Below are 50452 nucleotides of genomic sequence, written 5' to 3'. Positions count from 1 at the left end.
TGGCCTTCATCGTCACCTTCGTCATCGGCGGGGTGACCGGCGTGCTGCTCGCCCTGCCGCCGGCCGACTACCTGATGCACAACACCACCTTCCTGGTGGCGCATTTCCACAACATGCTGATCCCGGGTGCGCTGTTCGGCTATTTCGCGGCGCTCAACATGTGGTTCCCCAAGGCGCTCGGCTTCAAGCTCGACGAGACATGGGGGAGGCGCTCCTTCTGGTGCTGGGTGGTCGGCTTCTACCTCGCCTTCATGCCGCTCTACCTGCTCGGATTCATGGGCATGCCGCGTCGCATGGAGCACTATGACGTGGCCGCCTGGCAGCCATGGCTGATCGTTGCCTTCGTCGGCGCGGTGCTGATCCTCTTCGGGCTCGCCTTCCTGGTCGTGCAGATCGCGGTGAGCTTCAGGAACCGGGCGGCGCTGGTTGATCTCACCGGCGACCCGTGGCACGGCCGGTCGCTGGAATGGCTGACCGCCTCGCCGCCGGCTCCCTACAATTTCGCGGTGCTGCCCGAGATACGCGACCGTGACGCCTTCCACGAGCTCAAGGAGCGCGGGGTCGCCTACAAGCGGCCGGATCACTACGAGCCGATCGCCATGCCGAAGAACAGCGCCTTCGGACCGATCCTCGGCGGAGTGGCGTTCGTGCTCGGCTTCGCGGCGGTCTGGTACGTGTGGTGGCTGGTCGCGCTCTGCGCGGTGATCGCGACGATCACCGTCATTATCCGGGCGAGCAGCGACAACACCGAATATGTGATGTCGGCCGAGGCGGTGGAGGCGATCGAAACCCGGCACCTGGAAAACCTGGCCAAGGCGCCGCCCGCGGATGATCTCGAGGATATTTCCCTCGGCGAGCCCGGCGCGCCGATCCCGAGCACGGCAGCGACATGAGCGACACGACGGCCCATAGCGCGGCGGCCCCGGAGCTGACGCCGGAACAGCGCGACGAGAAGGCGTTCGGCTTCTGGATCTACCTGATGACCGACGCGATCATCTTCGCGCTGCTCTTCGCCACCTATGTCGTGCTGTCGGTGGGGACCGCCGGCGGGCCGACGGGCAAGGACCTGTTCAGCCTGCCGCATACCTTCGGCGAGACGATGCTGCTCCTGATCAGCAGCACGACCTTCGGCATGGCGAGCCTTGCGGCACGGGCCGGCAAGCGACAGGGCGTGGTCCTCTGGCTGCTCGTCACCGCGGTGCTCGGCGTCGGCTTCGTCGCCATGGAGCTCCAGGAATTCGCCGGGATGATCGCGCAAGGCGCGGGACCGGACCGGAGCGGGTTCCTGTCGGGCTTCTTCACGCTGGTCGGCACCCACGGGGCCCATGTCAGCGTCGGGACGCTGTGCATCCTGGTCATGGTCGGCCAGCTCCTGACCAAGGGACTGACGGCGCCGGTCCTGTCGCGGCTGATGCGGCTGGCGCTGTTCTGGCACTTCCTCGACATCGTCTGGATCGGGATATTCTCGATCGTCTACCTGCCGGGGGTTCTCTGACATGCAGGACGCCGCTTCGCACCAGGGCCCCGATCTTCGCGCCTACCTGACCGGCTTCGTTCTGGCGGTGATCCTCACCGCCATCCCCTTCGGGCTGGTCTATTTCAAGGCGCTGCCGATCGGGCCGACCGTCGCCGTCATCGTCGTCGCCGCGGTCATCCAGGTGTTGGTCCATCTCCGCTTCTTTCTCCATATCGGGCTGAAGACGACGCCCGGCGAAAACCTGCTGGTTCTCCTCTTCGCCGTGCTCCTGCTCGTCATCATGGTCGGCGGCAGCGTGTGGATCATGTTCGACCTGCACTACCGGATGATGTTGTAGCGGGCCGCTTCTCCCGTTAGGGGAGAGGGAACCGGCCTCCATTCCGTCCCACGACCCATGCAGATCGACATCTCGGACATTGCCGCCGACTTCCCCGACTTCCGCGTCGCGGTGGTGATCGCCGACGGGCTGGAGATCGGCGCCGACCGGCCGGAGGCGCTCGATGCACTGATCGCGGAACGCGAGGCGGCGGCCCGCGAGCAATGGGCCGGCACGGAGCTCGCCGAGATTCCCGGCATCGCCGCCTGGCGGCGCGCCTATCGCGCCTTCGGCATCAAGAAGACGAGCTATCGCTCTTCCGTCGAGCGGCTGGTCAAGAATATCCAGGCGGGGAGGGGCCTGCCGCGGATCAATCCCTTCGTCGACGCCTATAACGCGGTGTCGCTGACCCATGTCATGCCGCTCGGCGCCGACGATCTCGACAAGGTGGTCGGCGACCTCGCCTTCCGCTACAGCCGGGTCGGGGACGAATTCCTCGACATGGCGACGGCGGCCGGCGCCGACGCGCCGCAGCCCGATCCGCCGAAGCCTGGCGAGGTCGTCTATGCGGATGACGAGAAGATCCTCTGCCGGCGCTGGAACTGGCGGCAGGACCTGCGCTCGCTGGTGACGGCGCTGACCGAGCGGGCGGTGGTCACCGTCCAGACCAACGGCGTCGGCGACCTCGACGCGGCGGTCGCGGACCTCGGCGATCTGATCGAACGGTTTTCAAGCGGCACGGTGCGGGTGACGATCGCCGACCGTCGCTGGCCGACCCTGGATATCGACTGAGACGCCCGGTCGGGAACGCGCCGACCTTGTGGGCTCTCAGGCCTTACCCATGACACGGTCGGCGCATGCCTCGGCGAAGTAGGGCGCCATGGTGAGCTTGCCGGGGTCGACCGAATGGAACCGGCCCCGGGTGCTCAGGCCGATCTCGTAGCGCCGGTGCAGTTCGCTCCGCGGGTCGTAGATGTCCGTCGCCCCCCAGGCGACGATGATCCCGCCCTTGACCATGGCTTCCGGCAGCGTCCCGGGATCGAGGCCGCGCAGCGCCGGCACGATCTCCTGCATCGCGGTCAGCGTGCCGGCGAGCACTTCCGACCGGACCGGATCGGCGGGGTAGGTTTCCCATTCCGGCGGGGCGAGGTCATGCGAGATGGCGCGCAAGCAGGTCGGGTACCAGGTCAGATAGGTGAGGCCCTCGCCATAGCTGACCACTTCGCCGAAGGGTCCGGAGATGAAGGTCGCGCTCGGGGGCCTTTCGGCGCCTTCCGGAAGCCGGAAGCTGACGCCGTATTTGAGGCGATGGACCCAGGCGCGCCCTGTCTCGATGCCGACGGTCTCGTTGAGCGCGAGCCGGCCGCACCACAACGCGTTGATCACCTGATCGAAGCGGTCCCTGACCGGGCCATCGCCATCCCGGCCGACGACCAGCATGTGGTCGGGCTCCGCGACCGCGTCGACGATCTCGCAGCCGAGCCTTGTCTCGATGAGCGGATGGTCGGCGATGCATTGGCGCAAGGCTTCGGCGACCACCAGCGGATCGATGGCGACTTCCGCCGTCTGATAGGCATCGACGGCGAGCCCGGGGTTGAAGGCGGCTTCCCGCTCGGCGGCCGACAGGCGCCGCGGCGGCGACCCGAGATCGACGCCGAAATAGGCCGATGGATTCCGCCCGGCCTGCTCGGCGATCAGTCCGTGGACCGTCTTCAGGTAGCCGGCGATCTCATCCGGCGGGTGCTGTGCGTCGCGATGGATGACATAGGTGGCCGGCGCGGAGGTCCGCAAGGCCGGCGACGACGCGCCGAGGTGTCGCTCGAGGAAGGGTTCGAAGGCCAGCGCACCGGCCATCATCGTCCGCGCGGTCTTCAGGCTCGGATCGCCGGCATACATGTAGCCGAGGTGGATCTTGCCCTCATTCGCCGCGCCGGCCCTGGTCACCAGGCTCGGGTTGCGGTCGAAGATCGTGACATGGACACCACGATCGGCAATGGCAAGCGCGGCGCAGCAGCCCTGCATCCCACCACCAAGCACGCCTACGCGCATCCAGCCCCGTCCTTCGATTCCGATTCCTTCGAATCCAGAATACCGTTCAGCGGCCGCCGTCGCGAGGCGTCAGGGACCGATCCGGTTCAGGCGAAAACCTGCTCCAGGCAGTTGAAGCTCGAATCCCAGCCCATGCGGTGATTGTCACGGCCTTCGACCGTCTCGAAGAGGCGCTGGACGAGCCGCATCCGGGTGCCGTCCCCGGCCGGCTCGAAGGTCAGCTCGACGAGGGTCTCGTGGCCGCGACTGCCGTCCGGCTGCTCCCACGCCCAGGTCAGGACGAGCCGCTTCGCGGGTGAGATGTCCCGGTAGACGCCGGAGACGACGTGGTCTTCGCCCTTGTCGTTCCGCATCACCGTGCGCCAGGCGCCGCCTTCGCGGACATCCATCTCGTGCTCGGGCGTGCCAAAGCCTTCCGGTCCCCACCATTTGACCAGGATCTCCGGATTGGTCCAAGCGGCGAAGACCTTTTCCGGCGGCGCCTTGAAGACGCGCTCGATGACCAGGGTCCTGTCGGCCTCCGATCCCTCCCGGATCGCGGAAGCACTGTTGGCGTTATTCGTCGTATCGGCCATTTTCGCCTTCCTCTGTTTCCGCGGCGGCAAGGACCTGCTCGAGGCGGTCGAAGGAGCCCTCCCAGAATTTCCGGTATTCCCGCATCCAGTCGTCGACCAGCCGGATCGCCTCCGGGCGAATCCGGCAGACCCGCCATTGCCGGGCGACGCGCCGTTCGATCAGGCCGGCATCTTCCAGCACCCGGAGGTGCTTCGAGATCGCCGGCTTGCTGATCGCGAAGGGCGCAGCGATCTCGCCCGCCGAATGCTCGCCTTCCTTGAGAAGGCGCTCGACGATCGCAAGCCGCGTCGGGTCCGACAGGGCGCCAAATACGGCGGTGATGGCGGGCGCAGGGGCCACTGTGCCTCTCCTTTATTTAATGAAATGGTTAAATGAAGTGGAGCGGGACGTCAAGGTCAACACGCGGGAAGGGCTTCCCTCGACATATAAAGATATGTATATGTTCACTAGAAAGAGGGAGTGGTCACGGGATCATGCGGGATACCTTTACCATAGACGCGCTGCTGGCGGCGCTTCGGGCCGCGGGCGAGAGTTCGCGATTGAGAATACTGGCGCTGCTCCATCAGGCCGAACTTTCGGTCAAGGACCTGACGGCGATCCTCGGCCAGTCGCAGCCCCGGATCTCCCGCCACGTCAAGCTGCTTGCCGATAGCGGGCTGATCGACCGCTATCCGGAGGGAGCGTGGGTCTTCTACCGGCTGACGGAAGGGACGGCGGGACGGCGGCTCGCGGATGAGCTGCTGGCCGCGGCCGATCCCGACGACCCGGTGCTTGCCCGCGACCGCGAGCGTCTGGCGCAGATCAAGCAGGATCATGCGGTCGCCGCCGAGCGGTATTTCAGCGAGAACGCGGCCGCCTGGGACACCATCAGGGCGCTGCACGTCGCCGAGGACGCGGTCGAGGCGGCGGTCGTCGACCTCGTCGGCGAGCGGCCCTTCGACAGCATGCTCGATCTCGGGACGGGGACCGGGCGGATGCTCGAGCTGCTCCATCCGCTCTACAGCCGGGCGATCGGCGTCGATGCGTCGTCGAGCATGCTGGCGGTGGCGCGGGCCAATCTCGACCGGGCGGGAATCGCCAATGCCCAGGTCCGGCTCGGCGACATCTACAACCTCTCGCTGCCGCGCGGCTCCTTCAATCTGGTGCTGATCCACCAGGTGCTGCACTTTCTCGACGATCCGGAGCGGGCGCTGGCCGAGGCGGCGCGGGTGTTGCGGCCGGGCGGGCGGCTGCTCGTGGTCGACTTCGCGCCGCACGATCTCGAATTCCTCCGCGAGGAGCATGCCCATCGCCGACTCGGTTTCGGCCGCGACCAGGTCGGCCAGTGGGTCGCGGCGCATGGGCTCGACCTCGGCGAGGTGGTCGAACTGCCGGCCGGCGACGACGATGAGCTCAAGGTGACGCTGTGGTTGGCGAAAGACCCGCGGATGGCGATCGCCGGAGCAACCGAGCGGGAGGTGGCGTGATGTCGGACGATGCCAAACGCGCAAGCCGCCTGCTCGGCGCCAATTCCCATCTCAACGTCTCCTTCGAGTTCTTCCCGCCGAAGACGCCGGCGATGGAAGAGAAGCTCTGGCAGTCGATCGAGCGCCTCGCGCCGCTCGCGCCGGGCTTCGTCTCGGTCACCTATGGCGCCGGCGGATCGACCCGCGAACGCACCCATGCGACGGTGTCGCGCATCCTCAGGGAGACGCCGCTGAGGCCCGCGGCCCACCTCACCTGCGTGGCGGCGACGCGCGACGAGGTCGACGCCGTCGTGCGCGGCTATGGCGAGGCGGGGGTTCGTCACATCGTGGCGCTGCGCGGCGACCCGGAGCAGGGCGTCGGCACCGCCTATGCGCCGCATCCGGGCGGCTATCAGCGCAGCTCCGACCTCGTGGCCGGCATTCGCAAGCTCGGCGATTTCGAGGTCTCCGTCGCGGCCTATCCGGAAAAGCATCCCGAAAGCCCCGACTGGATGACGGATATCGATATGCTGAAGCGCAAGGTCGACGCCGGGGCGGATCGCGCCATTACCCAATTCTTCTTCGACAACGACCGCTATGAGGCCTATGTCGAGCGGGTCCGCGCCGCCGGCATCGACATTCCGATCGTCCCGGGTATCGCTCCGGTCCACAATTTCGCGCAGATCGCCCGTTTCGCCGCTGGCTGCGGCGCCTCGATTCCCGACTGGCTGGCGCAACGCTTCGAGGGCCTGGACGACGACCCGGCGACCCGCCAGCTCGTTGCGGCCGCGGTCGCAGCGGAGCAGGTGCTCGATCTGGTCGATCGAGGCGTCACCGACTTCCACTTCTACACGATGAACCGGGCCGATCTGGTCTACGCCATCTGCCACCTGCTCGGCATGCGGCCGGTCAAACCGGCCCCGGCGGAAGCCGCGGCATGACGCTGCTCGGCATCGACCATATCCAGATCGAGGTGCCGGTGGGCGCCGAGGATGCGACGCGCGCCTATTATGTCGGGCTGCTCGGACTGGAGGAGGTGTCGCGGCCGCGCGAGGCCGCCGGCCGGAGCTTCCTCTGGGTTCGCCTTGGCGACCAGCAGATCCATTTTCGCTGCGGCGCCGACTTCCGCCCGGCGGCGCTCGCCCATCCCGCCTTTCTCGTCGATGACATCGATGCGCTGGAGCGGCAACTGGCCGATGCCGATTGCGAGGTCACCCGCGTCGAATCGATCGCCGGGGGACGGTTCCATACGCGCGATCCCTTCGGCAACCGGCTCGAATTCATCAGCGCGGCGACCGGAGAGGAGGGGACATGAACGGGGTGTGGGCATGGCCGGCGGTGGTTTTCGGGACTGGCCTTGCCTGGCTCACGGCCGGCGGTCCGGCCTTTGCCGGCACGACGATCGAATGCCCGACGGCGCTGACCACGCGGGCGACCGACGACAGGGGGATCGCCTGGGAATCGCTTGGCTCGTCGTGGCTCGACCAGATGAGCCTCGACAGGACCGGCGACGGCCAGCAGTCGGTCAGCTGCCTGTATGAGATCGGCGGCGAGATCCGGACCTTCGTTGACGGCCGCTGCAGCGTCGAGGCGGGCGACCATGCCAGCATCGAAACGAGCGACGATGCCGGCATCGACAGTGCCGTCTGCCTGCCGGAGAACGGGCGGACGGAAGAATGCCACGTAACCTGCGAATAGGAACACGCCGATGACCCGGCAGACCAATGCCCGATCCGTACTGATGGCGGAAGCCGTAAGCCGCGTCCTCGTCCTCGACGGGGCGATGGGCACGCTGATCCAGTCCCTGAAGCTGACCGAGGAGGATTTCCGCGGCGAGCGCTTCAAGGACTGGCCGAGCGACCTCAAGGGCAATAACGACCTGCTCAACCTGACGCAGCCGGAGCACCTGAAGTCCTTCCACCTCGCCTATCTGCATGCCGGGGCCGACATCGTCGAATCCAACACCTTCTCCTCGACCTCCATCGCCCAGGCCGATTACGGGATGGAGGAGCTCGCCTACGAGCTCAACCGCGAGGGCGCGCGGATCGCCAGGGAGGCCTGCGACGAGGTGACCGCCGAGACGCCGGACCGGCCACGCTTCGTCGCCGGAGCGATCGGACCGACCAACCGCTCCGCCTCGATCTCGCCCGACGTCAACAATCCCGGCTTCCGCAACATCACCTTCGACGACCTCGTCGCCGCCTATGGCGAGGCGGTGCGGGGACTGATCGACGGCGGCGCCGACCTGATCCTCTTCGAGACCATCTTCGACACGCTGAACGCCAAGGCGGGCATGGTCGCGGCCGAGGAGGCCTTCGCGGAAAAGGGTGTCCGCCTGCCGCTGATGATCTCCGGCACGATCACCGACCTGTCCGGCCGGACGCTGTCCGGCCAGACGCCGACGGCCTTCTGGTATTCGCTCCGCCACGCCCATCCGATGACCTTCGGCCTCAATTGCGCGCTCGGCGCCAAGGAGATGCGCGCCCATATCGACGAGCTCTCGCGGGTCGCGGACACACTGGTCTGCGCCTATCCCAATGCCGGCCTGCCGAACGAGTTCGGCGAATATGACGAGAGCCCCGAAGCGATGGCCACCCAGCTCGGCGAATTCGCGCGCGCGGGGCTGGTCAATATCGTCGGCGGCTGCTGCGGTACGACGCCGGACCACATACGGGCGATCGCCAGCGCGGTCGAGGGAGCCGCGCCGCGCGCCGTACCGAAGGCCGAACACAAGCTCCGGCTGTCCGGCCTGGAGCCGTTTGAGGTGGCGAGCTGAGCGCCGAGTCGATGGGTGGACGTATGCATAGCCTGGCATATCAGGGCATATGGGGGCATATTGGGGATGATTGACATGCCGCCGGCTGCTCGTATATTTCCTCCGGGCTCGTTTGCCGAGGAGGACGCGATGATGAAGGTTGAAGTCAAGGACACGGTGCTCTGGTTCAAGGGAATCCACGGCGATACCGCGTTTCTTTCGAGGCTTGAGCGCCTTCGTGCCGGAGAGATCGTCCGGCTCAGGGTGGACGGCAATGTCGGCGAATGGAAGAAGATGCAGGACAATCGTACGACTGGCAGGCCTACGCCGGGTCTTGCCCCCATAGGCCCCGCTGCGCTCCGTTGGCGCGACCTCTATCGGGCCAACAAGGCATCCGGGGGGATCCTGGTGAACATCGAGGCGGTCAGCTCCGCGGAGAGCGGGTCCAGCACGGTCCCTCGGGATTGGGACGAGGCAGGCGAAGTGGAGCGGCAGGCTGCATGGGAAGCGTTCAAGGCGCTGAGAAATGCGGGTTGGTCGTCCGAAGGAAGGAAGGTCACGCGCGAGCAACTGCATGAGGGAGATGGTTCGTGATCACCGCCGACACGAACATCTTCGTCTACAACGTCGATGGCGACGATCCCGCCAAGCAGGATGCCTCGACGGAGATTCTCGATGCGCTGGCGGCGCGGAGCGCTCCGATGGTGCTCCAGGTCGCGGGAGAGTTCTACTCCGCCCTGGCGAGGCAGCTCCGGCGTCCCCCGTGGCAGTGCGCCCAGGCAGCGAGGAACCTGCTGACCAGTTTCCGTATCATCGCGGCCACCCGGCGCTCCACCGAACGGGCACTGGCGGAGGCCGCCACGGGCCGCCTGTCCTTTTGGGACGCAAACCTGCTCTCGGCGGCCGAAGCCGGCGGATGTACGCACATCATCAGCGAGGACATGTCGGACGGGCTGAAGCTCGGCAATCTCGAGGTCGTCCATCCGTTTGCCGGAGACAAGCTGTCGGCCCGTGCTCTTGCCCTTTTGTACGGAGGAACTGACGCTTGACCGAACGTACCGCCACATTCGTCAATATCGGCGAACGCACCAACGTCACCGGCTCCGCGCGTTTCCGCAAGCTGATCACCGCCGGCGACTACGCCACCGCGCTCGAGGTCGCCCGCGACCAGGTCGAGAACGGCGCCCAGGTGCTCGACGTCAACATGGACGAGGGCCTGCTCGATTCCGAGGCGGCGATGGTCACCTTCCTCAACCTGATGGCGGCCGAGCCGGATATCGCCCGCGTCCCGGTGATGATCGACTCGTCGAAATGGTCGGTGATCGAGGCCGGCCTCAAATGCGTGCAGGGCAAGTCGATCGTCAACTCGATCTCGATGAAGGAAGGCGAGGAGGCTTTCCGCGAGCAGGCCGCCCGGGTCCGCCGATATGGCGCGGCGATGGTGGTGATGGCCTTCGACGAGACCGGCCAGGCCGACACCTTCGAGCGCAAGACCGAGATCTGCGCGCGCGCCTATCGCATCCTGACCGGGGAGGTCGGCGTCGACCCCGAGGACATCATCTTCGATCCCAACATCTTCGCCGTCGCGACCGGTATCGAGGAGCACAACAATTACGGGGTCGACTTCATCGAGGCGACCCGCTGGATCCGGCAGAACCTGCCCGGCGCGCATGTCTCGGGCGGCGTGTCGAACCTCTCCTTCTCCTTCCGCGGCAACGAGACGGTGCGCGCGGCGATGCACTCGGTCTTCCTCTACCACGCCATCGCCGCCGGGATGGATATGGGAATCGTCAATGCCGGCGCGCTTCCGGTCTATGACGACATCGACCCGGAGCTGCGCGAGCTCGCCGAGGACGTGGTGCTCAACCGGCGGCCGGATTCGACCGAGCGGCTGCTCGAGGTCGCCGAGCGCTACAAGGGCGGCGCCTCGGCCCGCAAGGAGGCCGATCTCACCTGGCGCGAATGGCCGGTCAGCGAGCGCCTGTCGCACGCGCTGGTCAAGGGCATCACCGACTTCATCGAGATCGACACCGAGGAGGCGCGCCAGGCGGCGACACGGACCCTCGACGTCATCGAAGGACCGCTGATGGACGGCATGAATGTCGTCGGCGACCTCTTCGGCTCCGGCAAGATGTTCCTGCCGCAGGTGGTCAAGTCGGCGCGGGTGATGAAGCAGGCGGTCGCCTATCTGATGCCGTTCATGGAGGCCGAGAAGGAGGGAGGCGCGAATATCGCCGGCCGCATCCTGCTCGCCACGGTCAAGGGCGACGTCCACGACATCGGCAAGAACATCGTCGGCGTCGTGCTCCAGTGCAACAATTACGAGGTCATCGACCTCGGCGTCATGGTGCCGGCCGTCAGGATCCTGGAGGCGGCGCGGGAGAAGAAGGTCGACATCATCGGCCTTTCCGGGCTGATCACGCCGTCGCTCGACGAGATGTGCCATGTCGCGGCCGAAATGGAGCGCGAGGGCTTCGACCTGCCGCTGATGATCGGCGGCGCGACCACCAGCCGGGTGCATACGGCGGTGAAGATCACGCCCAATTACGATCGCGGCCAGACGGTCCATGTGCTCGATGCGAGCCGGGCGGTCGGCGTCGCCGGCAGCCTGCTCGGTTCCGGCCGGACCGACTATATGGCCGGCATTCGCGAGGAATACCGCAAGGTCGCCGAGAACCACGCGCTCGGCCAGGCCGACAAGCGGCGGGTGCCGCTCGCCGCCGCGCGGGAGAACCGGGTGGCGATCGACTGGCGGGCCTACGAGCCGCCGCCCCCGCGATTCCTCGGCACGCGCATCTTCGACGACTATCCGATCGCCGAGCTCGTACCCTATATCGACTGGTCGCCCTTCTTCGCCGCCTGGGAGATCAAGGGGACCTTTCCGCTGATCCTCGACGATCCCAAGGTCGGCGAGGCCGCGACCGCCCTCTACAATGATGCGCGGGCGATGCTTGCCAAGCTGGTCGCCGAGAACTGGCTGATGGCGCGTGGCGTCGTCGGCTTCTGGCCGGCCAACGCGGATGGCGACGACATCGTCGTCTATGCCGACGAGTCGCGGACAACCGAGCTTGCGCGGCTGCATACGCTCCGCCAGCAGATCGCCCGCTCGTCCAACAAGCGGGCCCATGCCGCGCTTGCCGATTTCGTCGCTCCTGTCGGGAGCGGCCGGCCGGACTATGTCGGCGGCTTCGCGGTGACCGCGGGGATCGGCGAGGAGGCGATCGCCGAGCGGTTTTCGCGCGCCAATGACGACTATTCCAAGATCCTCAGCCAGGCGCTGGCCGACCGGCTGGCGGAGGCCTTTGCCGAGGCGATGCACGAGCGGGTGCGCAAGGAATTCTGGGCCTACCAGACGGACGAGGACCTCACCAAGGCGGAGCTGATCGGCGAGGGCTATCAGGGTATCCGCCCGGCGCCGGGCTATCCGGCCCAGCCCGACCACACCGAGAAGAAGACGCTATTCGCGCTGCTTGACGCGGAGGCTGCGACCGGAATCCGGCTGACGGAGAGCTTCGCCATGTGGCCGGCCTCGTCGGTCTCCGGCCTCTATTTCGCCCACCCCCAGAGCCACTATTTCGGCGTCGGCCACATCGAACAGGACCAGGTCGAGGACTATGCGCGGCGGAAGGGATGGTCGATGGCCGAGGCGGAACGGTGGCTCGCGCCGATCCTCAACTACCAGCCCGGCCGGCGCGACGCGGCGGAGTAGCAGGGTATCGTCTTCCGAATTCTGATGTCACGCTGGTCCGCATCATGAAGAAACTCGGCTTTCTCGCCATCGCCCTGGTGCTGTCGACGGTCTTTGCGACCGCCAACGTCATCGACGGCAAAGACGATCGGGATTCGCTGGTGGTGATCGGTCCCTCGCTCGGGCTTTCGGACGGCGAGATCGAGCGCATCCGCAAGGTGTCGGGCTATGTCGGCTGCTTCCGGCCGACTCCGTCGCTCGGCTCCGGCGCGTTGTTTCTGTCGAACCAGCAGATCCTCACGGCGGGCCATATCTTCTTCGATCCGGCCAGCGGAAAGATGCGCTCGCACTGCTTCTTCAAGAACCAGGATCGGGACCCGGTGAAGATCGACCTGGTGCCGCAGGCCGGGCAATTCGGTGCGACGCCACCGAAGCCGGGATCGAACTATGACTTCGCCATCGTGCCGCTCGCCGAGCCGATCGAAGGCGCCGAGCCCTTCGCGGTCGCGCCGGACGATCCGGTCAAGGCCGACGACCCGCTGATCGTCATCACCGCCCATCCGGCCGGGATGGAGAAGGAGGTGCCGAACGAAGTACCGGTCGCGCAGGGCTGCAGGGTGCGGCGGGTGCCGGTCTCGACCAGCATCACGTCCTTCTACCGCTCCGATTGCGACGCCAGCGGTTCGTCCTCGGGCGGCATGAACCTGTCGCGCGTCAACGGCGAGCTCGTCTTCCGCGGTGTCACCATCACGACCGGCCTGTGGCGTGAGCCGAGCATGGTCGGGGCGCCCTATGACGAGAAGCGGGGCAGCGTAACGACGTCGCTGGGGACCGACGAGGCGATCCTGGAAGCCGGCCGGAAGCTCGAGGTCGAATCGCGATTCTGGGCGGCTGGTCCCGGCACGGACTGATTGCCGCGAGCGGTCGGGACGCCGAGCATGACAATGGCCGCGCCCGCCGATCTGGGGTAAAGCTCAGTGCCTTGGAAGCCGTCGGCGGATCGTGCACCGGGTTTGATCCCTTTCCATCGATGGCGCGGCGGGGGCGGGCGGTTTCCGCCGACGGCGGTGTGACGGAGACCCTATTTGCTGCCTCAAATCTGGCCGGCTGTCCTGACCCTGGGGTGGATTCTCTTCGCGATCTCGGCCGGCGAGGGCGTGATGGCGCTTGTCGCATTGGCGACCGAGGACGGCCACGCCGAGGAATTCGGCGTCTCTGCGGCCGTCACCGCGGTGGTCGCCGGCGGATGCGTGCTGACCACACGGGGGCGGCAGTTCCAGTTGCGCTTTCGCGACGCGACCCTGCTGACCGTGGTGGCCTGGATCATGGTGCCGGCCTTCGCGGCGCTGCCGCTGATCGCGGAACCGGTCAACCTCTCCCTCGTCGACGCCTATTTCGAGATGGTCTCCGGTATCACCACCACCGGGGCGACGGTGATGGTCGGCCTCGACGATACCGCGAAGTCGGTCCTGCTCTGGCGCTCGTTCAGCCAGTGGATCGGCGGGATCGGGATCATCGGCTTCGCCATCGTCATCCTGCCGTTTCTCAAGATCGGCGGCATGCAGCTCTTCCGGCTCGAATTCACCGAGCGCTCGGAGAAGTCGCTGCCGCGGATGCGCAGCATCGCGATTGCCGTGGTCGAGATCTACGTGACGCTGACCGCCGCGTGCTTCGTCGTCTACTGGATGCTCGGGATGACGCCCTTCGACGCGCTCAACCACGCGATGACGACGATCTGCACGGCGGGCTTCTCGACCCACGACGCCTCCTTCGCGCATTTCGACAGCGCGGCGCTCGAATGGGCGGCGATCCTGTTCATGATCCTCGGCGCGCTGCCCTTCCTGTCGCTGCTCAGGATGCTGCGCGGCGGCTCGCTGCAGGACCGCTTCGACACCCAGGTCACAACCTTCGTGTCGGTGGTGGCGATCCTGGTCGCGATCCTCGCGCTCTGGCTGTTCATCGCGCTCGATTTCCCCGCCGATGCCGCCCTCACCAAGGCCGCCTTCAACGTCGTGTCGATCGCCACGACGACCGGCTATGCCTCGGCCGACTATGTGCTTTGGGGGACCTTCGCGGCGGTATGGTTCTTCGCTCTGAGCTTCATGGGGGGCTGCACGGGATCGACGGCAGGCGCCATCAAGATATTCCGCTTCAAGGTGATGTATGCGGTGGTCAGGCAGCACGTCCAGCGCTCCATCTACCCGCATGTCGTGGCGCCGATCCGCTACGGGCGGCGCGTCATCCCCGACGAGCAGGCGGCCTCGGTGGGGGTCTTCGTCTTCATCTACCTGCTTGCCTTCGCGGGCATGGCGATCGTCATGGCGGCGCTGGGCATGGGCGGCGAAACCAGCATCTCGATCGCCGCCTCGACGATCGGCAATATCGGCCCTGGAATCGGCGAGGTGATCGGTCCGGCGGGCAATTTCTCAAGCCTTCCCGACGCGGCGAAGATCGTGATGTGCCTCGGGATGATCATGGGACGGCTCGAGATCCTCGCCGTCCTGATCATGTTCATGCCGAGCTTCTATCGCTAGCGACGGGCGGGCACCGAAATCCGGACAAAACAAAGCCGGGCGCACCGCTCTCGCGGGCCCGGCCAGACGAACAACTTAGACTCAACTCATGCCGACGCTAAACGGCGCCGAAAACAACTGCAGCTACGAACAGGAACGCGGCACAAACCAAAGCCATATGGAGCGGACGGGCAAGGCTCATCGGAATGCCTCCGGTTCCGAATTATGACTAAAGTGTAACTCTGGTTGATCGGCCCGCAAGCTTTTTTTGTTGTGCGCTGCGAAAGGAAACCCGGCCAATCGGCAAAAGCCAGCCGCCCGGCCGCGTTCAGCCGAAGTGGTTTGTGGAAATCGGCCTACGGAAGCGAGGCTCAGGAACCGTCCCCGAAGCGCAGCGACGCGCCAACCACGATGTGGTTTGTCCAGACGTTGGTGTTCAGGTGGCCGCCCTTCTTGAGGTCCGCGTCAACGCCGGCGTAGCTGAGCTTGTATTCGCTGAAGAGCGAGAAGTGATCGGTCAGCGGGACGTCGACACCGGCGAGGATCTGCGCGGCGAGGCCGGTCACCTGGTATTCGAATGTCTTCGGGAAGCCCGGCCCGGTCACCTCGACATGCGGCCGCGCGATGCCGAGGCCGCCGCCGACATAGGGACGGATGGTCCCGAGAGGCGGCAGCTGGCGCACCGCGTTGAGGGTGAGAAGATTGAGGCCGTCGGTGAACTCGAACCGGCTGAAGGTGTCGGAGATCTTCATCCGGTTTGGCGCCGGCTTGCCCATATAGGTGCCGGTCGCCTTCACCTTGGCACTGCCCTCGGCGCGGACCTTGGCGTGGGTATAGTCGAGCATGATGCCCCACTTCGGCGCGGGCATAGGCGTCGAATTCAGCCAGTAGGTGCCGCGAATGCCGTAATATGGTGCTCCGCCCTTATAGTCGAAGGACAGGCCTTCCCACGGGATGCTGTGGAGCGTGAAGTCGCTGTTGCCGCGCTTGAACGTGGCGTCGCTGTCGAAGCTGCCGCTCCAGCCGCCGTAGAGGCCGAACTGGAAATCACCGGCCGCCGCGTCGGCGGAAATCCCGAGCGCGACGACGACCGCTGCCGCGGCAATCTTGATTCGCTTCCCCATGATCAAGGCGACAGCCTCTTTCCCGGAGCATGTATTCCAAGGGTGATGATACCGATTTCTCATATTCAGGGGGGCCGTGACAAGGCCGTTCCGACCGGGCCGTGCCGGGTTCTCGGCGAGTGTTGTATCAAAGTCGCAGGCGGCGCCGGCCCGGCGGGGCCGAGACTTTCGCCGCCCCGCGCGGGCTGTTAGCGTGCGTGGATTCCCCGCATTCGGACAGGGCCCCGGATGGACCAGTTCAAGACCGCCAGGGATGCCGCAAATGCATTGCGGCCCGATCATCCGGTCTATTGCTTCCGGCCGCAGGTGCTGCGCGCCGATGCCCTGACCTTCAAGTCCGCCTTTCCCGGCAAGACCGCCTATGCGGTCAAGACGAATGGCGAGGAGATGGTCCTGCGGACGCTGGCCGAGGCCGGGATCGACTGTTTCGACGTCGCTTCGCCGGCCGAGTTCGCGGCGGTGCGGGCCGTCGCTCCGGGTGCCGGGCTGATCTACACGCATCCGGTGAAGGCGCAGTCCGATATCCGGCTGGCGCTCGAGACCTACGGGATCAAGGTGCTTGCCGTCGACCATGAGGACGAGGTGGCGAAGATCCTGCGCATCGTCCGTGGCCTCGACCTCGACCCGGAAGAGATCACGCTGCTCGTGCGTCTCTCCGTGCGCGGTCACGCCGCCTACGAATTGTCGAAGAAATTCGGCGCGGCGCCTGGCCATGCCCTCGAACTGGTCACGCGGATTGCCGGAATCGGGTTTCGCGTCGGGCTTTGCTTCCATGTCGGCAGCCAGGTCGAGGATACCGATACCTATGAACGCGCGCTCGCCTCGGCCGCATGGGTGCGCGGCCGGGCCGGCGTCCCGATCGCGCTGCTCGATATCGGCGGCGGCTTTCCGGCACCCTATGGCCATGATCCGCGCCGCAAGGCACCGCCCCATCACGATACCGAGGCGCTGGTCCGGGAGGTGGTGGAGGAGGCGCGGGAATGGGGATTCGACGACGTGCCGATGGTCGCCGAGCCCGGCCGGGTGATCGCGGCCCGCTGTTTCTCGCTGATTGTCCGCGTCCTGCTCAAGAAGGGGCGGCGCCTCTATATCAACGACGGGATCTGGGCGTCGCTGTCGGATTCCTGGACCGGCAAGATCACCCTGCCGGCCCGGCTGCTGCCCGACCCGGCGCGCCGCAAGCGCAGCGGCGATCCCGGCAGGATCGTGCCGTTCAAGGTCTGCGGCGCGACCTGCGACTCGGTCGATATCCTGTCGCGGCCCTTCTTCCTTCCCGAGACCGTCGATACCGGCGACTGGATCGAGATCGGCCATATTGGCGCCTATTCGCTGGCGCTCCGCACCCGGTTCAACGGCTTCTATCCCGATACCTTCGTCGAGGTGACGACACCGTTCGAGGCGGGGGGCCCGGCGGAAAGCTTCGCCTCGGTCGAAACGATGGCGGATTGAGGCGTGACGGGGGAACGGGACGGCCCGAAGACCGGGACCATCGCGGCGATCAGCGTCGCGGTCGGCATCGCCGTGCTGTTGATCAAGCTCGCCGCCTGGCGGATCACGGGCAGCGTCGCACTGTTTTCGGACGCGCTCGAGTCGATCGTCAATGTCGCGGCCTCCGGCGCGGCGCTGGTCGCGATCCGCTACAGCCTGCGGCCCGCCGACGCCAACCATCCCTACGGACACCACAAGGCGGAGTATTTCTCGGTGGTGCTCGAGGGCGTGTCATCGTCATCGCCGCGGTCGCGATCCTGCGCGAAGCCTATGCCGCCTTCCTCTCGCCGCGGATGCTGGAGGCGCCGGCCGAGGGGCTGGCGATCAGCGCCGTCGCATCGGTGATCAACGGCGCGTGGAGCTGGTACCTGATCCGGGAAGGACGCCGCAGGCGCTTCCCGGCGCTGGTCGCCGACGGCACGCATCTCTTCACCGACGTCGTCACCTCGGCGGGAGTCATCGTCGGCCTGGTCGCCGCCTATCTCACCGGCATCCCCGAGCTCGACCCCCTGCTCGCGGCGATCGTCGCAGTCAATATCCTGTGGGCGGGATGGCGGCTCATCCGCGAATCCCTTGGCGGCCTGATGGACGAGGCGGTGCCGGATGACACGCTTGCCGAGATCCGGCAGATCATTTCGGCCAATGCCGAGGGCGCGATCGAGGCGCATGACCTCCGGACACGCAATGCCGGGCGCGTCACCTTCATTGATTTTCACCTGGTGGTGGCGGGGACCATGCCGGTTTCCGAGGCGCATGATATCTGCGACCGGATCGAGAAGGCGCTTCGGTCCAGGGTGCCGGACGCGATGATCACCATCCATGTCGAGCCCGAGGACAAGGCCAAGCACGAAGGCGTTCTGGTCCTCTGAAGCCTTGGGAAAGGCGGCGGAACCCCTCCAATTCGATTGAAATTTGACTCTTCCTTAAGGGTGTCGCCGGCATGGTCCGGCCATGCTCCGTCGTGTTGCGTATCAGACGGTGGTCGCCGGCCTGTGCTTGCTGGTCGGTGGATGCGCCCTGAACCTGATCGGTTTCGAGCGCCACGAGTCGTGGCGTCAGCAGGCGGAGCGCGCCTGCATGGCGCGCAAGCCGCAATCCTATTTCGTCCACCAGGTCAAGGCGATCAACGGCAAGGGCGTCTGCGGGATCAGCTATCCGCTGGAGGTCAAGGCGCTGGAGGACGGGACGATCGGCGTCGGGCCCGACGCGACGCTCGGCTGTCCGATCACCACGGCGCTCGAAATCTGGATGCGCTATTCCGTCCAGCCGGCGGCGTTTGTCTATTTCGGCATGCCCATCGTCGAGATCAAGCAGATCTCCGCCTATAGCTGCCGGACGCGCAACAACAAGAGGGGCGCGGAACTCTCGGAGCATGCCTTCGGCAACGCCCTCGACATCGCCGGCTTCAAGCTCGCCAACGGCCGGGTGATCACGGTGAAGTCCGGCTGGAACGGCAGCGCCGACGAGCGGGCCTTTCTCCGCGAGATCTATTCGAGCGCCACCCGCACCTTCAAGACCGTGCTCGGCCCCGGCGCGGCCTATCACAGCGATCATTTCCACGTCGATCTCGCCCACCACAACAAGGACGGGACCTACACCTATGCGAAGCCGAAGCCGCCGGTCGTGCCGCCGGCCCGGCGGCCCTTCGTCGGGGCGAAATATGCCGCGATCCCGGGGCAGCCGCGCTATGGCCTCGCGACCGGCTATACCGGGTCGATCAAGGCGGCGCCGGACCAGGTCCTGATCACCGACCAGCCGCCGAGCTACGAGGGGTCGCCCTTCTTTCCCGCCGGCTACGATCCGTCGGCGATCGCCGGCAAGTACGATCCTCCCGATCCGGCGAAGGGCATCCCCGACGAAGCGGCGACGCCTGAGATGACGAATCTGTCCGCCTTCTCGGCAGGCGACTGAGGCGGGAGGCCGCTGGTAGCCGGGCCGTCTACCTGCCGGGCGCGGATGCCGAAGGCCGCGTAACCCGTTCTCAGACCTTGCCGTAGCCGCCGCCGGTCGGCGTCGTGACGATGATCGCGTCACCGGACGACATCCGCGTCTGGTCGCATCCCGCGAGGGTTTCGACGCTTCCGTCCTTCCGCCGGACGCTGGTCTTGCCGAGCCGGCCGGTGCCGCCGCCTTCGAGACCGTGTGGATGGACCTTGCGATGCGAGGAGAGGATCGCGCAGTCCATGTCCTCGAGGAAGCGGATGGTCCGCTCGGTGCCGCCGCCGGCCGACCATCTGCCCTTGCCGCCGGTGCCCTTGCGGATGTGGAAATCCTCGAGCAGGACGGGGAAGCGGTATTCGAGTATTTCGGGGTCGGTGAGGCGGGAGTTGGTCATGTGGGTGTGGACGGCATCGACGCCGTCGAAACCGGGACCGGCCGGGGCGCCGGAACAGATCGTCTCGTAATACTGCACCGTGTCGTTGCCGAAGGTGAGGTTGTTCATCGTGCCCTGGGCGGCGGCCATCGCCCTCAGCGCGCCGAACAGGCAATTGGTGACCTGCTGGCTGGTCTCGACATTGCCCGCTACGACGGCGGCGGGATAGCGCGGCGACAGCATCGATCCTTCCGGGATGACGATGCGGAGCGGCCGCAGGCAGCCGGCATTCATCGGGATCGCGTCGTCGACCATGACCCGGAAGCAGTAGAGCACCGCGGCGCGGGTGACCGGCTCGGGAGCATTGAAGTTCGTCCGCTGCTCCGGGCTGGTGCCGGTGAAGTCGACAACCGCCTCCCGCTTCTCGCGATCGACCGTGATCTTCACCCGGATTACCGCGCCCTGGTCGGTCTCGACCTCGAACTCGGAGTCGCTGAGCGCGTCGATCACCCGGCGGACGCTCTCCGCCGCATTGTCCTGGACATGGCCCATATAGGCGCGGACGACGTCGAGGCCGTAATGCCTGACGATCCGGTTGAGTTCGTGGACGCCACGCTCGTTGGCGGCGACCTGGGCCTTCAAGTCGGCGACGTTCTGGGTGACGTTGCGGCACGGCCAGGGATGCCTCGTCAGCAGTTCGACGAGTTCCGCCTCGCGGAAGCGACCGCGCTCGACGAGACGGAAATTGTCGATGAGGACGCCTTCCTCGTCGACCGTGGTGGCGAGCGGCGTCATCGAGCCGGGCGCCGAGCCGCCGACATCGGCATGGTGGCCGCGGGCCGCGACCCAGAACAGGATCTGGTTCTCTTGCCGTTTCCCCGTCGCGCCTTCGGCGCTCCTCGCCTCTTGCCTTTTCCCTGTCGCGCCTTCGGCGCTCCTCGCCTCTTGCCTTTTCCCTGTCGCGCCTTCGGCGCTCCGCGCCTCTTGTTTGTCTCCCTGTCGCGCCTCGCGGCGCTCCTCGCCTCTTGTTCCTTTCCCCGTCGCGCCTTCGGCGCTCCGCGTCTCTTGGGCGAAGACCGGCGTGCAGACCGTGATGTCGGGCAGGTGGGTGCCGCCGTTATAGGGGGCGTTCAGCGCGAAGACGTCGCCGGGCTGAATGTCGCCGGCATTCTGGCGGATGATGGACTCGACCGAGCGGTCCATCGATCCGAGATGGACGGGCATGTGCGGGGCGTTGGCGACGAGCCGGCCCTCGGCATCGAAGAGCGCGCAGGAGAAGTCGAGGCGCTCCTTGATGTTCACCGAATAGGCTGTGTTCTGAAGGGTGACGCCCATCTGCTCGGCGATCGACATGAAGAGGTTGTTGAAGACCTCGAGCATGACCGGATCCGCCTCGGTGCCGATCGCCCGGCGCTTCGGAAGCGGCACCGCCCGGGTCATGACGATGTGGTCCCGCGCCGTGACGGCTGCCTGCCAGCCGGGTTCGATGACGACCGTCTGATGCGCCTCGATGATCAGCGCGGGACCCGCGATGGTGTTGCCCGGCGCAAGATGGTCGCGGAGGTAGACGCCGGCATCGTGCCAGGCGCCGCCGGAATAGAAGCGCGTGTCGCGCGAGGGTGCGACAGGCTCGGTCGACAGCGGCTGCGGCGCCTCGTCGATATCGGCGCCGCCGCCGATCGCCTCGACCTCGAGCGACTCGACGACGAGCGGCTTCTCCTCGAAGGCGAAGCCGTATTGGGAGCGATGCGCCCGTTCGAAAGCCGCGGCGATCTCCGGGGGCGGCATCAGGGGCGGGCGGGACGGATTGCTCAAGGCGGTTTCCAGAACCGTCACCGGCAGCGTCGTGTCCGTTCCCTCGTAGCGGATGTGGGCGCGGACCACGATGTCGATGTCGGCGGCGGCGACATCCTGCTCATCCAGCTCGCCAGCGGCCTCCTTCTCGAGCTCCGTCTCGACCGCCCTCAGCGAAGCCGCGTCTTCGAGAGGCTTCATCACCGCCCGGTTCCGCGTCGCGCGGATATCGGCGAGGCCCATTCCATAGGCGGAGAGGACCCCGGAGAAGGGGTGGATCAGGACCGTGCCGATGCCGAGCGTATCGGCGACGAGGCAGGCGTGCTGGCCGCCGGCGCCGCCGAAGCAGTTCAGGACATATTCGGTGACGTCGTGGCCGCGCTGGACCGAGATCGTCTTGATCGCATTGGCCATATTCTCGACGGCGATATGCAGGAAGCCGTCGGCGACCGCCTCCGGCGCCAGGCCCGTGCCGGTTTCCGCGGCGAGTGCGGTGAAGCGCTCGACGACGACATCCGCATCGAGCGGCTGGTCGTGGTGCTCGCCGAAGATATGCGGAAAATACTCCGGCAGCAGCTTGCCGACCATCAGGTTGGCGTCGGTGACGGCGAGCGGTCCGCCGCGCCGATAGCAGGCCGGTCCCGGCGTCGCGCCGGCCGATTGCGGGCCGACCTGATAGCGGCCCTGCTCGTATCTGAGGATCGAGCCGCCACCGGCGGCGACCGTGTTGATCCGCATCATCGGCGCGCGCATCCGCACGCCCGCCACCTCGGTCTCGAAGGCACGCTCGTAGTCGCCGTCGAAATGCGAGACGTCGGTGGAGGTGCCGCCCATGTCGAAGCCGATCACCTTGTCGAAGCCGGCGAGCCGGGCTGTCTCGACCGCCGCGACGACGCCGCCGGCCGGACCGGAGAGGATGGCGTCCTTGCCATGGAACAGGCCGGCGTCGGTCAGGCCGCCGGAGGATTGCATGAACATCAGCTGCGGGGTGTTGTCCTCGCGCATGGGAAGCGGCTCGGTGATGGTGCGGGTCGTCGCCGGGCTGTCCAGCTCCTGGGCGACCTTGAGCACATAGCGGCGAAGCAGGGGCGACAGATAGGCGTCGACCACGGTCGTATCGCCGCGACCGACCAGCTTGATCAGCGGCGACACCTCGTGGCTCGCCGATACCTGCGGGAAGCCCATCCGCCGCGCCATCTCCGCGACCTGCCGCTCATGCTCGGGCCAGGCCCAGGCATGCATGAAGACCACGGCGACCGCGCGGATGCCGGCGTCCCAGGCGGATACGAGATGACGCCGTATCTCGACCTGGTCCAGCGCCTTCTCGACGGTCCCGTCGGCGCGGACGCGTTCCTCGACTTCGCTGACCCGCTCGTGGAGAAGCTCCGGCTTGACGATCTTGCGCGCGAAGATGTCGCTGCGCGCCTGGTAGCCGATCTCGAGCGCGTCGCGGAATCCGGCCGTGGTCAGCAGGAGGACCCGGTCACCCTTCCTCTCGAGCAGCGCGTTGGTCGCGACCGTCGTACCCATTTTGACGGTGGCCACCAATTCCGGCTTGATCCACTCGCCGTTGTCGAGTCCCATCAGCCTGCGGATGCCGTTGATGGCTGAATCACGGAATTCGGTGCGATCTTCCGACAGCAATTTGGTAGAAGAGAGTCGCCCCTCGGGGTCGCGCGCTATGACGTCAGTGAATGTACCGCCGCGGTCGATCCAAAAATCCCATTTTCCGGTGGAAGTGGTTTGCATTGAATGGCAGTTCCCGTTCAGGGACGGTAGCAAGGACGGTTGCTGGATGAAGACGGGGGCTTGCGACGCTTTCGGCGGCGCGGGAACTTGCCCTAGGTTTTGCCGCCCCCGGGCATTAGATTCCGCCGTAACCGGCGTCGGGATCGGTTGGAGTAGGAAATGAAATTCGTTTCAATCATTGTCGCCTTGCTTGCCTGGTCTGGCCTTGGCGGCGCTGCCTTTGCCGCGTGTCAGGGAAGTTCGATTCTCTATCAGGACAGCTTCGACAGGCTACAGCCAACCTGGGGAACGGAAACCGATTCCTTGAAGGTCGTTAACAGCCAGCTCGAAATCCGCCCGCCCGCAGATACATACTACTGGTCGGCCAATTCAGCGAATCTCTACGACGACATCGATATGTGCGTCACGATGACCACGATCACCGAAGTCGATCCGCTGGAATCCAAGGCCGGTCTCGTTTTCTGGTACACCGATGCCAACAATTTCTACGTCTTCGAGCTGGCGCCCAACGGCAAGGCTTCGGTCTGGCGGCGGCAGCGCGGCAAATGGCTCGCCCAGGTCGAATGGCGCGAGGCCGGAATCGCCAACCAGGGCAATGGAGCGATCAACGAGCTGCAGGTGACGACGATCGGCAGCCACGCGACCTTCTACGTCAACGGCCAGAAGTTCGAGGAGCTGGAGGGCTCGCCGCCCGACAACGGCCAGCAGATCGGCGTCTTCGCGGCATCGCCGCCGACCGGCGTCGCCGCCTTCGGCTTCGACAACCTGACGGTGACCAAACCCTGATCCTGTCCGACCGCGACCCGGGCCACGCTCCGGCGGCGGCGTCCGCCGTTGCGACACGCTCCGGTCGGTGCAGGCCCCGGAATTGCATGGACTGAAGCATGAGCATTTGGACCTGGATCGGTGAGGTTGCCGAAGGCGGAGCGGGGGCGGTCGGCGCCCTGGTCGAGTGGCTCGGCAGCGCCTTTACCGCGATCGGCGACACCGAGACCCGACGGCAGGTGGCCTTCTCGATCGCCCTGATCGCGCTGTCGGCCAAGATGGCGAAGGCCGATGGCGTGGTTACCTCCGACGAGGTCGCCAGCTTCCGCCGCCTGTTCGCGATGCCCGCTTCGGAGGAACGGAATGTCGTGCGCCTGTTCGATCTCGCCAAGCGGGATGTCGCCGGCTTCGAAACCTATGCCGCGCGAATCGCCCGGCTCTACGAGGGCGACACGCGGGCGCTGGAGGATGTGGTCGACGGGCTGTTCACCATCGCCGGCGCGGACGGCGTCATCCACGACGCGGAGCTCGTCTTCCTCGAGCGCGTTGCCACGATCTTCGGCATCGACCAGCGGTGCTTCGACCGGATCGCGGCGCGGCACATCGTGCCGGAAGGCGGCGATCCCTATCGAATCCTCGGCGTCGAGCGATCGATGGGCCTTGCCGAGATCAGGACTCGTTATCGCCAGCTCGCGGCCGAGAACCATCCCGACGCCCTGATCGGCCGCGGCCTGCCGCCGGAGGCCCTGACGCTCGCCCATGACCGGATGGCCGCGATCAACAGGGCCTGGGAGCAGATCCTGCTGGAGCGCGGCTGATCAGGCGAAGCCGTGCGAGAGGCCCAGGCCGGCCAGGAATCCGAGGGCGGCGACGAGTCTTTCAACCCCGCGCGGGTGCGGGACCGGGCCGCTCATGGCGCGCGGGACAGGCAGGTGGTTTCATGATGCGCCATCGGCTATCCCAGACAGCGAATCGGGAATGGCAATGATGGTAGCGGCCCCCGCGATCGAACAGCACCCGTCGCCCAACCACGGACCACGCGCGCCGGGGGTGCGTGTCGATATCCTGCTTCTTCACTACACGGGCATGAAGACAGCGGAGGGGGCGCTGTCCTGGCTCTCCGATCCAAGGTCCGAGGTCTCCAGCCACTACTTCATTTTCGAGGACGGGCGGACCGTGCAACTGGTCGACGAGGAGCGCCGCGCCTGGCATGCCGGCAGGGGAATCTGGGCCGGGGAGGGCGACATCAACTCCCGCTCGATCGGCATCGAGCTCGCCCATCCCGGCCATGAGCACGGCTACCGTGCCTTCGCCGCGCCGCAGATCGCGGCGCTGGTCGCGCTCTCACAAGGGATCCTCGCCCGCCATCCGATCCCGCCCGAGCGGGTGCTGGCGCATTCCGATGTCGCGCCCGACCGCAAGGAGGATCCGGGCGAGCTGTTTCCGTGGCAGGTGCTCCATGCCGCCGGCATCGGTCACTGGGTGCAGCCGGAGCCGGTCGTCGCCGGGTCGGTGCTGAAGCGCGGCGACCGGGGAGGCGGCGTAAGCGACCTCCAGCACCGATTCAGGCAATACGGCTATGCCATTGACGAAGAGTCGGATTTCGGGCCCGTGACCGAAGCGGTGGTCGTCGCCTTCCAGCGCCATTTCCGTCAGGCGCGCTTCGATGGCGTGGCCGACGTGTCGACGGTCAGGACGCTTGACCGGCTGATCGCGACCGTGCCTGGTCGGGGGACGGCTTGACCGGCGCCGGTGCCAGCGCCTATCTCAGCCCCGTCAGCTGGCCGGACGGCCGCTCCGGCAAGGTGGAAACGCCGCCGGAGAGGAAAGTCCGGGCTCCATGGAAACACGGTGCCGGGTAACGCCCGGCGGGGGCGACCCCAGGGAAAGTGCCGCAGAAAGCAAACCGCCCGGCCGGCTCCGGCCTGTCGGGTAAGGGTGAAAGGGTGGGGTAAGAGCCCACCGCGGGCCCGGCAACGGGACCGGCATGGTAAACCCCACCGGGAGCAAGACCGAATAGGGACGACGCGAGGTTCGCCTCAGACCGCGTTTCCGGGTCAGTCGTCCGGGTAGGTTGCGCGAGGCGTCCGGTAACGGGCGCCCAAGATGAATGGCCGTCACGCGGCGGAGACGCCGCCGTACAGAACCCGGCTTACAGGCCAACTGGCGCGATTGGGACGCCGTCGCCCGAAAGGGCGGCGGCGTCGCCCGTCTTCGCGCGGCCCCGCGCCCACTCCCGATCCACACGAAATATTAAGCCTAACAAGGCATGACTGTGCGACGAGCGCCGGGTGCCGGCGTGGTCCATCGCGCATTGACTGCCCTTAAAATCCCATGGTATCCCATGTAATCCCAAACGAAGGTCGGGGCGCCGTTTTCGGCGGGTCCCGAGGCTTCGGTCGGAGCGGAGCGGACGCAAGGCGTGCGGCCGACCGGGTTCCGCGAGGGATCGCGCGGGAAACCGCGCCGCGCGATGGGGCGGTCGAGGTGGATGGACGAGTTCGTTTCAACCTTCACAAATCGGCTCGACGCCAAGGGGCGGGTGTCGATTCCGGCGCCGTTCCGGTCGGTGTTGGCGGTGGACGGCTTCGACGGGATCTACTGCTGCCCGACGCTCGATCGACAGGCGATCGACGCCGGAGGCAACCGCTTCCGCGACATCATCCGGTCGAGCCTCGCCAATTTCGAGCCCTTCTCGGAGGATCACGAGTACCTGTCGACGACGCTGATCGGCGAGAGCGAGATCCTCAAACACGACCGCGAGGGGCGCGTCGTCCTCACCGACACGATCCGCGAGCATGCGGGGATCGGCGAGCGGGTGACCTTCGTCGGTCAGGGCTACAAGTTCCAGATCTGGGAGCCGGAACGCTTCGCCGCCTATCGCGAGGAGGCCAAGAACCGGCTGCGCGATCTCAGGCGGTCGCTGGGGGCCGGCCGCCGGCCGGCGGGCGCCGGTCCGGAGGTGGGGACATGAGCGCGGGCCGCGGCACCGTGGATGACGGCGTCGCTGGCGGACCGGTCCGGCACGTCCCCGTCCTGATCGACGAGGTGATCGAGCATCTGGCGCCCGCGGCCGGCGGCACCATCATCGACGGGACCTTCGGGGCCGGGGGCTATACCCGCCGCATCCTCGATCGCGGCGCGTCGGTCATTGCCATCGATCGCGACCGGCATGCGCTTGCGGCGGGGCGGAGCCTGGTCGATGCGAGCGGCGGGCGGCTGACGCTGGTCGAGGGCAACTTCTCCGACCTCGACCGTCTTGCCGCCGAACATGGCTCTGCGACGGTCGATGGCGTCGTGCTCGATATCGGCGTCTCGTCGATGCAGCTCGACGAGGCCGAGCGCGGCTTCTCCTTCCGCTTCGACGGGCCGCTCGACATGCGGATGGGCGGTGACGGCCCGACCGCCGGTGACGTGGTCAACGCCATGGAGCCGCGCGACCTCGCCCGCGTCATCGCCGTGCTCGGCGAGGAGCGCAAGGCCCGCGCGGTAGCCGCGGCAATCGCCAGGGCGCGCAGCGAAAGCCCGATCGCGACGACCGCCGAGCTTGCCGAGATCGTTTCGCGCGCCGTCGGCCATCGCAAGTTCGGCGAGATCCATCCGGCGACCCGGACCTTCCAGGCGCTCCGTATCTTCGTCAATCGCGAGCTCGATGAGCTCGCCGACGCGCTCGCCGCCTCGGAGCGGGTGCTGGCCGAGGGCGGACGCCTCGTCGTGGTCGCCTTCCATTCGCTCGAGGACCGGATCGTCAAGCGGTTCCTGGCCGAGCGTTCGGCTGAACGCGCCGGCGGTTCGCGCCACATGCCGGAAGCGGAGCTCGCGCCGCCGACCTTCGCCCTGCTGACGCGAAGCGCCGTTGCGCCGGGCAAGGCCGAAATCGACGCCAATCCCCGCGCCCGCTCGGCACGGCTGAGGGCGGCGCGGCGAACCGCGGCGCCGGTGCGCGCCCTCGACAGGGCGGCGATCGGGGTTCCGGCGCTGCCATCATTTCCGACAGGGAGGACCTCATGAGGCGAGTCTTCAACGTCGTGCTGCTCGGCCTGATGATCGCCACCGCGGTGATCACCTACAACCTCAAGCACGAGGCGGAGGTGGTCGCCAACCGGGTCGCGCGGCTCCACGCCAATATCGCCAAGGAGCGCGAGGAGATCGCCCTGCTGAAGACGGAGTGGAGCCTGCTTTCGCAGCCGAGCCGCCTCCAGGCGCTGGTCGAGAAATACAAGGACCATTTCCAGCTCGAGCCATTCTCCGCCTCGCAGGTGGCGACGCTCGACCAGATTCCGAAGCGGCCCGAGACGGAGCCGCCCGAGGCGACGACGCTGGCCGCGGCCGCCGAAGCCGTCGCGGCGAACTAGGACGAGGACGATGACCGGCATCGATCTCACGGCCATGCCATCCGAGGCGGCGCGAAAGGAAAGCGCGGCGGAAAAGGCCGTCCATCGGCCGCGCGTTCCGAAGCGGGCAAGACAGGAGGGCCGCGATTCGATGCGCCCGCGCATCCGCCTCGCGATGATCGTCTTCACGCTCGCCTTCGTCGCGATCATCGGCCGGCTGGTCAGCCTCGGACTGACCGATCCGACGACCGGCAGGAGCAGCGTCAATCCGAATGACGCGATTGCGACGGGGCGTCCGGACCTTGTCGACCGCAACGGCGAGGTGCTTGCCGCCGACATCAGGACCTCGTCGGTCTATGGCGAACCACGCAACATCATCGATCCCGACGAGGCGGCCGAGGCGATCGGGACCGTCCTGCCCGGGCTGGACGTCGCCGCCCTGCGCAAGCGGCTGACCGGCAATGCCGGCTTTGTCTGGATCAAGCGCGAGATCACGCCGAAGCAGCGGGAGAAGATCCATTCGCTCGGCATCCCCGGCATCGGCTTCCTGACCGAGAACCGGCGCTTCTATACGGCTGGCGCGACCGCCGCCCATGTGCTCGGGCTGGTCAATGTCGACAATCAGGGCATTGCCGGCATCGAGAAATATGTCGACGACCGGTGGCTGGCCGACCTCCATGCCGCCGGCTTCGCGCGTGGCGAGGAGCTCGATCCCGTCCAGCTGTCGATCGACATCGACGTCCAGCACATCCTGCATGACGAGCTGGCCCAGGCGATGGATCGCTATGATGCGATCGCCGCGTCGGGGATCATCCTCGATGCCCATACCGGCGAGGTGATGGCGCTGGCGTCGCTCCCCGACTTCGATCCGAACAACCCGGTCGACGCGAACAAGCCCGACCGGCTGAACCGCATCACCGCCGGTGTCTACGAGCTCGGCTCGATCTTCAAGAGCTTCACCTTCGCCATGGCGCTCGATTCCGGTGCGGTGACGATGAACGACCGCATCGACGCGTCGCATGCGCTGCGTGTCGGCCGCTTCACGATCAACGACTTCCACGGCAAGCACCGGGTGCTGACGGTCCCCGAGGTGTTCATCTATTCGTCGAATATCGGCTCCGCCCGGATGGCGCTGAAGGTCGGCAAGGAGGGGCAGCAGGCCTATCTCCGCAAGTTCGGCTTCTTCGACAAGGTGGACACCGACCTGCCGGAGCTGGCGCCGCCGATGCTGCCGAAGCGCTGGTCGGACCTGACCACGATGACGGTTGCCTTCGGCCATGGCATTGCGGTGACGCCGCTTCAGGTGGCGGTCGCCGACGCGGCGCTGGTCAATGGTGGCATGATGATCCCGCCGACCTTTCTGAAACGAAGCCGCGCCGAAGCCGACAAGCTCGCGACACGGATGGTCAGCGAGGAGACCAGCCGGCACATGCGCGACCTCTTTACCCTCAATGTCGAAAAGGGGTCCGGGCGCCGGGCGGCGGTTCCCGGCTATAATGTCGGCGGAAAGACCGGAACGGCCGAAAAGGCGGTCGCCGGGGGGTACTCCGCCAACAAAAGGCTGAATTCCTTCCTTGCGGCCTTTCCGATGGACGATCCGCAATATGTCGTCCTCGTCGTGCTTGACGAACCGAAGCGGGAGAATGAAAGTTCCGGCACCACTGCGGGATGGAACGCCGCGCCGACGGTCCAGGCCGTCATTCGACGTTCGGCGGCACTTCTCGGGGTCAAGCCAAGGACCATCCAAGACGGCGTCGTCCTAGTGTCGAATTGAGGGGGCAACGTCGATGAAATCGCACAACCGAAACCAGCGCGGGATATGCTTCTCGGGGACCTCATCGACGGGGACGTGACGATCGCGCCGGACGCGGGCACGGTCGACATCAACGGGATCACGTCGGACAGCCGGGCTGTCGGGCGGGGCTTTCTTTTTGCCGCGCTGCCCGGATCGACGACCGACGGCGCGCGTTTCGTCGGCGACGCGGTCGCCGCCGGAGCGGTCGCCGTGCTTGCCGGTCCGGATGTGGAAATCCCCGCCATGCCGGGCGTGCCGGTCTTGCGCGCCGACGATCCCCGGCGGGCATTCGCGCTGATCGCGTCGCGGTTCCATCCACTCCAGCCGGACCACCTCGTGGCGGTGACCGGGACGAGCGGCAAGACCTCGGTCGCAAGCTTCGTCCGCGAGATCTTCACCGCGGCCGGTCACGAGGCGGCCAGCCTCGGCACGATCGGCGTCGCCAGCCGCCGCTGGAGCACCTATGGCCGGCTGACGACCCCCGATCCGGTCGCGTTGCACGAAGCGCTCGACAGGCTGGCGCGCGAGGGCGTGACCCACGCCGCGCTCGAAGCCTCGAGCCACGGCCTCGACCAGCGCCGTCTCGACGGCATCCGGATCGACGCGGCCGGCTTCACCAATCTCGGCCGCGACCACATGGACTATCACCCGACCGTTGCCGACTACCTCGCCGCCAAGCTCCGGCTCTTCACGACGATCCTGCCGGCGGACGGCGCGGCGGTGATCGACATGGACGGCGCCCATGGCGAGGACGCTCTCGCCGCGGCCCGCGATCGTGGCGCCGAGCTGGTGCGCGTCGGGCTGGCCGGGACGGAGATCAGGCTCATCGACATCGAGGCGGCCGGCTTCCGCCAGCGCCTCCGTTTCGAGGGTTTTGGCAAGCCTTACGATCTGCTCCTGCCGCTCGCCGGTACCTTCCAGGCGTCGAATGCGCTGGTCGCGGCCGGGCTGGCGATCGGCGCCGGCATCGATCCGGAGACCGCTTTCGGAGCGCTTCCCGGTCTCGAAGGCGCGACCGGGCGGCTTGAGCTTGCCGGGCGCAAGGCGAATGGCGCGCTCGTCTTCATCGACTATGCCCACAAGCCCGATGCCGTTACCTCGGCGCTCAGGGCACTGCGGCCGATGACCGCCGGCCGCCTGGTCATCGTCTTCGGCGCCGGCGGCGATCGCGATCCCGGCAAGCGCCGGCTGATGGGCGAGGCGGCGGCCGCCAATGCCGACGCTGTCTTCGTCACCGACGACAATCCGCGCAGCGAGGATCCCGCCGAAATCCGCCGGGCGATCCTCCAGGGCGCCCCCGGCGCGACCGAGATCGGCGATCGGCGGGAGGCGATTCGTGTTGCGATTGCGTCGCTCGGCCCGGGCGACGTGCTCTGCGTCGCCGGCAAGGGGCATGAGACCGGCCAGATCGTCGGCTCCGAGGAGTTGCCTTTCTCCGATCATCAGGTGGTGCGCTCGGTGCTTGGGTCGGAGGAGGCGGCATGAGCGCGCCATTGTGGACATTCGACGCATTCGTCGCCGCCATCGAGGGACGTCCGGTGGGGGTGTCCCGCGAAGCGGTGTCGGGCATCTCGATCGACAGCCGCACGGTGCAGCCCGGCGACGCCTTCTTCGCCATTCGCGGCGACAATTTCGACGGCCATGATTTCGTGACGATGGCGATGGCCGGTGGCGCCGGCGTCGCCGTGATCTCCGAGGCCAGGCTTGCCGCTCTCGGCCATATCACCGGGACGCTGATCGTCGTCGACGATGTCCTCCAGGCGCTCGTCAGGCTGGGCCGCGCGGCCCGCGGCCGCAGTCAGGCGCGGATCGCGGCGGTGACCGGCAGCGTCGGCAAGACCGGCACCAAGGCGATGCTTGCCCGGGCGCTCTCGCCGAGCCGGGCGGTCCATGCCTCCCCGGCATCCTTCAACAATCACTGGGGCGTGCCGCTGACCCTGTCGCGCATGCCTCCGGAGGCCGAGGTCGGCATCTTCGAGATCGGCATGAACCACGCTGGCGAGATCGAGCCACTGGTCAGGATGGTGCGCCCGCATGTCGCGATCATCACCACCGTCGCGCCGGTTCACCTCGAATATTTCGGCGGCGTCGAGGAGATTGCCAGGGCCAAGGCCGAGATCTTCCTCGGGGTCGAGCCAGGTGGGGCCGCGATCCTCAACCGCGACAACGACTATTTCGACCTGCTCGCCTCGCTGGCGCGCGAGGCGGGGGTCGAGACGATTATCGGCTTCGGCGAGCATCCGGAAGCGGAAGCGCGGGTCGAGGCGATCGACATGAAGCCGGAAAGCTCGGGCGTGCTGGCGACGATCCTCGGCACCGAGGTGACCTATGAGCTCGGCGCGCCGGGCCGCCACATGATCCAGAACAGCCTCGCGGTTCTCGCCGCGGTGGATCTGCTCGGCGGCGATCTCGAGGCGGCCGCCACCGCGCTCGGTCGCATGACCGCGCCTGGCGGTCGCGGCGCGCGCCTGCGGCTCGACCTGGCAGCGGGCAGCGCGACGCTGATCGACGAGAGCTACAACGCCAATCCGGTGTCGATGCGCGCCGCGATCGCCCTGCTCGGGCAGTCGGTGCCGCCGGGCGAGGGCCGGCGCATCGCCGTGCTCGGCGACATGCTCGAGCTCGGCGTCGAATCGGCGGCGATGCATGCCGATCTCAGCGAGGCCCTCGTCGAGGCCGGCGTCGACATGGTCTTTCTCGCCGGACCGGAGATGATGGCGCTGTGGGAGGCATTGCCCGACTCGCGACGCGGTGCCTATGCGGAAACCGCGGCGGAACTCGAACCGATCGTCGCCGAGGCGCTCCGGCCGGGAGATGTGGTGATGGTCAAGGGGTCGAATGCCAGTCGCATGGGGCCGCTCGTCGCCGCCCTCAGGTCGCGCTTCGAAGGCGCGGCCTCCGGCAGCGAGCAGGGACGGGAAATCGCCTGATGTTCTACTACCTCAGCCAGTTCGGCGACGAGATCTCCGTCCTCAACGTCTTCCGCTACATCACCTTCCGCACCGGCGGCGCGACGTTCACGGCGCTGCTCTTCTCCTTCATGTTCGGGCCGACGATCATCTCGGCGCTTCGCGTCCGCCAGGGCAAGGGCCAGCCGATCCGCGCCGACGGGCCGCAGAACCACCTGGTCACCAAGATCGGCACCCCGACCATGGGCGGGCTGATGATCCTCTCCGGGCTCCTGGTCTCGACGCTGCTATGGGCGGACCTGTCGAGCCCCTATGTCTGGATCGTCCTGTTCGTCACCATCGGCTTCGGCCTGATCGGGCTCTATGACGACTACCTCAAGGTCACCAAGCAGACCGACAAGGGCTTCTCCGGCAAGGCGCGGATCGGCATCGAATTCGCCATTGCCCTGGTCGCCTGCTTCCTGATCGTCTGGGCCGGCCAGGCGCCGCTGTCGACGTCGCTGACCTTCCCCTTCTTCAAGGATGTCGTCGCCAATCTCGGCTGGTTCTTCGTGCCTTTCGCCGCCTTCGTCGTGGTCGGCGCAGGCAACGCGGTCAACCTGACCGACGGGCTCGACGGACTCGCCATCGTGCCGGTGATGATCGCAGCGGCGAGCTTCGGCATCATCGCCTATCTCGCCGGCAACGCCGTCTTCGCCGACTATCTCCAGGTCCATTTCACGCAAGGCACCGGCGAGCTGGCGGTGATCTGCGGGACGGTGATCGGCGCCGGCCTCGGCTTCCTCTGGTACAATGCCCCGCCGGCCGCGATCTTCATGGGCGACACCGGCTCGCTGGCGCTCGGCGGCATGCTCGGCGCCGTCGCGGTCGCCACCAAGCACGAGATCGTGCTCGCCATCATCGGCGGGCTCTTCGTCCTCGAGGCCGTGTCGGTGATCATCCAGGTCGGCTCCTACAAGCTGACCGGCAAGCGCGTCTTCAAGATGGCGCCGATCCATCATCACTTCGAGGAACTCGGCTGGACCGAGCCGCAGATCGTCATCCGCTTCTGGATCATCGCCGTCATGCTGGCGCTGATCGGCCTCGCGACGCTGAAGATCAGGTAGGACGAGGATGATCCCCGCCACCAGCTTCAGCGGCAAGCGCGTCGCCCTTTTCGGGCTCGGCGGCAGCGGCCGGGCGACCGCCGCCGCGCTGGTCGCCGGCGGCGCGCTGGTCACGGCCTGGGACGACAATGCCGAGGCGGCGGCGGGCGCGGCGGAGGCTGGCATCCCGGTCGCCGACCTGCGCGAGTCCGACTGGAAGGACTTCGCGGCGCTGGTGCTCGCACCCGGCGTGCCGCTGACCCACCCGACCCCGCACTGGACGGTGGCCAAGGCCGCGTCGGCGGGCGTCGAGGTGATCGGCGACATCGAGATATTCAGCCGCGAGCGGAAGCGCAGCATGCCGACGTCGCCCTTCGTCGCGATCACCGGGACCAACGGCAAGTCGACGACGACGGCGCTGATCGGCCATCTGCTCAAGTCGGCGGGTCGCGACACCCAGGTCGGCGGCAATATCGGCACGCCGATCCTCAAGCTCGATCCGCCGCGCACCGGCCGCTACCACGTGATCGAGGTCTCGTCCTTCCAGATCGACCTTGCGCCCGGCATCAATCCCTCGCTCGGCGTCCTGCTCAACGTCACGCCCGACCATCTCGACCGGCACGGGACCATGGAGCGCTACGCGGGGATCAAGGAGCGGCTCGTCGCCGCCGCGAAGACGGCGGTGATCGCCGTCGACGACAAGATCACCCAGGCGATCGCCGACCGGCTGGAGCAGGCGGGACGGCGGATCGTGCGGGTCTCGACCCGGCTGCCGCTCGCCTCCGGCTTCTACGTCGAGGGAGGCATCGTCTACGAGGCCGAAAATGGGGCCGCCACCGAGGTCGCGCGGCTCGACGGCATCCCGTCGCTCCGCGGGCTTCACAATGCCCAGAACGCCGCGGTCGCCGTCGCCGTCGCCAGGAAACTCGGCCTGTCCGTCGAGGCGATCCGCCAGGGCGTCGTGTCTTTCGGTGGCCTCCGCCACCGGATGGAGGAGGTCGGGCGGCGCGGGCGGGTGATCTTCGTCAACGATTCCAAGGCGACCAATGCCGAGGCCGCGGCCAGGGCGCTGGCGAGCTTCGACCGCATCTACTGGATCGCCGGCGGCCGCGCCAAGGAAGGCGGCATCGAGAGCCTCAGGGGCTTCTTCCCGAAGATCGCCAAGGCCTATCTGATCGGCGAGGCGGCGGAAGGCTTTGCCGCCAGCCTCCAACCGACGGTCGATGTCGACATGTCGGGCACGCTTGCTGCGGCTGTCGAGGCGGCGGCGCGGGACGCGCTCCTCGATAACGCCGAGGAGGCGGTGGTGCTCCTGTCGCCGGCCTGTGCGTCCTATGACCAGTTCCAGAATTTCGAGCGGCGCGGCGACGCGTTCCGCTCCGCTGCGCTGTCGCTCGACGGCGTCAGAAACCGCGAGGAGGCAGCCTGATGGTAAGCCGAGCAGATCGAACCGCCTTTGCCGAATGGTGGTGGACGGTCGACAGGTTCCTGCTGGTCGGGTTCATCGCGCTGATGGTCGGCGGCGTGGTGCTGTCGCTCGCCGGCAGTCCGGCGGTCGCCGAGCGCCTCGGCTATGACAGCTACCATTTCGTCAACCGGCATCTCGCCTTCTTCCTGCCGGCGATGGCGGTGATGCTGGCGACCTCCTTCCTGACGCCGCGCCAGGCACGGCGGGCGGCGTTCGTGGTGCTGGTCATCTCGCTGGTCCTGATGCTGGCGGTGCTGCTGGTCGGCATCGAGAACAACGGCTCGCGGCGCTGGATCAACATCCTCGGGTTGTCGCTGCAGCCGTCGGAATTCATGAAGCCGGCCTTCGTCGTGATCGTCGCCTGGCTGTTCGCCGAGAACAAGCGCCGCCCGGATATCCCCGGCAACCTCTTCGCGCTGATCCTGCTCGGGATCGCCGTCGCGCTGCTGATCGCGGAGCCCGATTTCGGCCAGACGATGCTGATCGCGGTCGCCTGGGGCGCGCTGTTCTTCATGGCCGGGGTTCCGTGGATCTGGATCGCCGGCCTTGGTGCGCTCGGCATCGGTGGCATGTTCGCGGCCTATTCGATGCTGCCGCATGTGGCGGCGCGGGTCGATCGCTTCCTGTCGCCCGAATCCGGGGACACCTTCCAGGTCGACACCGCGATGGAGGCGATCCTCAGCGGCGGCTGGCTTGGCCAGGGACCGGGCGAGGGGACCGTCAAGCGCATCCTGCCGGACGCCCATACCGACTTCATCTTCGCCGTCGCGGCGGAGGAATTCGGCATCGTCATCTGCGTCGGCCTGGTCGCCCTGATCATGCTGATCGTGCTGCGTGGCCTCTCCGACGCGATCCGCAAGGATGATCCCTTCGCGCGGCTCGCCTCGGCGGGACTGATCGTCCTGTTCGGCGTCCAGTCGGTGATCAACCTCGCGGTCAATCTCAGCCTGATGCCGGCCAAGGGCATGACGCTGCCCTTCATCTCCTACGGCGGTTCGTCGATGATCGCGGTCGCCTTCGGCATGGGACTGCTGCTGGCCCTGACGCGGCGGAGCGCCGAGGCGCGGCCTGTCCGGCCACGCATGCCCGGCCGGATGCGGGAAAGCGCTGCCTAGGACGAATCAATGTCGCAACTGGTCCTTATCTGTGCCGGCGGAACCGGCGGCCATCTCTTTCCGGCCGAGGCGCTGGCCCGGGCGCTCGCCGGGCGTGGCTGGACCGTGCACCTGGCGACGGACCATCGCGTCGATGCCTATGCGCAGGACTTCCCGGCCGAGGCGATCCACATCATCCCTTCGGCGACGATCACCAGGTCGCCGGTCGCCGCGGCCAAGGCCATCGTCCGTCTCGCCCGTGGATGGTTCGCCGCGCGCAAGCTGATCCGCCAGCTGAAGCCGGTGATTGCCATCGGCTTTGGCGGCTATCCGACCGTGCCGCCGATGCTCGCCGCATCCCAGGCCCGCATTCCGACCATCGTCCATGACCAGAATGCCGTCCTTGGACGCGCCAACCGCTTCCTCGCCAAACGGATGACGGCGATTGCCACGGCCTTCGACAAGGTCAAGGGCGCGGAGGAGTTCGTCGCCCGCGTCGTCGAGACCGGCAACCCGGTCCGCGCCGCCGTGCTGGAGGCGGCGAAGGCGCCATATCCCGAGCGCGATGCGGACCAGCCCTTCCGGCTGCTTGCCTTCGGCGGCAGCCAGGGCGCCCGCTTCCTGTCCGATCTGGTGCCGGCCGCCGCGGCGAAGCTGTCGGAGACCGCGCGCGGCAGGCTGGTCGTCACCCAGCAGTGCCGGCCGGAGGATATCGACCGTGTGGCGAAGGCCTATCGGGCGCTCGGCGTCGCGGCCGAGCTCGAATCCTTCTTCAGCGACATGCCCCGGCGGATCGCCGCCAGCCATCTCGTCGTCTCCCGTTCCGGTGCCTCGACGGTGGCCGAACTGGCGGTGATCGGCCGCCCCGCCATCATGGTGCCACTGCCGCATGCTCTCGATCAGGACCAGAAGGCCAACGCGTCGATCCTGGCGCGGGCAGGGGGCGGTTGGATGATCGAGCAGGGCGACATGAATCCCGACCGGCTTGCCGGCGACCTCGAGGATCTGATCGCGCATCCCGAGCGGACGGCGGCGGCGGCGGCCGCGGCGCGCAGCGTCGGGCGGCCGAATGCTGTCGACAATCTCGCCGACCTCGTTGAAAAGGTTGCCGGAGAGAAACAAGCGAACGGGAAAACAGACACATGAAGATGCCGCTGGATATCGGGCCGGTCCATTTCGTCGGGATCGGCGGCATCGGCATGAGCGGCATCGCCGAGGTGATGGTCAACCTCGGCTACACGGTCCAGGGCTCGGATGTGGCGGAGAACGCCAACGTCCAGCGCCTGCGTGAAAAGGGTGTCACGGTCGCGATCGGCCATGACGCGGCCAATCTCGGCGACGCGCAGGTGGTGGTCGTCTCGTCGGCGATCCGCCGGGACAATCCCGAGCTGAGGGCGGCCCGCGAACGGTTGCTGCCGGTGGTTCGACGTGCCGAGATGCTCGGCGAGCTGATGCGCCTCAAGCAGGCGATCGCCATCGCCGGCACCCATGGCAAGACGACGACGACGTCGATGGTCGCGGCGCTGCTCGATGCCGGCGGCTTCGACCCGACGGTGATCAATGGCGGCATCATCAACGCCTATGGCACCAATGCCCGGATGGGTGACAGCGACTGGATGGTGGTCGAGGCGGACGAGTCCGACGGGACCTTCGTCAAGCTGCCGATCGACGTGGCGCTGGTCACCAATATCGATCCGGAGCATCTCGACCACTACAAGAGTTTCGACGGCATCCGCGCGGCGTTCCGGCAGTTCGTCGAGAACGTGCCCTTCTACGGTTTCGCGGTGATGTGCATCGACCACCCGGAGGTGCAGTCGCTGATCGGCCAGATCGAGGACCGCCGGATCATCACCTACGGCATGAGCCCGCAGGCCGACATCCGCTGCGTCGACATTCGCGTCGAGAACCGCACCACGATGTTCACCGTCGTCATTCGCGACCGCCAGCGGGGCGAGACCAGGACGATCGAGGGGCTGACGCTGTCGATCCCCGGCGAACATAATGTGCTGAACGCGACCGGCGCGATCGCCATTGCGATTCATCTCGGCGTCCCGGACGACGCCATCCGGACCGGCCTTTCCGGCTTCGGCGGGGTAAAGCGCCGCTTCACCCGGACCGGCGACTGGAACGGTGTCGACGTCTTCGACGACTATGGCCACCACCCGGTCGAGATCGCCGCCGTCCTCAAGGCGGCCCGATCGGTGACGCCGGGCCACGTCATCGCGGTGGTCCAGCCGCATCGCTATACCCGGCTTCGCGACCTGTTCGACGACTTCTGCTCCTGCTTCAACGATGCCGACACGGTTGTGGTCGCGCCGGTCTATCCGGCCGGCGAGGCGCCGATCGACGGGATCAGCGGCGAGGCGCTGGTCGAGGGCCTCAAGGCACGGGGGCATCGCGATGCGCGCTCGCTTGCCGATCGCGACGATCTGGCCCCGACGATCGTATCCATCGCGCGGCCAGGTGACACGGTGATCTGCCTCGGCGCCGGCTCGATCAGCCAGTGGGCGAATACCTTGCCGGGCGAACTGGCAAAGCTGAACGGCTAGAGCCGTGGCGCTGATCGACAGCCTTGAACGCGACGGGATACGCGGCCGGATCAGCGCCGGCGCGGAGATCGCGCCCTTCACCTGGTTCCGGGTCGGCGGTCCGGCCGAGGTGTTGTTCCAGCCGGCTGACGCCGGCGACCTTGCCGAATTCCTTCACAGGTTGAATCCGGAAATTCCCGTAACCGTCATTGGCGTCGGGTCGAATCTGCTTGTCCGCGATGGCGGTATTGCCGGCGTCGTCGTTCGCCTCACCGCCAGGGGCTTCGGTCAGACGGTGCGGGAGAGCGGCAACCGGATCGTCGCAGGCACGGCGCTGCCGGACAAGCGGCTCGCCGCTTTCGCCCGCGACGAGGGGCTCGGCGGCTTCGCCTTCTTCCACGGTATCCCCGGTACCGTCGGCGGCGCGCTCAGGATGAATGCCGGGGCGAATGGCGTCGAGACCCGCGATCGGCTGGTCGAGGCCCATGCGGTCGACAGGGCCGGCAGGCGGCACGTGCTGACCAATGCCGATATGGGCTTCACCTACAGGCACTCGGCGGCGCCGGAGGACCTGATCTTCACCGCCGGGGTTTTCGAGGGGGAACCGGCGGAAATAGACAGGATTCAGGCGGAGATGGACGCGGTCGAGGCGCATCGCGAGGCGGCGCAGCCGATCCGCGACAAGACCGGCGGCTCGACCTTCACCAATCCGCCGGGCGAGAAGGCCTGGCAACTGATTGATTCCGCAGGCTGTCGGGGCCTGAGGGTCGGCGGGGCGATGGTCTCGGAGAAGCACTGCAACTTCCTGATCAACGTCGAAAACGCCACCGCCCACGACCTCGAACTGCTCGGTGAGACGGTCCGGGCGCGGGTGCTGGAGGCCACGGGCGCGCGGCTGGAATGGGAGATACGGCGGGTGGGACGGTTCGGGACAGGGGCGCCCGTCGCGCCGTTTCTGGGGCGCGACGGCTGACCGGGCGGTCTTGAAGCCGCGATCAACGGGGTATATTTCTACCCTTGGACGGGTAGAAAGGTACCCTGATGGGCATCAACATCAAGAACGAGGAGACCGTGCGTCTCATCCGCGAGCTCGCGGAGCTGACCGGCGAGGGACAGACCGCGGCCGTGACCGAAGCCGTGCGCGAGAGGATCGAGAGGCTCAGTCACAAGTCGGAACGAGAGAGGCGACTTGAGAGGATACTCGCAATCTCCAGGGAGACCGCGCCGCTCATGCGCGACTTCGACATGGATGAGGCCCTCTACGGCGAGAACGGACTCTACGATCGCGAGACCGGCCTGCCGAAGTGATCGTCGACAGCTCCGCATTTATTGCCATTCTCTATGAGGAGGATGGCTTCTTCCCATTTGCAGACGCCCTCGCGGGGCCCGGTCCGTTCCGCATGTCCGCCGCGACCTACCTCGAACTGAGCATCGTCGTGGACGGCAAACGCAGCCCACGCCTCAGCCGCCGCGTTGACGACCTCATTCTCGAAACCGGCATCACCATCGAGCCCGTCACTGAGAAGCAGGCGCGGATCGCCCGCGAGGCCTATCGCGATTTCGGCAAGGGCAGCGGCCACCCGGCGGGCCTGAATTTCGGCGATTGCTTCGCCTATGCGCTGGCCAAGGACCGCAACGAGCCGCTCCTCTTCAAGGGTGGCGACTTCGCGAAAACCGACGTCCGCCGCGCCGCCGACTGACGCGGCCGGGGGGCCGCGGGTCCTTGCGGCCGATGACCGCGGCCGAGGGAAAGCCGGACCGCCGGCAAAAAAGTTAACGATCTCCCTCGTGGTTAACGTTTCTTAACCAAATTCCATCGCACTGTCGTCAGGTCCGCCGCGATTCGGCGGAGGAGGGACTGAATGACGACGCATGTTGCGGTGCTGATGGGTGGTTGGTCTTCCGAGAGGCCGGTTTCGCTGTCCTCGGGGAATGCCTGCGCCGATGCGCTGGAAGCCGGCGGCTTCAAGGTGACGCGCGTCGATGTCGGCCGCGACGTCGCCGACGTGCTGGCCAGGCTGCAGCCGGACGTCGCCTTCAACGCGCTGCATGGTCCCTTCGGCGAGGATGGCTGCGTCCAGGGCATCCTCGAATTCCTCGCGATTCCCTACACCCATTCGGGGGTGCTCGCCTCGGCGCTGGCGATGAACAAGCCGAAGGCCAACCACATCCTGCGCGCCGCCGGCGTTCCGGTGTCGGATTCAGTGGTCGCCCACCGCCTCGACGCGGCACGCGAACACGTCATCGCGCCTCCCTATGTGGTCAAGCCGCCGAACGAGGGATCGAGCTTCGGCGTGCTGATCGTCAGGGAAGACGCGATTCACCCGCCGCAGGAGCTTTTCGCCGAGGATTGGGCCTTCGGCGAGGTGGTCATGGTCGAGCGCTATGTCGCCGGTCGCGAGCTGACCTGCGGGGTCCGCGGCGACGAACCGCTCGATGTCATTGATATCGTTACAGGAGATCGATTCTACGACTATCACGCCAAGTATGACGTCGGCGGATCGAAGCACATCCTGCCGGCGGAAATTTTACCAGATGTTTACCAAAATATACGGATGCTGGCGCTACGGGCCCATCAGGCTTTGGGCTGCCGTGGCGTCAGCCGGGCGGACTTCCGCTACGACGACCGCCCCGGGGGGACGGGGGAACTCATCTGCCTCGAGGTCAACACGCAGCCAGGCATGACGGCAACCTCGTTGGTTCCTGAGATGGCCGCATACGCGGGCATGGATTTCAAGAGTCTGGTGCGTTGGATGGTGGAGGACGCGTCTTGCAGTCGGTGAAGCCGGAGACCGAGGGAGACATGGGCGACTGGGCTGCCGATGCACGGCCGGCGCGTCGCCTCGTCCTGCCGCGGTTCCTGCGCCGCCCGGCACGCATCCTGTCGCGTCTCGACCTGCGGACGCCACGGTATGCCGGCACCAAGGGCATGGCCCTGCTTTTCGCCGCGACGGCGGCGACCGGCATGGTGGTCGGCGGGCACACGACCACGGTCGTTTCGGCGCTTACCGCATGGGCGGGCCTTGGGATCGACGAAGTCGAGATCAGCGGCCAGAGCGAGACGTCCGAGATCGACGTGCTGAACGCCATGGCGATCGGACCCTTCCCGTCGATCGTGACATTCGACGCGATCAGCGCCCGCGAACGCGTCGAGCAGTTGCCCTGGGTCAAGCGGGTGACCATCCGCAAGCTCTATCCCGACACCCTGCAGGTGGGGATCGTCGAGCGCCAGCCCTACGCGATCTGGCAGCATGACGGCGCCGTCGTCCTGATCAACAAGGACGGACGGGTGCTCGCCGATCATGTCGACTCGCGCTACGCGCAATTGCCGATGGTGGTCGGCAAGGGGGCGGACGCGCGGGCCGGCGAGTTCGTTTCGCTGCTCGAGGAATTCCCGTCCTTCGCGCCGCGGGTCCGCGCCGGCGTGCTGGTTTCGGACCGGCGCTGGAACGTCGTCCTCAACAACGGCATCGAAATCATGCTGCCAAAGGACGATCCGGGTTCGGCCCTGATCCAGGCGGTCGCGCTTGACGACGGTCACGGCATCCTTTCCCGCGAAATCGCGGCGGTCGACCTTCGCCTGCCCAACCGGCTGGTCTTCCGCCTGACCGAGGCCGGTTACGAGGCGCGCGAAGCCCTGCTCAAGAAGCGGAAGGGCAAGGGCTGATGAAGATATTCGGTTCCTCCGACCAGGGCCGTCGCCCGATCATCCGCCGCCCGACCGTCGTTTCGGTCCTCGACATCGGTTCGAGCAAGATCTGCTGCCTGATCGCCCGGCTGAAGCCGCTGGACGACGCGGAGGGGGCGGAGGCGCTTCGCGGCCGGACGCATGCGATCGAGGTGCTGGGCATCGGCCATCAGCGCTCGCGCGGCATCAAGTCCGGCGTCGTCGTCAATCTCGACGCCGCGGAGCATGCCATTCGCCTCGCCGTCGACGCCGCCGAGAGGATGGCGGGGATCACCGTCGACTCGCTGATCGTCAGCATTTCCGCCGGCCGGCTGGCGAGCGAAACCTATTCGGCAAGCGTCGCCCTGTCGGGCAAGGCGGTCGAGGACGTCGATATCGGCCGGGTGCTCGCCGCCGGGCGACGCCACTCGGTCAGCGACGGGCGCTCCATCGTCCATGCCCTGCCGATCGGCTATTCGCTCGACGCCAATGGCGGCATCGCCGACCCGCGCGGCATGGTCGGCGAGCGGCTCGGCGTCGACATGCACATGGTCACCGGCGATGCCCAGCCGCTGCGCAACGTCGAGCTTTGCATCGCCCGCGGCCACCTGTCGGTCGAACGCCTCGTGGCGGCGCCCTATGCCAGCGGCCTGTCCGTCGTGGTCGATGACGAATCGGAGCTCGGCTGCGCCTGCATCGACTTCGGCGGCGGGACGACGACCATCGCCGTCTTCACCAAGGGCCAGTTCGTCCATGCCGACGCGATCGCGATCGGCGGCCGGCACATCACCACCGACATTGCCCGCGGGCTGTCGACGCGGCTCGAGGTCGCCGAGCGGTTGAAGACGGTTTACGGCAGCGCCCTGCCGAGCCCGGCCGACGAGCGCGAGATCATTTCGGTGCCCTCGATCGGGGACGACGAGGAGGAACCCGCCAATCACGTGCCGCGTTCGGCGCTGACCCGGATCATCCGGCCGCGGGTCGAGGAGATCCTCGAACTGGTGCGCGACCGGCTGAACCAATCCGGATACGCGACGCTGGTCGGACGGCGGATGATCCTGACCGGCGGCGCCAGCCAGCTTACCGGCCTGGCCGAATCGGCGCGGCGGGTGCTTGCCCGCAACGTCAGGCTCGGCCGGCCACTCGGAATTGCCGGCCTGCCGGAGGTCGCCAAGGGGCCGGCATTCTCGACTGCGGTCGGGCTGCTCATCTATCCGCAGGTCGCGACGATGGAACAATGCGAGGGGGGAAGCGACCGTCCCTTCGCGATGACGGGAACGGGTGGCTACCTGGCACGGGTGGGCCACTGGTTCAGGGAGAGCTTCTAGGCGCCGTGGGCACGGTGTCCGGCGACCGCGGCGGCGGCGCCTGTCTACTTGAAACTGGAGGCCGGAGCACGCAAGCGGCCATAGGGGTCACAACGAGGGTGTCATGACGATCAATCTGCAAATGCCGGATATCAAAGAGCTCAGGCCGAAGATCACCGTGTTCGGCGTCGGCGGCGCCGGGGGCAACGCGGTCAACAACATGATCCGATCCGGGCTTGTTGGCTGCGAATTCGTCGTCGCGAATACCGACAGTCAGGCGCTCTCCTCCTCCGAGGCCGAGCGGGTCATCCAGATGGGGGTCGCGGTCACCGAAGGCCTCGGCGCGGGATCGCAGCCGGAAGTCGGCCGCGCCGCCGCGGAGGAGGCGATCGCCGAGATCACCGATCATCTCAGCGGCTCCCACATGGTGTTCGTCACCGCCGGCATGGGCGGCGGCACCGGCACCGGCGCGGCGCCGATCGTCGCCCGCGCCGCCCGCGACCAGGGCATCCTGACCGTCGGCGTCGTCACCAAGCCGTTCCAGTTCGAGGGCGCCCGGCGGATGCGCATCGCCGACCAGGGGATCATCGATCTCCAGGCCTGCGTCGACACGCTGATCGTCATTCCGAACCAGAACCTCTTCCGGATCGCCAACGAGAAGACCACCTTCGCCGACGCCTTCGCGATGGCTGACCAGGTTCTCTATTCGGGCGTCGCCTGCATCACCGACCTGATGGTCAAGGAAGGCCTGATCAATCTCGATTTCGCCGACGTCCGCTCGGTGATGCGCGAGATGGGCAAGGCGATGATGGGCACCGGCGAGGCCTCCGGCGACAAGCGCGCCATCCAGGCGGCCGAGGCGGCGATCGCCAACCCGCTGCTCGACGAGACCTCGATGAAGGGCGCCAACGGCCTCCTGATCTCGATCACCGGCGGCAAGGACCTGACCCTGTTCGAGGTCGACGAGGCCGCGACCCGTATCCGCGAGGAGGTCGATCCCGACGCGAATATCATCCTCGGCGCCACCTTCGAGGAATCGCTCGAAGGCGTCATCCGGGTGTCGGTGGTCGCGACCGGTATCGACAGCTCCGGCCAGGCGGAAGTCCACCCGGCCGACATGCGGATGGCCGAGCTCAACCATCGCCTGCGGACCGTGGCGCAGCCCGCCGCGCCGAAGCCCGCGCCGGAACCGGTGCCGACGCGCCCCGCCGCGATCGCCACCGCGGCCGTCGCCGCGGCCATCGCTCCGGCCCCGGAGCCGGAGGAAGCTCCCGCGCCGGAGCCGGCCACTCCCGAGGCTCCGGCCGCGCGGGCGGAACAGCCGGCGCCGGCTGCCGCCCACGACCGCGACATCACCATCGCGCCCTACAAGCCGGCGGCATCCCAGTATGACGAGGGCGATTTCGACGCCGAATCGGAACCGCACCTGAAGGCGGAAGAGGAGGAGCATCATGTCTCCGAAGCCCCCTTCATTCCGCCGGAAGCCGAGGCGCCGCCGGTGCGGATGCCGCGCATCCAGGACTTCCCGCCGGTTGCCCAGCGCCAGCTCCAGGCCCGCGAGACGGGCGAAGCCCAGACCGAGGAGGATCGCGGTCCGCTCAGCCTGCTGAAACGACTCGCCCATGTCGGCCTCGGCCGCCGCGAGGACGAGGCACCGGCCGCCGCGCAGCGACCGCAGGGCCAGCGTCCGCCGGCGGCGGCGAACCAGCCGCAGGGGCAGCCGCGCCAGCCCCAGCAGGCCCGCCAGCCGCAGCAGCAGCCGCAGCGGATGCAGGCTCCGCCGCCGCCCCAGGCAAGCGACTATGCCAAGCGGCCACCGCAGCCGCGGGTGCAGGGTTCGGACCAGCAATACCGGCCACGGCAGGCCGAGCTTGACCCGCACGGCCGGCCGATGCCGCAGGATCATCGCAGCGCCGATGACGAGCTCGAGATTCCGGCATTTCTCCGTCGTCAGGCGAACTGAAAACAATCTGGTTGGCGACCCGGTTCCGCGTTTGCGGAGCCGGGTCGTAAACTATTGGAAAGACGGGGAAAAAAGGGCGGGCTATGGCGGGGTCCGGGCGTTACATAGTGTAACCAAGCGTGATTTTGTCTTCCCTCCCGGCGCGGATATTGTTGGATTCGAGGAGGGCGCTGGGGCCATCGAGTGAGTCCGGTGCGTTGGAACGAAAAGTATCCGTTCCAGCCGGAAATACGAAGCCCAGTTGCCGTCAGTCGGGCCGCGAAAGCGGCGGGGACCGAATACTACCAGGGGCGGGTGCCATAGCATGGCGAGACGGCGTAACGGGGCACAGACGACGCTCAAGACTCGGGCGTCATTGTCGGGAGTTGGTGTCCATAGCGGTCAGGAAGTGTCGGTAACCCTGCACCCGGCCGAGGCGGATTGCGGCATCTATTTCAACCGGACAAATCTCGATGACGGCCGGGATTGCGAGATCCCGGCCGATTTTCGTTACGTCAACGCGACCGACCTGTGCACCTCGATCGGGACGACGGACGGGTCGGTGGCGACGATCGAGCATCTGATGGCGACCTTGCGGGCGCTGGATGTCGATAATTGCATGGTCGAGATCGACGGGCCCGAGGTTCCGGTGATGGACGGCAGCGCCGATGCCTTCATCGATGCCATCGACCAGGCCGGCATCGAGACGCTTTCCGCCTCGCGGCGCTACATCCGGGTCAACAAGCCGGTTCGCGTCGAGATGGGCAAGAGCGTCGCCGAGTTCACGCCCCATGACGGCCGCCGGATCGAGGTCGAGATCGATTTCGCCAATCCGCTGGTTGGCCGGCAGGACTATACCTTCGAATTCTGCGGCGAGACCTTCCGCAAGGAGATCGCCCGCGCCCGCACCTTCGGCTTCTATGCCGACGTCAAGAGCCTGTGGGCCCGCGGCTTCGCGCTCGGCGCCTCGCTCGAGAACGCCATCGTCATCGGCGAGGACCGGGTGATGAACCCGGAGGGCCTGCGCTACGAGAACGAATTCGTCCGGCACAAGGTGCTCGACGCGATCGGCGACCTGGCGCTGGCCGGCGCTCCGATCCTCGGCGCCTACCGGTCCCACCGGGGCGGCCACAAGCTCAATCACATGGCCCTCGAGGCGCTGCTCTCCGACCGGGATGCGTGGAGCTATGTCGAAATGCCGGTCCGCCGCGAGACCGGCCATGCGGATCTGCCGGCGGGCGTCGCCGCGGCCGCCTTCGGTCCCGACGTTTCCTGATGCCGGACAGGCGGTTATGACCGCCTCGTCCGCTCTTTCGCCACAAAGAAAAGCGAAGTCCATGCGTGCCGGGAATTGGCGCGCGGCCGGGGTTTGGAGTAAACAGGCCGTTTGCGAGGCAAGCATGAAAAGGGCGATTCGGCGCGAAGCCGGTCTGGTCGGGGGATGAATTCAGTTTCACCTGTCAGCGTAAAACGGCCGGGCCGGCTGAAGATGGCCGCCGTCTGGCTTGCCATCCTCGGCGCACCGGTCCTGCTGTCGGCCTGCCAGCATTCGATCGAGGGCACCGCGGCCGCCTACGAGCCCGACCAGCCGGCCGGGGCGCTCTATAATCGCGGCCTCGGCTATCTCAATGCCGGCAAATACAGCGACGCCATCAAGAGCTTCAACGAGGTCGACCGCCAGCACCCCTATTCGGAATGGGCCCGCAAGGGGATGGTGATGTCGGCCTTTGCCAGCTACCGGAAGGGCGACTACGACACGGCGATCCAGGCGGCCAACCGCTATCTGACGCTCTATCCCGGCAGCCCGGACGCCGCCTATGCCCAGTACATCCTCGGCCAGAGCTATTTCGCCCAGATCAAGGACGTGACGCGCGACCAGGCGGCGACCCAGAAGGCGCTTGCCGCGATGCAAGAGGTCACCAGGAAATACCCCGATTCCGAATATGCCTCCGACGCCAACAAGAAGGTGATCGCCACCCGCGACCAGCTCGCCGGCAAGGAGATGCAGGTCGGCCGCTACTATCTCGAGCGGCGCGAATATATCGCCGCGATCAACCGGTTCGACGTGGTGGTGACCGAGTATCCCGACACCCGGCATGTCGAGGAGGCGCTGGAGCGTCTCGTCGAGGCGAATCTCGCGATGGGTCTGGTCCGCGAGGCGCAGACCGCCGCGGCCGTGCTCGGTCACAACTTCCCCGACAGCCAGTGGTACAAGGACGCCTATAGTCTGCTGCAGAAGAAGGGCGTGACGCCGCAGGACCACGGCGGCGAGATCAGCGAGGCCGTGGCAGCCCGAACCAGCTGAGGTTGGCCGAGCCATGCTCGTCGCCCTGTCGATTCGCGATATCGTCCTGATCGACCGGCTGTCCGTCGACTTTGCCGAAGGCATGACCGTGCTGACCGGCGAGACCGGCGCCGGCAAATCGATCCTGCTCGACGCGCTGTCGCTGGCGCTCGGCGGCCGCGGCGACAGCGCGCTGGTTCGCCAGGGCGCCGAGCAGGGCGACGTGACGGCGGTCTTCGAGCCGGAGGCCGGTCACCCGGTATGGGCGCTTCTCGACGAGAGCGCCATCGAGGCCGAGGGCGCGTTGGTGCTTCGCCGGGTCCAGACCGGCGACGGGCGAAGCCGCGCCTTCGTCAACGACAATCCCGTATCGGTGACGCTGCTGCGCCGGATCGGCGCGATGCTGGTCGAGATCCATGGCCAGCATGACGACCGCGCGCTGGTCGATCCCGGCGTCCACCGCGACCTGCTCGACGCCTTCGGCCGGCTGGAGGGCGAGGCGGAAGCGGTCGCCGGTGCCTGTCGCGGCGCGCGGGAGGCGGAGGCCGCGGCGGCGGCGCTCCGGGAGCGCATCGCGGCTGCCCGCGCGGAGGCCGACTACCTGCGCGCGTCGGTCGAGGAACTGACCCTGCTCGCGCCGCGGCCCGGCGAGGAGGATGAGCTCGCCGATCGGCGCCAGCTGCTGATGCGGGCCGAGAAGGTCGCCGGGGACATCGCGGAGGCCCACGACATCGTCCTCGGCTCGGCAAGCCCGGTGCCGACGCTCGCGAGCCTGGTCCGCCGGCTGGAGCGCAAGGCCCCGGAAGCCGCCGGCCTGCTCGACGAGCCGGTGGCGGCGCTCGACCGCGCGCTCAACGCGCTGGAGGAGGCGGGCGCCGCGCTGGAAGGCGCGGCACAGGCGGCCGATGCCGATCCGCGCGAGCTCGAACAGACCGAGGAGCGCCTCTTCGCGCTCCGCGCCGCGGGCCGCAAATACAACGTCCTGGTCGCCGACCTGCCGGCGCTTGCCGCGGAGATGGCGGCGGCGCTGGCGGCGCTCGATTCCGGCGAGGAGGAACTCGGCCGGCTCGACAAGGCCGTCATCGCCGCCCGCGCCGGCTACCGGAAGGCCGCCGCCGCGCTCAGCAGGAAGCGTCGGGCCGCCGCCGCCGAACTCGACAGGGCGGTGGCGGCGGAGCTGCCGGCGCTCAAGCTCGAACGGGCGGTCTTCTCGGCGACTATCGAGACCGACCCGGAGAGGATGTCGGAGGCGGGCCTCGACGACGTCTCCTTCACCGTCCGCACCAATCCCGGCTCGAAGCCCGGCCCGCTGATGAAGGTGGCGTCGGGCGGCGAGCTCGCCCGCTTCCTGCTGGCGCTCAAGGTGGCGCTCGCCGATCGCGGCTCGGCGCCGACCCTGGTCTTCGACGAGATCGACACCGCGGTCGGCGGCGCGGTCGCCGACGCGATCGGCGCCCGGCTGTCGCGGCTGGCGAAGGGCGTCCAGGTGCTGTCGGTGACCCATGCGCCGCAGGTCGCGGCGCGGTCGACCAGCCACCTGCTGGTCGCCAAGGCGCCCGGCAAGGACACGGACCACGTGCTGACCGACGTCGTCCGCCTCGACGGCGCGAAACGGCGCGAGGAGATCGCCCGGATGCTCGCCGGGGCGACGATCACCGATGAGGCGCGGGCGGCGGCCGAGCGGCTGATCCTCGGCGCGGCGTGAGGGGCGGGGATCGTGCGTCCTTCGAGGCTCGGGTCAGCCCCGAGGGTATGCTTCAGGATGGCGAGGCGGCCGCCGCTCTGGCACGCGGGTTGCCGGTCAAGTGGCCGCGGTGGATTTGGGAGAAGACGTGACACCCCGGCGCGGCCGTCAGGGCCGCGGGAAGGGGGGCCAGTAAACGATGCCGGTGCGGAACGGGGCGCGGCGGTGCATCTCATGGAGAACGGACCGTTTACTGGTTCCCCTTCCCTCGCACCCTTCGGGTGCTCGCCGGGGATGACAGG

43 protein-coding genes, 1 other RNA gene and 3 pseudogenes are annotated in these 50452 nt (G+C 67.3%); 42 read left to right on the top strand and 5 right to left on the bottom strand.

Annotated features, from left to right (window positions below):
- From KDJ86_RS05635 to KDJ86_RS05620, 4 genes are all read left to right on the top strand, one after another.
- The coding region (locus KDJ86_RS05635) for a cbb3-type cytochrome c oxidase subunit I (protein ID WP_291743838.1) at positions 1 to 893 on the top strand (893 nt) is incomplete at its 5' end.
- The gene (cyoC, locus tag KDJ86_RS05630; protein ID WP_291743836.1) at positions 890 to 1495 is read left to right on the top strand and encodes a cytochrome o ubiquinol oxidase subunit III; all 606 of its coding nucleotides are present in this window, start codon (positions 890 to 892) and stop codon (positions 1493 to 1495) included. The genes KDJ86_RS05635 and cyoC, both read left to right, overlap by 4 nt.
- A 1-nt stretch (position 1496) precedes the next feature.
- The gene (gene cyoD / locus KDJ86_RS05625) at positions 1497 to 1814 is read left to right on the top strand and encodes a cytochrome o ubiquinol oxidase subunit IV (protein ID WP_291743834.1); all 318 of its coding nucleotides are present in this window, start codon (positions 1497 to 1499) and stop codon (positions 1812 to 1814) included.
- Positions 1815 to 1871: 57 nt separating this feature from the next.
- Positions 1872 to 2585 (top strand): B3/B4 domain-containing protein, encoded by a 714-nt coding sequence (locus KDJ86_RS05620; protein ID WP_291743832.1) that lies wholly within the window; start codon positions 1872 to 1874, stop codon positions 2583 to 2585.
- Between the two features lie 36 nt (positions 2586 to 2621).
- Here the strand turns inward: KDJ86_RS05620 and KDJ86_RS05615 are convergent, their stop codons facing one another.
- The 3 genes from KDJ86_RS05615 to KDJ86_RS05605 form a co-directional block, all read right to left on the bottom strand.
- Positions 2622 to 3842: an FAD-dependent oxidoreductase gene (locus KDJ86_RS05615; RefSeq protein ID WP_291743830.1), complete on the bottom strand. Its 1221-nt coding sequence runs from the start codon at positions 3840 to 3842 to the stop codon at positions 2622 to 2624.
- An 86-nt stretch (positions 3843 to 3928) separates the two neighbouring features.
- Positions 3929 to 4417: an SRPBCC family protein gene (locus tag KDJ86_RS05610; RefSeq protein ID WP_291743828.1), complete on the bottom strand. Its 489-nt coding sequence runs from the start codon at positions 4415 to 4417 to the stop codon at positions 3929 to 3931.
- Entirely contained in the window at positions 4398 to 4757 is a 360-nt protein-coding gene (locus KDJ86_RS05605; RefSeq protein WP_291743826.1) for an ArsR/SmtB family transcription factor, read from the bottom strand. The genes KDJ86_RS05610 and KDJ86_RS05605 overlap by 20 nt, the downstream gene beginning before the upstream one ends.
- 134 nt (positions 4758 to 4891) lie before the next feature.
- On the opposite strand from KDJ86_RS05605, the gene KDJ86_RS05600 reads away from it, so the two are divergent.
- The 10 genes and pseudogenes from KDJ86_RS05600 (at position 4892) to KDJ86_RS05555 (ending at position 14840) form a co-directional block, all read left to right on the top strand.
- A complete protein-coding gene (locus KDJ86_RS05600; RefSeq protein WP_291743824.1) occupies positions 4892 to 5884 on the top strand; it encodes an ArsR/SmtB family transcription factor in 993 nt (330 codons plus the stop codon).
- Positions 5884 to 6804 (top strand): methylenetetrahydrofolate reductase [NAD(P)H], encoded by a 921-nt coding sequence (metF, locus tag KDJ86_RS05595; RefSeq protein WP_291743822.1) that lies wholly within the window; start codon positions 5884 to 5886, stop codon positions 6802 to 6804. Before KDJ86_RS05600 ends, metF begins: the two co-directional genes overlap by 1 nt.
- A complete protein-coding gene (locus KDJ86_RS05590; RefSeq protein WP_291743820.1) occupies positions 6801 to 7178 on the top strand; it encodes a VOC family protein in 378 nt (125 codons plus the stop codon). Before metF ends, KDJ86_RS05590 begins: the two co-directional genes overlap by 4 nt.
- Positions 7175 to 7561, top strand: coding sequence for a hypothetical protein (locus KDJ86_RS05585; protein ID WP_291743818.1), 387 nt, complete (start codon positions 7175 to 7177; stop codon positions 7559 to 7561). Before KDJ86_RS05590 ends, KDJ86_RS05585 begins: the two co-directional genes overlap by 4 nt.
- A gap of 10 nt (positions 7562 to 7571) precedes the next feature.
- A pseudogene (locus tag KDJ86_RS05580) lies at positions 7572 to 8630 on the top strand (homocysteine S-methyltransferase family protein); the annotation flags it as partial.
- Between the two features lie 141 nt (positions 8631 to 8771).
- Positions 8772 to 9212, top strand: a complete 441-nt coding sequence (locus KDJ86_RS05575) for a hypothetical protein (RefSeq protein WP_291743817.1) — start codon at positions 8772 to 8774, stop codon at positions 9210 to 9212.
- Positions 9209 to 9667, top strand: coding sequence for a PIN domain-containing protein (locus tag KDJ86_RS05570; protein WP_291743814.1), 459 nt, complete (start codon positions 9209 to 9211; stop codon positions 9665 to 9667). The genes KDJ86_RS05575 and KDJ86_RS05570 overlap by 4 nt, the downstream gene beginning before the upstream one ends.
- A gap of 17 nt (positions 9668 to 9684) precedes the next feature.
- Positions 9685 to 12327, top strand: a pseudogene (gene metH, locus KDJ86_RS05565) (methionine synthase); the annotation flags it as partial.
- Positions 12328 to 12371: 44 nt separating this feature from the next.
- Complete coding sequence (locus KDJ86_RS05560) at positions 12372 to 13217, top strand: trypsin-like serine peptidase (RefSeq protein WP_291743812.1); 846 nt, start codon at positions 12372 to 12374, stop codon at positions 13215 to 13217.
- A 174-nt stretch (positions 13218 to 13391) separates the two neighbouring features.
- The gene (locus tag KDJ86_RS05555) at positions 13392 to 14840 is read left to right on the top strand and encodes a TrkH family potassium uptake protein (RefSeq protein ID WP_291743810.1); all 1449 of its coding nucleotides are present in this window, start codon (positions 13392 to 13394) and stop codon (positions 14838 to 14840) included.
- A 350-nt stretch (positions 14841 to 15190) separates the two neighbouring features.
- Here the strand turns inward: KDJ86_RS05555 and KDJ86_RS05550 are convergent, their stop codons facing one another.
- Entirely contained in the window at positions 15191 to 15943 is a 753-nt protein-coding gene (locus KDJ86_RS05550) for an outer membrane protein (RefSeq protein WP_291743808.1), read from the bottom strand.
- A 228-nt stretch (positions 15944 to 16171) separates the two neighbouring features.
- Between KDJ86_RS05550 and KDJ86_RS05545 the strand changes: the two genes are divergently transcribed.
- The 3 genes and pseudogenes from KDJ86_RS05545 to KDJ86_RS05535 all read left to right on the top strand — a co-directional run bounded on the left by KDJ86_RS05545 (position 16172) and on the right by KDJ86_RS05535 (position 19342).
- Positions 16172 to 17392: a type III PLP-dependent enzyme domain-containing protein gene (locus KDJ86_RS05545; protein WP_291743806.1), complete on the top strand. Its 1221-nt coding sequence runs from the start codon at positions 16172 to 16174 to the stop codon at positions 17390 to 17392.
- A 3-nt stretch (positions 17393 to 17395) separates the two neighbouring features.
- Positions 17396 to 18300, top strand: a pseudogene (locus KDJ86_RS05540) (cation diffusion facilitator family transporter).
- Between the two features lie 82 nt (positions 18301 to 18382).
- Positions 18383 to 19342 (top strand): extensin-like domain-containing protein, encoded by a 960-nt coding sequence (locus KDJ86_RS05535; RefSeq protein WP_291743804.1) that lies wholly within the window; start codon positions 18383 to 18385, stop codon positions 19340 to 19342.
- A gap of 70 nt (positions 19343 to 19412) precedes the next feature.
- Here KDJ86_RS05535 and KDJ86_RS05530 read toward each other — a convergent pair whose 3' ends face one another.
- Positions 19413 to 23288, bottom strand: a complete 3876-nt coding sequence (locus KDJ86_RS05530) for a hydantoinase B/oxoprolinase family protein (protein ID WP_291743802.1) — start codon at positions 23286 to 23288, stop codon at positions 19413 to 19415.
- Positions 23289 to 23591: 303 nt separating this feature from the next.
- On the opposite strand from KDJ86_RS05530, the gene KDJ86_RS05525 reads away from it, so the two are divergent.
- The 25 genes from KDJ86_RS05525 (at position 23592) to recN (ending at position 50171) form a co-directional block, all read left to right on the top strand.
- Complete coding sequence (locus tag KDJ86_RS05525; protein WP_291743800.1) at positions 23592 to 24074, top strand: hypothetical protein; 483 nt, start codon at positions 23592 to 23594, stop codon at positions 24072 to 24074.
- 98 nt (positions 24075 to 24172) lie between these two features.
- Entirely contained in the window at positions 24173 to 24871 is a 699-nt protein-coding gene (locus KDJ86_RS05520) for a TerB family tellurite resistance protein (RefSeq protein ID WP_291743798.1), read from the top strand.
- Between the two features lie 169 nt (positions 24872 to 25040).
- Positions 25041 to 25796, top strand: a complete 756-nt coding sequence (locus KDJ86_RS05515) for a peptidoglycan recognition protein family protein (RefSeq protein ID WP_291743796.1) — start codon at positions 25041 to 25043, stop codon at positions 25794 to 25796.
- 33 nt (positions 25797 to 25829) lie between these two features.
- Positions 25830 to 26224: RNase P RNA component class A (gene rnpB, locus KDJ86_RS05510), an RNA gene on the top strand.
- Between the two features lie 320 nt (positions 26225 to 26544).
- Positions 26545 to 27027 carry a division/cell wall cluster transcriptional repressor MraZ gene (gene mraZ, locus KDJ86_RS05505; protein ID WP_291743794.1) on the top strand — a complete coding sequence of 161 codons (483 nt, stop codon included), beginning with the start codon at positions 26545 to 26547 and terminating at the stop codon, positions 27025 to 27027.
- The gene (gene rsmH / locus KDJ86_RS05500) at positions 27024 to 28064 is read left to right on the top strand and encodes a 16S rRNA (cytosine(1402)-N(4))-methyltransferase RsmH (protein ID WP_291743793.1); all 1041 of its coding nucleotides are present in this window, start codon (positions 27024 to 27026) and stop codon (positions 28062 to 28064) included. The genes mraZ and rsmH overlap by 4 nt, the downstream gene beginning before the upstream one ends.
- A complete protein-coding gene (ftsL, locus tag KDJ86_RS05495) occupies positions 28061 to 28408 on the top strand; it encodes a cell division protein FtsL (protein ID WP_291743791.1) in 348 nt (115 codons plus the stop codon). The genes rsmH and ftsL overlap by 4 nt, the downstream gene beginning before the upstream one ends.
- Before the next feature lie 10 nt (positions 28409 to 28418).
- Positions 28419 to 30161: a peptidoglycan D,D-transpeptidase FtsI family protein gene (locus tag KDJ86_RS05490; protein ID WP_291743788.1), complete on the top strand. Its 1743-nt coding sequence runs from the start codon at positions 28419 to 28421 to the stop codon at positions 30159 to 30161.
- 45 nt (positions 30162 to 30206) lie between these two features.
- A complete protein-coding gene (locus tag KDJ86_RS05485; protein ID WP_291743786.1) occupies positions 30207 to 31667 on the top strand; it encodes a UDP-N-acetylmuramoyl-L-alanyl-D-glutamate--2,6-diaminopimelate ligase in 1461 nt (486 codons plus the stop codon).
- Positions 31664 to 33112, top strand: coding sequence for a UDP-N-acetylmuramoylalanyl-D-glutamyl-2,6-diaminopimelate--D-alanyl-D-alanine ligase (locus KDJ86_RS05480; RefSeq protein ID WP_291743784.1), 1449 nt, complete (start codon positions 31664 to 31666; stop codon positions 33110 to 33112). Before KDJ86_RS05485 ends, KDJ86_RS05480 begins: the two co-directional genes overlap by 4 nt.
- A complete protein-coding gene (gene mraY / locus KDJ86_RS05475) occupies positions 33112 to 34197 on the top strand; it encodes a phospho-N-acetylmuramoyl-pentapeptide-transferase (RefSeq protein WP_291743782.1) in 1086 nt (361 codons plus the stop codon). The genes KDJ86_RS05480 and mraY overlap by 1 nt, the downstream gene beginning before the upstream one ends.
- A 7-nt stretch (positions 34198 to 34204) precedes the next feature.
- Positions 34205 to 35605 (top strand): UDP-N-acetylmuramoyl-L-alanine--D-glutamate ligase, encoded by a 1401-nt coding sequence (gene murD, locus KDJ86_RS05470; RefSeq protein WP_291743780.1) that lies wholly within the window; start codon positions 34205 to 34207, stop codon positions 35603 to 35605.
- On the top strand, positions 35605 to 36759 hold the full coding sequence (gene ftsW, locus KDJ86_RS05465) for a putative lipid II flippase FtsW (protein WP_291743778.1): 1155 nt from the start codon (positions 35605 to 35607) through the stop codon (positions 36757 to 36759). Before murD ends, ftsW begins: the two co-directional genes overlap by 1 nt.
- Positions 36760 to 36768: 9 nt before the next feature.
- The gene (murG, locus tag KDJ86_RS05460; protein WP_291743776.1) at positions 36769 to 37884 is read left to right on the top strand and encodes an undecaprenyldiphospho-muramoylpentapeptide beta-N-acetylglucosaminyltransferase; all 1116 of its coding nucleotides are present in this window, start codon (positions 36769 to 36771) and stop codon (positions 37882 to 37884) included.
- Positions 37881 to 39287, top strand: a complete 1407-nt coding sequence (gene murC / locus KDJ86_RS05455; protein WP_291743775.1) for a UDP-N-acetylmuramate--L-alanine ligase — start codon at positions 37881 to 37883, stop codon at positions 39285 to 39287. Before murG ends, murC begins: the two co-directional genes overlap by 4 nt.
- Positions 39288 to 39291: 4 nt before the next feature.
- On the top strand, positions 39292 to 40239 hold the full coding sequence (gene murB, locus KDJ86_RS05450) for a UDP-N-acetylmuramate dehydrogenase (RefSeq protein WP_291743774.1): 948 nt from the start codon (positions 39292 to 39294) through the stop codon (positions 40237 to 40239).
- A gap of 68 nt (positions 40240 to 40307) precedes the next feature.
- Complete coding sequence (locus KDJ86_RS05445; protein WP_291743772.1) at positions 40308 to 40574, top strand: type II toxin-antitoxin system VapB family antitoxin; 267 nt, start codon at positions 40308 to 40310, stop codon at positions 40572 to 40574.
- Positions 40571 to 40966: a type II toxin-antitoxin system VapC family toxin gene (locus KDJ86_RS05440; protein ID WP_291743770.1), complete on the top strand. Its 396-nt coding sequence runs from the start codon at positions 40571 to 40573 to the stop codon at positions 40964 to 40966. Before KDJ86_RS05445 ends, KDJ86_RS05440 begins: the two co-directional genes overlap by 4 nt.
- Positions 40967 to 41128: 162 nt before the next feature.
- A complete protein-coding gene (locus tag KDJ86_RS05435; RefSeq protein ID WP_291743768.1) occupies positions 41129 to 42049 on the top strand; it encodes a D-alanine--D-alanine ligase in 921 nt (306 codons plus the stop codon).
- Positions 42046 to 42933, top strand: a complete 888-nt coding sequence (locus tag KDJ86_RS05430) for a cell division protein FtsQ/DivIB (protein WP_291743840.1) — start codon at positions 42046 to 42048, stop codon at positions 42931 to 42933. The genes KDJ86_RS05435 and KDJ86_RS05430 overlap by 4 nt, the downstream gene beginning before the upstream one ends.
- Positions 42933 to 44261, top strand: coding sequence for a cell division protein FtsA (gene ftsA, locus KDJ86_RS05425; RefSeq protein WP_291743766.1), 1329 nt, complete (start codon positions 42933 to 42935; stop codon positions 44259 to 44261). Before KDJ86_RS05430 ends, ftsA begins: the two co-directional genes overlap by 1 nt.
- A 103-nt stretch (positions 44262 to 44364) precedes the next feature.
- Entirely contained in the window at positions 44365 to 46203 is a 1839-nt protein-coding gene (ftsZ, locus tag KDJ86_RS05420) for a cell division protein FtsZ (protein WP_291743764.1), read from the top strand.
- A gap of 304 nt (positions 46204 to 46507) precedes the next feature.
- Positions 46508 to 47458 (top strand): UDP-3-O-acyl-N-acetylglucosamine deacetylase, encoded by a 951-nt coding sequence (lpxC, locus tag KDJ86_RS05415; protein WP_291743763.1) that lies wholly within the window; start codon positions 46508 to 46510, stop codon positions 47456 to 47458.
- Between the two features lie 213 nt (positions 47459 to 47671).
- Positions 47672 to 48487: an outer membrane protein assembly factor BamD gene (locus tag KDJ86_RS05410; protein WP_291743761.1), complete on the top strand. Its 816-nt coding sequence runs from the start codon at positions 47672 to 47674 to the stop codon at positions 48485 to 48487.
- A gap of 13 nt (positions 48488 to 48500) precedes the next feature.
- A complete protein-coding gene (gene recN, locus KDJ86_RS05405) occupies positions 48501 to 50171 on the top strand; it encodes a DNA repair protein RecN (RefSeq protein WP_291743759.1) in 1671 nt (556 codons plus the stop codon).
- Positions 50172 to 50452: the final 281 nt, after the last annotated feature.

This window comes from Bauldia sp. (assembly GCF_020442045.1).
In the GTDB taxonomy this organism is placed as follows: Bacteria; Pseudomonadota; Alphaproteobacteria; order Rhizobiales; family Kaistiaceae; genus Bauldia.
The sequence above is the reverse complement of the archived record's forward strand: the minus strand, read 5'-3'. Positions and strand labels throughout refer to the sequence as shown.

Bases quoted from the DNA above. Each gene is read 5' to 3' on its own strand.
- cyoC (WP_291743836.1), top strand. From the start codon at position 890: ATGAGCGACACGACGGCCCATAGCGCGGCGGCCCCGGAGCTGACGCCG.
- cyoD (WP_291743834.1), top strand. From the start codon at position 1,497: ATGCAGGACGCCGCTTCGCACCAGGGCCCCGATCTTCGCGCCTACCTG.
- KDJ86_RS05620 (WP_291743832.1), top strand. From the start codon at position 1,872: ATGCAGATCGACATCTCGGACATTGCCGCCGACTTCCCCGACTTCCGC.
- KDJ86_RS05615 (WP_291743830.1), bottom strand. From the start codon at position 3,842: ATGCGCGTAGGCGTGCTTGGTGGTGGGATGCAGGGCTGCTGCGCCGCG.
- KDJ86_RS05610 (WP_291743828.1), bottom strand. From the start codon at position 4,417: ATGGCCGATACGACGAATAACGCCAACAGTGCTTCCGCGATCCGGGAG.
- KDJ86_RS05600 (WP_291743824.1), top strand. From the start codon at position 4,892: ATGCGGGATACCTTTACCATAGACGCGCTGCTGGCGGCGCTTCGGGCC.
- metF (WP_291743822.1), top strand. From the start codon at position 5,884: ATGTCGGACGATGCCAAACGCGCAAGCCGCCTGCTCGGCGCCAATTCC.
- KDJ86_RS05590 (WP_291743820.1), top strand. From the start codon at position 6,801: ATGACGCTGCTCGGCATCGACCATATCCAGATCGAGGTGCCGGTGGGC.
- KDJ86_RS05585 (WP_291743818.1), top strand. From the start codon at position 7,175: ATGAACGGGGTGTGGGCATGGCCGGCGGTGGTTTTCGGGACTGGCCTT.
- KDJ86_RS05575 (WP_291743817.1), top strand. From the start codon at position 8,772: ATGAAGGTTGAAGTCAAGGACACGGTGCTCTGGTTCAAGGGAATCCAC.
- KDJ86_RS05560 (WP_291743812.1), top strand. From the start codon at position 12,372: ATGAAGAAACTCGGCTTTCTCGCCATCGCCCTGGTGCTGTCGACGGTC.
- KDJ86_RS05550 (WP_291743808.1), bottom strand. From the start codon at position 15,943: ATGGGGAAGCGAATCAAGATTGCCGCGGCAGCGGTCGTCGTCGCGCTC.
- KDJ86_RS05545 (WP_291743806.1), top strand. From the start codon at position 16,172: ATGGACCAGTTCAAGACCGCCAGGGATGCCGCAAATGCATTGCGGCCC.
- KDJ86_RS05535 (WP_291743804.1), top strand. From the start codon at position 18,383: ATGCTCCGTCGTGTTGCGTATCAGACGGTGGTCGCCGGCCTGTGCTTG.
- KDJ86_RS05530 (WP_291743802.1), bottom strand. From the start codon at position 23,288: ATGCAAACCACTTCCACCGGAAAATGGGATTTTTGGATCGACCGCGGC.
- KDJ86_RS05520 (WP_291743798.1), top strand. From the start codon at position 24,173: ATGAGCATTTGGACCTGGATCGGTGAGGTTGCCGAAGGCGGAGCGGGG.
- KDJ86_RS05515 (WP_291743796.1), top strand. From the start codon at position 25,041: ATGGTAGCGGCCCCCGCGATCGAACAGCACCCGTCGCCCAACCACGGA.
- mraZ (WP_291743794.1), top strand. From the start codon at position 26,545: ATGGACGAGTTCGTTTCAACCTTCACAAATCGGCTCGACGCCAAGGGG.
- rsmH (WP_291743793.1), top strand. From the start codon at position 27,024: ATGAGCGCGGGCCGCGGCACCGTGGATGACGGCGTCGCTGGCGGACCG.
- ftsL (WP_291743791.1), top strand. From the start codon at position 28,061: ATGAGGCGAGTCTTCAACGTCGTGCTGCTCGGCCTGATGATCGCCACC.
- KDJ86_RS05490 (WP_291743788.1), top strand. From the start codon at position 28,419: ATGACCGGCATCGATCTCACGGCCATGCCATCCGAGGCGGCGCGAAAG.
- KDJ86_RS05485 (WP_291743786.1), top strand. From the start codon at position 30,207: ATGCTTCTCGGGGACCTCATCGACGGGGACGTGACGATCGCGCCGGAC.
- KDJ86_RS05480 (WP_291743784.1), top strand. From the start codon at position 31,664: ATGAGCGCGCCATTGTGGACATTCGACGCATTCGTCGCCGCCATCGAG.
- mraY (WP_291743782.1), top strand. From the start codon at position 33,112: ATGTTCTACTACCTCAGCCAGTTCGGCGACGAGATCTCCGTCCTCAAC.
- murD (WP_291743780.1), top strand. From the start codon at position 34,205: ATGATCCCCGCCACCAGCTTCAGCGGCAAGCGCGTCGCCCTTTTCGGG.
- ftsW (WP_291743778.1), top strand. From the start codon at position 35,605: ATGGTAAGCCGAGCAGATCGAACCGCCTTTGCCGAATGGTGGTGGACG.
- murG (WP_291743776.1), top strand. From the start codon at position 36,769: ATGTCGCAACTGGTCCTTATCTGTGCCGGCGGAACCGGCGGCCATCTC.
- murC (WP_291743775.1), top strand. From the start codon at position 37,881: ATGAAGATGCCGCTGGATATCGGGCCGGTCCATTTCGTCGGGATCGGC.
- KDJ86_RS05445 (WP_291743772.1), top strand. From the start codon at position 40,308: ATGGGCATCAACATCAAGAACGAGGAGACCGTGCGTCTCATCCGCGAG.
- KDJ86_RS05435 (WP_291743768.1), top strand. From the start codon at position 41,129: ATGACGACGCATGTTGCGGTGCTGATGGGTGGTTGGTCTTCCGAGAGG.
- ftsA (WP_291743766.1), top strand. From the start codon at position 42,933: ATGAAGATATTCGGTTCCTCCGACCAGGGCCGTCGCCCGATCATCCGC.
- ftsZ (WP_291743764.1), top strand. From the start codon at position 44,365: ATGACGATCAATCTGCAAATGCCGGATATCAAAGAGCTCAGGCCGAAG.
- lpxC (WP_291743763.1), top strand. From the start codon at position 46,508: ATGGCGAGACGGCGTAACGGGGCACAGACGACGCTCAAGACTCGGGCG.
- KDJ86_RS05410 (WP_291743761.1), top strand. From the start codon at position 47,672: ATGGCCGCCGTCTGGCTTGCCATCCTCGGCGCACCGGTCCTGCTGTCG.
- recN (WP_291743759.1), top strand. From the start codon at position 48,501: ATGCTCGTCGCCCTGTCGATTCGCGATATCGTCCTGATCGACCGGCTG.